The sequence below is a fragment of the Streptomyces sp. NPDC006207 genome (genome assembly GCF_040613835.1).
Lineage (GTDB): Bacteria > Actinomycetota > Actinomycetes > Streptomycetales > Streptomycetaceae > Actinacidiphila.
Genome location: NZ_JBEXSX010000053.1, coordinates 1 through 54,713, shown reverse-complemented (window position 1 = coordinate 54,713; position 54,713 = coordinate 1). Strand labels below are relative to the sequence as shown.

Here is a 54,713-nt window from a genome sequence, read left to right as displayed (position 1 = left end):
CGCAGCGTGCGTCGTCGTCCGCGTCGGCCAGGTACCGCAGGAAGCTCTCCTCACGGAAGGCTCCGAGGATGGCGATGACGTCGAGGAACGAGGGCAGCCCTCTCCCCCGGAAGTCGCCGATGATGATGCGGGTCGCCGCGTCGGCCCGGGCGACCGCGTAGAGGTCCCCGCCCACCCGGGCCTGCCCGCCGCAGGCGTGGTAGACGGAAGCGAGGTCGAGGCCGCCGACACGCGAGGGAAGCGGTCGCAGCAGCACATCTTGCACGGCGTCGGAGACGGCGAGGGAACTCGCCACCCGCCGGCGGTACAGCCGGAGCAGCCTGCCGCATGCCACGGCCGCCGCCGGTGCCGCAACCAGCTGCAGGAGACGGCAGGCGCTCTTCACCCGACCGCGCAGGGGAACGGCCGCGCAGATCGTGAGTACCCCCAGCAAGGCCCCCGCGATGGGCACGAGCCGTACCACCCGCATGTCGTCGAATTGCTTGAGATCAGTCATGCCGCACCTCTCCTTTCCCACGCACCCGCCCTGTCGGTGGGAGGCTGCGGCGGCCGCCGGGGCGGACGCTCATCGGGGATCCGGTGGTCGTCGCGCCACGACCGCCGTGAAGACGTTCGAGGAGATGTCGTGGGACGAGTTGGGCACGAAACTGGAGGAGGAGATGCGGGCCGCGTTTCTGGTGACCAAGGCCGTCGTCCCCGGCATGACGGCGCGCGGCTACGGCCGGATCGTCTCATGAGCACCGGGACGAGCCGACAGCCCCGGGAACGGATGGTGGCACTCGGAACCTCGAAGGCGGCCCTGAACCAGTTCGCCCGCTACGTCGCGCAGGAGATGGGGCCTCGCGGGATCACCGTCCACGTGGTGGCCGCGAGCCCGGTGGACGAGACCAGCATCGCCGATGTCCTCGGCGACCTGCACAGGAAGCGCCAGGCGGCGCAGACCGTGCTCGGCCGGATGGCCAAGCCCGACGATGTGGCCCGGGCCGTCGCCTTCTACGCCGGCGAGGACAGCGGGTTCATCACGGGCACGGTCGCGGGGGTCAACGGCGGCGGGGCCTGGGACTGACCTCCTGAGGAACCACCGGCACCACTACACCTGATCGAAGGAGTCATCATGGAGTCCATGGCCACCGCCCTGGTGGTGCAACCCGGTGAGGCAGCCGGGGCGTCACTTACCGACGGCGCATTCGAGCTGCTCGCCGACGGGGGCGCGGTGAGCGCCAGTCGGCTCACCCTCGCAACCGGCGCCGACGGTGCACCCCCGCACCACCACAAGCTCTCCCACGAGCTCTTCTACGTACTGGACGGGACGATGCTCTTCCGTCTCGGCGACACTCTGACCACAGTGGGAAAGGGCGGGCTCGTCGTCATTCCGCCCGGCCTGCCGCACGTGTTCGGGGCGGCAGAGGGTGAGGTGGCCGACGTAGTCGTCGTGCTCAGCCCTGGCATCGAACGGTTCGGCTACTTCGAGCAGTTGGCAGCCATCAGCCGTGGCGAGGCGGAATTCGCGTCACTTCTCCCCGAGCAGCACCGCTACGACGTGCACTTCGAGGACCTCCCCGACTGGCGGTCAGGCCCGTCGGGGTGATTCCAAGCCGACGCACTGCCTGGATCGGCCCCAGGGAGGCCGAGCTCCCGTCACCGGCGGCCCCGCAGAGACAGAGGTGGCCCGGTACGGCCACCTCCGTCTGGCAGCGCGTGGCGTACATTCCATCGGCGTGAGTAGCCGGGGGCGGCATTTCCGGGCTATAGGGACGGTGGCGTTCCGGCGGGCCAATCCACCCGTGCGCCAATGCCCGGCGCACGGGTGGATTGCAGCAATGTACACGACCGGTTGTCTATAGCGCCCAGCGGATGTGCCCGTTTCTGGGCGACCAGGTCAGCTTTCCGGCATCACGGGCGAGTCGATGTCGAGATCGCCGAGCGATTCCCCGTACACGGCGAATCGCTGGGCGTCCCAGACGGGGGCCGGCACGCCCGGTACCGGCTCGTCGCCCCTCATGAAGAGGACCTCGGGACCGCCGGGGGTGAACAGGAAGAGGAGCTTGGCGTGGCGGGTGCTCTTGTTCAGGAAGCGATGCCGGGTGCCCGGCGGAACGTACAGGAAGTCCCCCGATCGCGCGATGATCTTCTCGTCGCCGTTGAGGAACTCGAGTTCACCGTCGAGGAGGTAGAAGGCCTCGCTGTTGCGGTTGTGGACGTGCGCCACCGGCCCGGCGCCGGGCGGTACGTCCGCCTCGACGAAGCCCAGGTGCCCGTCGGTGACGCCGGTGTGGACCTTGACCGAGTAGACGCTGTCGGACACCCACTTGGTGATGCCTTCGCCAGCGGGCACATGGATGGCTCCACGTTTCGTCCAGCGCGGGTCGTCGGCGTCTATCTGCAGCATGGGAAGACTCATCCAGAACTCCTGACAGTGGTAGCAGGCGCGGTCGACCCCGGCGCCTGACAGTCGTCAGACTAGCCGGTTCTGACAGCTGTCAGGCAAGTGGGGTCCGTTCCTCCTGTCGGCGCCCGCACCGGTTTCCCGGCGCCTGGCCGCTGCGCGGGCGGGTGGGCCGCTGCGCGCTCCTGTCGACGCACGACGGTAATCTTTGGACCGGACGCCGCCTCTCGTAGCCGATCCGAGCCCTCGATCCGACCGGGCGGTTGCGGGCCGCGGCTCAGGTGGCGTGGCTTCCGACCGGCGGCAGGGATTCCGTCGCTCGGCCGAGGAAACCAGGAGTACGAGCGAGGTGTCAGTGGCGGAACACGGCGCGATGGACGACAGGCAGGACCACCGCCGTCGGGTGAGAACGCCACAGGTCGACCTCACCGATTCCGAGATCCTCCAACGCGGACTCGAAGCCTTCGCCGAACTGGGCTACCCGGGTGCGTCCGTGCGCGAACTGGCCAAGCGCCTGGGGGTCAACCACAACTTCATCAACGACCGCTTCGGTTCGAAGGAGAAGTTCTGGCGCGCGGCGGTCGACCATGCCCTCAGGGCTCCCATGCGGCAGCTCGTCACCATCCTCGAGGGTGACCTGGACGATGTCGAGAAGTTCAAGTGCGTCGTTCGGACCTATCACTCCCTGGCCGCGAACATGCCCCACGCGAACCGCATAATTTCCGATGAGTCCGTTTTCGAGTCAGACCGTCTGAACTATCTGTACAGCGAGTACACCGGCCGATTCCTGGACAAACTCGAACCGCTTGCGCAGCGGCTCATTGCTTCGGGCCGGATGCCGCCCATGAACATGGACGTACTGTTCAGCGCGCTCACGGGACCCGCAGTCGTCATGGCCCAAAATCAACTCGTGCGCCGCACGAACGAAGCGGGGGATCCGCGGACCGACGAGTGGCGGCAAAAGACGGACTCCTTGGCCGAGGTGGTCATTCGAGGGCTGCTCAGCTAGAGATCCACCTCATGTGGCCCGCCCAAGGGCCTGCGGATGGGGATCGTGGACGAGGCTGCACTACGGCCGACGGCGCCCGGAACCGTTGACGTCTCCCGGCGCATCATGGTGCGGGCCTGCATGAGACCGGCTGTTCGGGGCACACGGTGGCTGACACGGCGGACAACTCAAGGGTGATGACGTGACGGTATCCACGCAGCAGTCCACGGACGTCATCGAGTACCCTGCGGGATCGGCGCCCACACGGGCCCTCCAGGACGCGGGTCTGCCGTGGATCGAGGACGCCGGCACCATCGCGCCGAAGGATGCCCGCCAGTTGTCGAAGCTGTTCTTCGACCGGCTGCAGAGCATCGAAGAGGGCACAGCCGCGTACAGCTACGCGCGCAACACGCTGATCGAGATGAACGTGTCTCTGGTCCACTTCGCCGCCCGTCGTTTCCGAAGCCGCGGTCCCGAGGAGCAGGAGGACATCCTGCAGGTCGGCACCATTGGCCTGATCAAGGCCATCGACCGGTTCGACCTGAGCCGCGAGGTCGAGTTCACGACCTTCGCCGTTCCCTACATCGTCGGAGAGATGAAGCGGTTCTTCCGCGACACCTCCTGGGCCGTGCACGTGCCGCGACGCCTGCAGGAGTTGCGGGTGGAACTCGCCAAGGCTCGTGACCACCTCACTGCGGTCCTCGACGCCCCGCCCAGTGTGGCGGAACTGGCGGCGTACCTGGAGATCGGCGAGGAGGAGGTCATCGAGGGTATGGTCGCCGCCAACGGCTACAGCGCCGGCTCCCTCGATCTGCCCACTGACGAGGAGGGTGAGGGTGGCAGCCGCTCCTACGCCGACACGATAGGTGCCTGCGACCCGGCGATCGAGAAGGTCGAGGACTTGCGGGCGCTCGCGCCCATGCTGGACCAGTTGGGTGAGCGCGAACGTGTCCTCTTGCAGATGCGGTTCGGCCAGGAGTTGACCCAGTCCCAGATCGGCGTCGAACTCGGGCTCTCCCAGATGCACGTATCCCGGCTGCTCTCGCGGCTGCTCTCCAAGCTCCGTGCGGGGATGCTCACCGACTCCTGAGCCCGCGTCCTCCTGGGGGTGGCTGATCATCGCCGCCTGCGGCCGCCACGTGCCCGCCCGGAGGAGCGATCAGGACTCTGCTCCTCGTCCTCCTCTTCGTCGCCCTCCTCCTCTTCGTCGCCCTCCTCTTCTTCTTCGTCCTCTTCTTCTTCGTCCTCTTCTTCTTCGTCCTCGGGGTACTCGTCCTCCTCTTCCTCTTCGTCCTCCTCTTCGTCGCCCTCCTCTTCCTCTTCGCCCTCGGGGTACTCGTCCTCCTCTTCCTCTTCGTCCTCCGGGTACTCGCCCTCCTCTTCCTCCCCCTCTTCGCCCTCGGGGTACTCGTCCTCGTCTTCGTACTCGTCAGGCTCCTCCGAGCCTTCCTCTTCGGCGGCCTGCTCTTCTTCCTCGATGGCTTCCTCGTGCGTCCGGACCACTTCGCCGTCGCGGATCTCGCCGCGCCAGCCGTCCGCTTCCTCGTCGGTGAGGGTCACGTAACGCTGGAAGTGCTTGAAGTCCAGGCGCAGACGACGCCCTTGGGCGCGCCAGATGTTTCCGGTCTTCTCGAAGAGGCCAGAGGGGTAGTACTCGACCACGAGCACGATGCGGGTGAGGCTGGGTGCCAATTCGTGGAAGCTCACGCAACCGCGCGTGGTGCCCTTGGCGCCCTCCGAGGTCCAGACGATGCGTTCGTCCGGCACCTGCTCCTGCGTCGTGGCCTTCCACCCGCGGGTCGACGGACCCACCTTGACCTTCCAGTCGCTGTCCGCCTCCTTGCCCCGTGACGCACTGCGGACGCCCTTGGTGAAGCTGCTGAACTTCTCGTACTGAGTCCAGTGGTCGTAGGCGAAGCGCAACGGCACACCCACGTCCAGCACCTCAATGATGTTCATGACCTTGGGCGTACCGGACTTGCGGCCCTTGCCCCCTCCGCCGCCGAACACCCCCTTGACCTTGTCGACGACGTTGTCCTTGATGCTCTTCGCCTTCTCACCGATCAGAGCCTTGACCGGTGAGTCCCCTTGGAGCATTCGCAGGCCCGCCTTGGGGAGCACGCCGCCCCCGTCAGCTACACCCTGGAGCCCGCTGGTGACGTCGCCGAGTTTGTCCGTGGCCTTGTCCGCCAGATTCTGTACCTGGGCCCCCAGGAAGCTCGTGAACGCGCCGCGCAACTGGTCGAGCCCCGAGCCCTGTTCGCCTTCGCGTGTCGTGCCGGCCATGGGCCTACCTCCGCCGTGTGGATGCCTTCTTCGCCGCCGTCTTCTTCGCCGCCGTCCTCTTGGCCGGAGCGGAGGCCTTCTTCGCAGCTGCCGTCTTCTTCGCGGGAGCGGAGGACTTCTTCGCCGCCGTCGTCTTCTTCGCGGGCGCCGTCTTCTTCCCTGTCGTCTTCCTGGCCGGCGCCTTGTGGGGAGCCGCCTTGGCGGGGCGGCGGGTTCCACCAGGACTGCGCGCACCCTCGTCCCGGCCCGCTTCCTTGCGAGCTGCCCGGCGACGCCTGGGCTCGGGCTTCTCCGGTTCCTCCTCTTCCGTCTCTGCCTCACCCTCGGATGTTCCCTCCTCTTCCTCCTCCTCGGGCTCCTCGGGCTCCTCCTCTTCCTCTTCGTATTCGTCCTCGGGCTCCTCCTCTTCCGGCTCCTCTTCCTTGCGCTTGCCTATGCGCTCAGTGCGTGCCTGCAGGGAGTCGGCCAGCGCCGAGAGCTTGCGGTCGGCAACCGCGCCCATCGCCTGACGGCCGGCTTTCAGAGCCTCACCGCGTAGCTGCTCGCTGAGTTCTTCGAATTGCGGAAGTTCTCGCAGCCTCTTGACCCCTTCCGTCAGCAGCTGTTGGGGTTCGAGGCCGACCCGCCGTCCGGCCAGGTAGGTCGCGATGCCGAAGGCCAGCCGCCCCTTCTTGGTCCGGCCGAGGATGTAACCTCCGGCCACCGCGACGGCAAGAGCGACTTTGGGTACGTCGTTCATCGAGTTTCCCTTCGAGAGGGTTACCGAGCTGGTGTTCCGGGTGGCGCCCGCCGTCGCCGGGAACGGCGGCTCGCTCGTCAGGGCGAAGCGCCCACGTGGGGTGGCGGGCAGTGGCCGCGCTGCTCGCTCCGCTATCTCCAGTCTGGGTTGTGACGTCAGCAGGCGCATGTGGAGAGCGGAACGCCATGGAGAATTGCGGCCACCCGATCCGCGCCTCCGCGGTCCGTGAGTCGCCCTGCCACCTCATGCACCGACGTGGGCGGGCTCCTAGCATGGGGTGTATGTGCGCAGATGACGTCCAGCGGCCTCTGAGGCAGCCGGACTTCACGGCCCACGCCGTGCCCACCAGCGCAGTTCCTGGTCACAGGGCAGACGGGACGCGTCAGCGAGCGGTCGGTCTCGCCGAGGCAACCGGACACGGAGCCGCGGGGGCCGCCCACCAGGTTGGCGAGATGGCGGAGGCGGCCGCCGGGGCCATGGAACCGCTGAAACCGAGACTCCGTGGCTGGTTGCACGCCGGCATGTTTCCCGCCTCACTGATCGCGGGCATCGCACTGATCTGCCTTGCACGCACGACTTTGACGACGCTCGCCTGTGGAATCTACTCCGCCTCCGCGTGGCTGCTGTTCGGCACCAGCGCGCTCTACCACCGCGGCACCTGGCGTCCTCGCGGGGAGACGGTCCTGCGCCGGCTGGACCACGCCAACATCTTCGTGATCATCGCCGGCACGTACACACCCCTGACCATGGTCCTGCTTCCCCAGCACAGACGGGCCGTCCTGCTGGGACTCATGTGGGCCGGCGCACTCGCCGGAGTCGCCTTCCGGGTGCTGTGGGTGGGGGCACCCCGCTGGCTGTCCACCCCTTGCTACCTTGCGCTCGGCTGGTCAGGCGCCTTCCTCCTACCGGACTTCCTGCGCGTCGGCGGGCGCGTGGTCGTGGTCCTGATCGTCACCGGCGGAGTTCTCTACACCGCAGGCGCAGTGGTGTACGCGACGAAGCGACCCGATCCCTCTCCGCGCTGGTTCGGGTTCCACGAGGTGTTCCACACCTTCACCCTGGCTGCTTTCACGACCCACTACGCGGCGATCGCCCTGGCCGCCCTCTGACCGGCATGTGACCTGCGGATCCTGGCGTGCGCAGCGGGGTCCGTGGAGCGTAGCGTGGGAAGTGTCCGTCCGGCCGGCCGTGTGAACACCCCACGAGGCCCGGACCCCACCCGGGCGGGTCCAGGCGGTCCAGCAGCGTCGATCCCTTCCGGCATGCCGCGGCCGGGAGCCCGGCAGCAAGGGGACGTACGCCTTCACGCGGGAGTGGATTCCGGCCTCTGATCGGCAGTGACAAGCCTTTACGGGAGGAGCTCATGGCCGTACAGCACCGTTTGGTGGGCGGGTCCCCAGAGGAGGTGTGGGCCGCCCTCGCCGACGGCTCGCGGTACGGCGAGTGGGTCGTCGGCCCCTCGCATTCCCAACAGAGCGACGACCGGTGGCCGCACGTCGGGTCCTCCATCGAGTTTGATCCAGCTCCGGCACCGCAGCATGCTCGGCAGGCTGGCCGGCGCCGTGGAGAACGACGTCAGTGAGCAGGAGAAGGCGAGTTGACCCGCGGTTTGCGTGCGCGGGCCGGCGCTGACGGTGCTCCGAGGCGTCCCTGTTCGCAGCGAGGATACGGGTCTCCATGGTGGTGCCATGGACGGCAGCACCGCCGCCCCACGCCGGCAATCGTCTTCCTTGTCCCCGGCACCGGACCGCTGGTGGCTACGGTAGTCGTGTGACAGTCCATTCGATGACGGTGTGCGATCGATCCAACACTTTCTGATGTACCGGAGGCGGTCGTGGGGGCACGGAGACGTTTACACGAGGGCCTCGCGATCCCAGGCGAGACGCGGCCCGACGGCCTGCCCGTGGCACTGTCCGACCGACGGCGGCTGGCCGCGGTGGAGGCGACCGGGTTGCTGGACACCGGCCCCGAGGCGGCATTCGACGACCTGGCCCAGCTCGCGGCCTCGGTGACCGGCTGCGGGCGGGCATTCATCACCCTGGTCGACGAGCGTCGTTCGTTCTGGAAGTCCTGCGTCGGGGTGGACGCCGGGGAGGTGGCCGAGCGGCAGATCCCCCTCCGGGAGAGTTTCTGCCCCTTTGTGGTCGGCCGGCACGGGGAGCCGTTCGTGGTCGCGGACGCCGCCGCCGACCCCCGCACGAACGGCCATCCCGCGGTCACGCGTATGAAGATCGGAGCCTGGGCCGGGTACCCGATCCTCGCCCCGGGCGGAGAGGTGCTGGGCAGCATCAGCGTGGTGGATGAGAATCCGCACGCCTGGCAGCCCCAGGAACTGGCGGAACTGGCCACGATCGCCCGCGCGGCCAGCAACGAGATCAACCTGCGCACCTCGCTGGCCGTTGCCCAGGACGCCCTGGAGACCGCAAGCACGCTGGCCCGCAGCCTCCAGGACAGCCTGTTGCCCCCGGTACTGCAGAAGGTTCCCGGCCTGGAGACGGCCGCATCGTACTTGCCGGCGGCCGGTGGCAGCACCGTGGTGGGCGACTTCTACGACCTATTCCGGGCCAAGGGGCCTTGGTGGTGCACCGTGATGGGCGACGTGTGCGGGAAGGGCACCGAAGCCGCCAAGGTCACCGCCCTGGCCCGCTACACCCTGCGCGCCGAGGCCACCCAGCACAAGTCCCCCGCCTCGGTGCTCGATCACCTCAACTCCGCCCTCATGGAGCAGCGCAAGGGAGAGCGGTTCCTGACCGCCGTCTACGCCACTTTCCGCACCACACCCGCGGGAATCGCGGGGCGGCTGTGCACCGCGGGACACCCCCCGGCCCTGATCCGCCGGGCCAACGGCCGCATCCAGGAGGTCGGACGGTCGGGAAGCCTGCTGGGCATCCTCGCCGACGTCAGGCTGACCGACGTGCCGTTCCGGCTCGCCCCCGGCGACGCGCTGCTGCTCTACACCGACGGCGCCACCGAGGCCCGGGCCCGTCGCACCGCGTCTTCCGGCGCCCGGCCGCAGTTCGGCGAGGAAGCACTGGCCTCCGCCTTCGCCGCCTGCCGAGAAATGGATGCGCAGGGCATCGTCACCCACCTCGGCGACCTCATCGCCGAGCACACGGGTGACTGGGCCAGCGACGACACCGCGCTGCTCGCCCTGCGCGTCCCCCCGCGTCCCTGATGGGGCGTGGGACGGAGCGGGCGGCCTTGCCGGTGCCCACCGCGCCCGATGAGGGCGCCCTATTCGACGCGGCGTGCTTTGTGCCTGCCGACGTCGAAGCGCGCCCGGGTGGGCAGTTCGGTCAACCCGGTGCTCTCGCGCGCGTGCGCGACCGGGCCGTGACACAGCGCCTGCAGGACCGGGGCGGGTACGGCGTGATCCGTCAGCGTGACGGCCACGTCGAGCCGGGGGTGCGCCGGGCGTCCGCTCAAGTGGGCGCCCGCCCGCCCGACGCCGGGCAGAGCGCTTGCTTCGGCGGCCACGGCGTCGCTGAGGGCGCGGCCGCGCAGTTCGACACCGTCGGGCGGAGGCGTTCCGCCCAGGTGCACCGCGCCTGGACGTTGGCGTCGGAACTGGGCGATCAGCCACAGGAGGGCCAGGACGGTCGCCAGCGTGAGGCCGGCGATGACGGCGGGCCACCACCACCAGCCCTGGTCGCTCCAGCGGATCCGGTCCGCGTTGCTGAGCAGGACGTCATTGTGCGTGGTCAGCGGCCAGCCGGCGGGCGCAGCCACGTGAACCCGACGGTAGAGGTCGAGAGCTGCGGTGAGGATCAACAGCCCGCCACCCAGCAGCACCAGGCCGCTGATGGCCAGGAGGAGGCGGTTGAGTGTGGATCGGCCGTTCATGGCGCGCTCCCGGGCGGGGTCAACGGGTGTGGTGTCGTAGGCGGACCGCCAGCCGTGGGGCATGTGCCAGAGCGAGCTGGCGGCACTGGTCCTGCAAGGCCTGGGTGAGGTCGTCGCGGACGGTCGCCGGGTCGCGGAAGCGAACGTCCGCTCGGGCGATGACGCGGCGGCGTCCGACCCGGACCCGGGCTCGGGCTATGCCCGGGACCCGCATCGCGGCGTCGCGCAGCACCAGTTCGGCTCCCCGACGGTCCAGCCAGGCCCGCAGTCCGGTACAGCCCTCGGGGGCCCGCAGCGGCAACTGCCGGCGCAGGCCTGGGGTGAGCGCGAGGACGAGCAGCCACAGGCCGAGGAGGACGGCGACGCAGGCGCCGACCAGCAACCACAGGTCGTCGACCGGGCGGCTGGCCAACTCGTCGGCGAGACCGCTGCGCCACGCCCCGGCGCGCTGCCCGGCACGCACGGCGATCACGTCGTACAGCACCACCCCGAAGGCGCAGACTGCCACCAGAGCCACCACGGTGGCCGGGATGCGGCGTGCCGACCACAGGCGAGGTGACCTCGCCCCACGGCCGTCGCGCGCCGGCGACCTCGCTGCGGGAGCACGGATGCCGGGCCGGCCCGGGTCTGCGGCTCTTTCGGTCTTGGGCCGCGACGCATGGCGACCGGGAGGTGCGATACCGGAGGGGAGAGTCATGGGGGGGTTCCTTGGTCTGTGCGTGACGATGGCCGGTTCCGTCCGGCGCCGCCGAGGCGGCGGGGTCACTGAACACGGTCGGGTCCGCCGACGGTGGCCAGGCGCCGGATCGTCAGCGTGACGTCACGGACGTCCAGCCCGGTCAGTTGGGCCACCCGTTCGGCGACCTCGCGCTGCAGTTGCCGGCAGGTGACGGCGATGTCAGCGGGGTAGGGAAGGTCCACCGACAACGCCAGTTGTGCCGTCCCGCCGTACGTGGTCGCACGAGCCCCCGGTGCGGCCAGCTCCGTGCGCGGCTGCCTCGGGCCGACGAGTCGGCGCAGCGCCGTGCCGGCGACCCGGACGGCGATGCGGGCCACGACCCGGTCGGGTATCACCGTCGCGCCACGCGCGGCAGGCGGCACGCGGCCGTGGACGTCGTCCGCAGGCTCGCCGGGGGGACGGCCGGACGAACCGGCGGCACGGGTGGTGGTGTTCACCGTGGCCGCCTGCCGGACACGTCCCGCTGCCGCCGGGTGAACACGTCGGCGTCACCCTGCAGGACGAGACCGACGCCCAACCCCACGGCGCCCAGGACCGCTACCAGGAGGAAGGCCCAGAACCCGCCGAAGAAGCCGGCGAATCCCAGTGCCATTCCGGCTGCCAGACCCACTGTCGCTGTATTCATGATTCACTCACCTGTCCCGCGCCGGCGTGTGCCGCCGCCTCGGGCGCGCTTCGTGCCGCGTGGGTGGACCCACCGACGGCCCACTGACGGGGTCATCGGACGCGGCCCTCGCCCGGCTCGGTTTCGTCTTCCTCTTCGTCGTCGGGCAGCTTCACGTCGTCGACGACGAGGTTCACCTCGACGACCTCGAGGCCGGTCATGCGTTCCACGGCGGAGATGACGCTGACGCGGACCTCTGCTGCCACATCGGGGATGGCGTAGCCGTACTCGACGACGACGTCGAGGTCCAGCGCGGCCTGGCTCTCGCCCACCTCGACCTTCACCCCGCGGCTCACGCTTCCGGTCCCGCCGCCGGGGACGCGTTCGCGCATGGCGCCCATGGCCCGGGCCATGCCCGCGCCGAGGTTGTGGATCCCGGGGACCTCGCGAGCGGCGGTTCCCGCGATCTTGGCCACGACGCCGTCGGCGATGGTGGTCTGGCCCCGCGTTTCGGGGGAGGTGTTCGCGCCGGTCGGCCCCTTGAGCATCGTCCCGGTCCCGGCGGAGCCGTCCTGTCCGGTGAAGGGACGGTCGGTGGTGTCCGTCATGGCAGTCGCCTCGATCAGTTGCTGCGGGCACCGGTACGGCGCCCGTCACAGGTTTGGACACATCCGGGAGGCAATTCGTCATGCATATGCGCGAACCGGCATCACATGCCTGAAGGCGGGCACGCGTAACAGCGCAGGGAGGAGGTGCGGTCATGACGCACAGCGCCGGCACTTCCCCGCGCCGATCGGCCGCACTCGGCACGTCCCCGGGCCCCGTTCCCCCAGGCCTGGCCGACGGCCTGCCGTCCGCGCCGGACGACCTGCTGGCGACCCGGGCCGGCGAAGGCGACGAGGAGGCATTCGCGATCCTGGTGCGGCGTCACAGCCGCCCGCTGCTCGCCCTGGCCTTCCACACGCTGGGCAACCTGCAGGACGCCGAGGACGCCGTCCAGGACGCTTTCATCAGCGCCTGGCGGCGCCTGCCCGATTTCCGTCACGGCGCGGCGTTCAGGACCTGGATGTACCGCATCACCGTCAACCGCTGCCTGAACTCGCTGCGCCACCGGCCGGCCCCGGTACCGTTGAACTCGGTGGCCGAACCCGCCGCCCCCGGAATGCGGAGCTCGCCGGCGCGGGCAGCCGAACAGGACGCCCTCACCGACGCCCTGGCCGGTGCGCTCAGCGCGCTGGAACCGCAGCAGCGCATCTGCTGGATCCTGCGGGAACTGCACGGACTCCCCTACTCCCAGATCGCCCACGTCACGGGCACCACCGAGCAGACGGTCCGCGGGCGACTGTACCGGGCACGACGAACCCTGAAGGAGGCACTGGGCCCATGGCGCTAGACGACCATCCCCCACGGCCTCCGGCGGACGGCTGCCCTCTCGACGAGGTCCGCCGTCACACCGGCGACGAAGTGCTCACCTGCGGGCGCACTCTCAGTCACGCCTGGGAGCAGGCCAGGGACACCGGTCCGCCCGTGGACCCCCACCTCGCCGAGTGCCCTTACTGCCGCGATGCCGTCGACGGCCTGGCCGCACTGGACATGGCGACGCAGGCGCTGCGGGAGCAGGAACCACCCAGCACACAGAGCTTCGTCTCCCGCGTCATGGACATCGTCCGCAGCGAGGTACTGCTGGGGCCGATGCTGCCGCTGGGCGACCCCACGCGCACTCTGCGGATCGCCGAACACACCGCGGCCGGCGTGCTGCGGAGCGCCGCGGACTCGGTACTCGGCGTCACGACCGCCAGTTGTCGCCTCACCCGAGCCGACGAGCCGACGGGCATACGCGTGAGCATCGCCCTGGCCGCCGCTCTGAACCGCCCTCTGCCCGAGACCGCGGCACTGGTGCGACACGCGGTACGGGACGCCGCGCACAACGCGCTGGGCCTGTTGGCGGCCGCGATAGACGTCACGGTGATCGACGTACGCTACGCCGGATGGTCGCCGAGCATCTCGGAGCCCGCGCACGGCGGGCCGGAAACCGGCCCATGACGGGTTGCGACCCTGCCGACATCCGCCGGAGCGCCGCTGAGGCCGCCCTCGGAGTCGACGGGGTGCTCGGCTTGCAGCCCACTCTCGCCAGCCGTCTCGCCCGAGCCGCTTCACGCCCGGTTCCGGGATCAGCACACGACAGGTTCGCCTCGCCGCTGTCAGGCATCCGCGTGGCGCGCGACCCGGACGGCTCGGGCTGGCAGGTGGAGATACGCTGCGTCCTCGCCGAGGGTCACCGGGCCGTGGACGTCGCCCGCACGGTCCACGACCGGACCCGGGCGTCACTCATGCCGCTCGTCACGGCCCACGGGAGCGGGGAGGCCCTCACCGTGACCGTCACCATCACCCGGATCGCACGGAGACGTGCGTGATCCGGCCCCGAATGGGCCCGCGTCCACCGTCGTTGCTGCGAAACGGCGTCGAGAGACTAGGGATTCGTCTCCCGCTTCCCGCGCGGAGGCCCGCCAGACGGCTCCTGCGGGTCCACCCCGGTGGTTTCCGAGGCGTCCTCCGTCCCGCCGGGACGGCCCGAGGGGCCCCGTCGCCCCGTGTCCTGGATGCCCCTCTTGCCGGACTTCCCTGACCGCTCCTCGCCGCTGCGGGAGATGCCTTCCACGGGCGTACCTTCCAGCGAGTCCTCAATGTCCTGCCGGCTCGGCTCGCGGTTCTTCCCGCCCGGCGCATAGGTGTCCGGGTGGAAGGAGCGATGCGCGCTCGGGTTCTCCTCCTGACGGGTCGCGTCCACATCCTGCGACCATCCGTGCTGGTCATCGCCCTTGAACCGGCTCGGACCCTCGCCCTGCCGGCCCTTACTGTGCTTCTTCACCATGACAGCCTTCCTTCATCAACCCCCAGAGGAATGATTTGCCCTATCTGCAACCATGCCCAATATTCGACACTCAAACGGGCATGCGCGGGGCCACAGGGCGACGTCGCCGTAGCGACCGGCGAAACCTGAGAGCCACCGCCAGTGGGACTGCCGGGGAATACGGAAGGGGCCGGCCCCCCGAAGAGTGCCGGCCCCGACCCTGATGCTTTCCGACGTCAGCCGATCGGAACGATGTTCTCGGCCTGCGGGCCCTTCTGGCCCTGCGTGACGTCGAAGCTCACCTTCTGGCCCTCCTGGAGCTCGCGGAAGCCCTGGGTGGCGATGTTCGAGTAGTGGGCGAAGACGTCAGCGCCGCCGCCGTCCTGCTCGATGAAGCCGAAGCCCTTTTCCGCGTTGAACCACTTAACGGTGCCAGTTGCCATGATGAAGCATCTCCTTCTGGAGCAGTTGCCTGAAGTCCACACTGCGCGGACTCCTGTCGCCGCAATGACCCTCCGGAAGGACCGGAAAAACAAAAATGCACCTGTGGGTCAGGTGCACATAACGTTCATGGGTACCAAAACTGCAACACATCAAAGCTAACACACATGCTCCGCCGGCGGTGGATCACGCAGACCGAATTATTCGTGTCCTTCTCCTGTCGCTCCGGCAGCCTTACTGTGCGACGCTGACCCCCCGAGGCACATCCGACCATCGTGTGGAGACCCAGTGCGCTGCATCATCGCCGGTTACCCCTTCGACCTCACCCCCAGCGAGGTGCAGCAGGCCATGAGCGGCGTCTCCCCCGAACCCCTGGCCGGCGAGTCCGTACGTATCGGGCAGCAGTACTACCCGGTCAAGCAGGTGGGCGCCGTAATCACCCGCCAGGACCGACGCGACTTCACCGCGGCGGAGGTCACACGTGCCATGACGCGCCTCGGATTCACCTGCCACACCGTCACCGCCGCCACCGACGTCTGATCGTCGGCGGCCCTCACCTCGGCGGGCACCCGGCGCGGGGGCCGTCGGAAGCGACGACGGAGTCCATGAGACGGCGCGCCTCATCAGGCGTCGCGCCCGGAGGCACGACCAGGAGGTCGCAGCGGCCGACCCCGTAGGACACCAGACAGATGGTGTTCGGCCGCGGGGTCGCGGCGACCCGGTTGATGTGCATGCTCCGGCCGCCGAACCGCAACTCCTGCGGCCCCATGCGCCACATCGGACCGCTCACCGTGATGCGGCTGATGCCCGGCCAGCGTTCGTCCAGGGCCGCCAGCAGACCGGGCAGGCCCTTGCCGAGATCGTGGGTCCGCGGCCACCACACGCCGTCCAGCCAGTGCGGCCCCAGGTCGCGCCGGACCAGCCTGACCCGGACGGGCCCTTCCTCGGCCCCGGGGCGGGCGGCCTGCATGCTGCCGATGGGCATCCCAGCCACCCGTCCGTGAAGCGGCGGCGAGCCGATCGTCGTCGCGGCCATGACGCCGCCTTCCGGCCCGGCTGGCGCGCCGGGCGTCCTGTTCCGACGACGACGCCAACGCTGATGCCAACGCACGAAATGCCTTCGGTGCCCCCACCGTACTCCTGATTACCGACGATCAAGGCCGTTATGGCTCTGACCAGCGAGAACGGAGGCTCCACCTGGCTGGAGGCCGGTGGGCCGCCCCGGCGGCTCCTCAAGCGGCCCGGGGACCGCGGCCCGCACCGCCTTGAGGTGCAGCTGTTCAGCTATTCATTGCCGGCGGCAGGATCCCCGTCACCGAGCCCCACCCACCAGCTTCCGCTGTCCTTCACCAGGAGCAGTTCCTGCCGCTGCCCCGTCTTGTCATAGGTCAGGACGATGTCGTTGAAGTACGGGACCGTTCCTTCGACGACCACGGCCTCGACATGGCCCTCGGCTCCGTCGGAGTACTCACGCACGAACGTCGCGGCGTCCTCCTGGGGGTGCTCGTACGCCGGACCGGACAGCTTCGCCAGCCCCTCGACGTCTCCCGTCTTGAGCCGCTGTACGTACACCTTGATGAGGGTTTCCACCTCGTCGGAAGTCTCCGCCACATCCGGGTAGTCCGATTCCTCGGCCCGGACCGTCACATCGACTCCCGGCGAATCGGCGAGCGCGTAGGGCGTCCGGAAGAACGCCGCCCAGAGACCGAACGCAATGCCGGCGACGGCCACCAGGGACACCGCCCCGGCCACCGGAACGGTGCGGCGCAGTCCGAGCTTGTGTCTGATGCTCAGGTCGGCCGCACCGGCATGCGGAAGTTCCACGCCTCTTGGACGCACGGTTCCCCCCATTGCGATGTTTCTCCGTGTCTTATGGAGACGGTCGTGGTGATCTTCACATGAAATTGGTCTGTCCGCGACAAGAATCGCGCAGTCCACCAGCGCGCCCGGCGCACCGTCAGGACGCAATGGGCCAGGGACGTTTACGTCCATTCATCTTCTCTTCCAAGCCGCGTGACCTGCGGCGAGAGTAGTTCCTGCCACCGGGCGTCGCACCCGAGACATCCTTCACAGCTGCACCTGCAGGGCAGCTGTTTGGGCCGGGGATGTGCCTTCGCCCGCTCGAACTACCCACCGCAGGAGAAATCATGAAGCTGGGCCATGCCGTCCGTCGTACCACCGCCGCCGTGGTCGCCGTCAGCGCGATGTCCCTCGGCTTGGTCGCGACCACCGCCGGAGCCGCGCACGCCGTCGCGTCGTGCACGGGTGACGTGTCGATGTACGGCACGCTGTCCGACGGCCGGCTGACGTACACGCAGATCGAGCCGAACACCGGCGACCGCGTCAAGACGCTCATCGGCCCGAACCTCGGCTTCACCCCCAAGGCGATGGCGTCCCTCAACTTCAACACGGTGCTGGTCACTTCGACCGCCGGCGACCTCTACCGGGTCGACGTGCAGACGAACAACACGTCCCTCACGCTCGCGGGCGTCGTCAAGATCTGGGACGGCGGCTGGACCTTCGACAAGTTGGTCTACGACGGCGCGGGTCACCTCTACGGGACGGTCGACGGCCAGCTCCACCAGTACTTGGTGTCGCAGGCCAAGCCCGCAGGGTCCGCCCACATAGGCCAGCACGTCGTGATCGACACCGGCTTCGTCCTCAAGACGCTCGCCGCCGCGGGCGACGACCGCATCATCGCCTCGACCGCGGACGGCCGACTGCTCAGCTACAAGATCAACGGCGTGAACGACTGGGACAGCTCGGTCCTGAAGCCGAGCGGCTGGTCGGCGGTGGACTCGCTCTCCTCGCCGGGCGGCGGCCTCTACTACGGCCGTACCAACGGCGGCATGTACTGGTACCACGACTCGGACCCGACCGACGGTGACGGCAGCGACATCGCGTACCACTCCGACGACCCGGTGGACGCGTCCGGCTGGACCCAGAGCCTGCTGTCGGCCTACGCGAACAACTGCGCCTACGTGGCGCCGGCCCCGCCCAAGTCCGTGCAGGGCGGCACCATCTACCGCAACGAGGTCATCGCCCGGGCCAAGGACTGGTACAACCGCAACATCCAGTACAGCCAGAGCGCCTACGCCACCGACGTCGACGGCGACCACTCCTACCGCACCGACTGCTCCGGCTTCGTCTCCATGACCTGGCACCTCACCACCTCGCTCACGACCGAGACCCTCCCCAGCGTGAGCACGCAGATCAACAAGGCCGACCTCAGGCCCGGTGACGCGCTGAACGACTACTCCGACCACGCCGTCCTCTTCGCGGGCTGGAAGAACCAGGACGCGGGCACCTTCTACTACTACGCCGAGGGCAGCACGGCCACGGACATGAACTACTCGACCGCGAACGTCTACAGCGGCGACATCGGCGGCCACCCGGCCTCGTCGTACGTCGCCCTGCGCTACAAGAAGATCGCCTGACGCCCCACCCGACGCCTCGAAGGCCCCGCCGGTCCCGCGGGGCCTTCGAGGCGTCCTCGACCCGGAGCTCCGAGCGCTTCAAGCGCCTGCGTGCGAAGGGGCGGCAGGCCTACACTCGGAAGATGACCTTGGAATGGGAACAGGTAATCGTTCACTCGGTGAATCCGGTGGCCTTGGGGCAGTGGTGGGCCGAGGCTCTCGGCTGGGTCGTGGTCCACTCCTCCGACGACGAGTTCGAGATCCGGCCGGAGCCGGATCGCATGCCAGGGTTGGACTTCGTCCGGATCAACGAGCTCAAGCAGGGCAAGAGCCGCCTGCATCTCGACTTCAGGCCCGATGACCAGGACGCCGAGGTGGCCCGTCTCGAGGCCCATGGCGCCAAGCGCGTCGACATCGGCCAGGGTGACCAGTCGTGGGTCGTCATGGCGGACCCAGAAGGCAACGAGTTCTGCATCCTCGGCAACCGACGTCAGTGAGAACCCCCGCGCCTGACACCGATCCACTCGGGCGGACCGCGGCGGCCGACGCCCACCAGCGATAAAGGGCGGCGCCCCTTCGCTTCGAAGGGGCGCCGCCCTTTGCATGTCCGGCGGCGTCAGTACGAGGTGTTCGCCCGCAGGAAGGTCAGGCGGTGTCGGGTGGTCGCGGGGCGGCCTACTGCCAGCCTGCGTCCGCCGGGGTGACCTGCCAGCCGGCGTCGGCGACGAGGACGGAAGAGGACGGAACCGCGTCGGCCGTGGACGGACGCGTGACCACCGGGGCGGCGAGAGCCGCAGCGACGACGAGAGAGCAGACCGCGGCGACCTTGGCGATTCGGTTGCGAAGCATGCCTGTTTCCGTTCCTTCCGGAGGAGAGATGCGATGTCCGGCCCGTCCTCGCGTCCCGCGGTGACGCTCGGCCCGGCCGGTGACCAATAGGTTCGTCGCAGCTCAAGCCTGTGGAAAGGCTTCAGGGATGGACGGAAAGGGCCTTGGACTGATGCGTCCACACGGGCCGGTTCAGTCCACCGTCTCGGGCAGGAAGGCCAGCGGCATCAGCGGCACCCCGGCGCCGGTCAGCAGCGCCGTGGCCAACTGCGGTACGTCGCACAGCAGTCGGCGGCAGACCCGAAGGGCCCGCTCCTCCGCCTCATCGAGCCCGCCGGCCAGCAGATACAAGCCGAGTGTGAGTTCGGAGGGAGAGGTCGGGTGCACGGCGACGTGCTCGACGCGGTCACGGGGGACGATCGCCGATCGCACCAACGCCTTGACGTTCTGCGGCAGCTCCTCGTCGGAGGGGAGTGCCAGATGTGCATGGACCAGGTACATGCGCTCCAGAGTCTCAACCGAAATCGTGGTCAAGTCCGTTTGCACATTGGACCGTTGGGGCCCTGGCCGGTTCCGTCCTGCCTCCGTGACGATCCCCCGCCGCTCTGCGAAGATCGCCGTCGAACAGGGGATGCCGTACGCAGGAAAACCAGGGGGAACCAGATGCTGACCGCTCTCGGACTCGATTCCGTCGCGGAGACGGTGTACCGCGCCATGCTCAGAGACCCGAACGCCGGTGTCGCGGCCCTCGCCCACGCCGTGGGGCTCTCCGCGGAAGAGGTGGGCGAAGCCCTCGACACACTGAGCGAGCTGGCCTTGGTACGCCCGGCCGCCGGGGACGCGGGCCGCCTCCGGGCCGTCTCACCGGACGTCGGCATGGAGGTCCTGATGGGCCGCCAGCAGGCCCAACTGGCCGCCCAGCAGCAGCGCCTCGAAGCCTCGCGGGCCGCCGCGGCCCAGCTCATCTCCGAGTACGCCGAGCTCCGTCCCGCCACCAGCCATCCCGGGGTGGAGCATCTGGTGGGCCTCGACCGGATACGCGACCGGCTGACCGTGCTCACCCGCGAGGTACGCGAGGAATTCCTGACCTTCGCCCCTGGCGGTCCGCAGACCGCGGAGAACATGGCCGCTTCACGGCCGCTCAACGAGGACCTGCTCGACCGCGGGGTGCGCATGCGCACCATCTACCTCGACAGCGTCCGCACCCACCGGCCCACCGTCGAGCACGCCACGTGGCTGGCCGGGCTGGGCGGCCTGATCCGCACGACCCCGTCCCTGCCGACCCGGATGATCATCATGGACCGGCTGACCGCCATGATCCCGGTCAGCAGCGACGACACCGCCGCGGGCGCCGTCCTGCTGACCGGCCAGGGCACGCTCACCGCGCTGTGCGCGCTCTTCGAGACCACCTGGGATGCCGCCCAGCCGCTCGGCGAGATCGTGCCGACCGACCCGCACGGGCTCACCGGCCAGCAGGCGACCACCCTCCGGCTCCTGGCCGAGGGCCACACCGACGAGGCGATCGCCAAGCGGCTCGGGGTGTCGCACCGCACGGCCCGGCGGATCGCCTCCGAGCTGATGGACCGCCTCGACGCACGCAGCCGTTTCGAGGCCGGCGTGCGCGCCGTACAGCGGGGCTGGCTGCCGGCCCGGTTCTGAGGTCCGGGCCGCAGGCACCGGCCTGGTGGGCCTTTGCGGCGCGTCGGCCGCAAGACCACGTCGGACGGCGCGGGGTGTGGCTACGCTTGTCGAGTTGTCCGCGGCCACCACCGCGGGCACGGCCCGAGGGCCCCGATGGCGACACGGGGCCCTTCTCCATGTCCGGGCGGCCCCGGCCAGGGGGCATCGTGAATCACAGGCCGGAGCCGCTGCCGAGGGGGCGATCGCGGCCGGCGGAACCGCGCCGGGAGCCCGCCCGGCCTTGTGCACCATCACCACACGCAACCGGGCGGGCGGCTCCGTAGGGTCGCCTAGCCTCCCACGCGCTACCGAAACCTCGGGAGACGAAGCCCTTACGATGCATCGGCTCGATCAGCGCGGACGACGTCGCTCGCCTCAGGGTGCGCACAAGGCCTGCCCGCTCCGGAGGGATACACGCCAAGCGGTCCGCGGGAATTCCCCGCTGATTAGCGACGCGAAATGCGGAGGTCCTCGTCCGAGGGGGGTACGTTCCACCCCCGGTGGGCCTGACCCCGGGTGGCGCCGACGCCGACGCCAGTGTCGGTTCGGTGTCGGTGTCGGCCAGGACACGGAACAGCCAGGTCTTCAGGCCGCGCCCCGCCGAGGACGACTCGAATGCGCCGAAAGCCCGCACGTACGTCCGCTCGACCAGTCCCTCCGCTGCGGCGCGGTCATCGGTCAGGTGGATCGACGCGGCGTACAGCCGGTCGAGAAACGGCACGGCGTCGCGATCGAACCCGGCGACGACGTCGGACGGGTGCGCCGCGTCGGTGCCGTCAAGGGCGCGGGGACAGCGGGCAGCCGCGGGAGGCCTGGTGCCGGAGGGGACCTGGCGGGGATGTGTCGCACAGCCGCTGATCACCTTTCTGAAGACCCGCCCCGGCTCAGGTGGCCGGGGTCCGGAACATCCAGGGCACCATCCGCGCCGAAGGCCGGGACCCCCCGGACCACACGGGGACGCGCCTCGGCGGCGGGGTGACGGAACGGTCTTCGTTCTCGTCTTTCGGTGGCAGCCGCGTTCAGCCGAAAGTCGTAGCGGCGCCCCAAGGGGTCCGACTTCCGCCCGAAGCGGACGGCCACCGTCGCTTCATAGCCTTCCTGGCATGAGCTCCGGCTCGTGCACCGCATCCGCGGGCGGCCCCGCCCGGGCTGCAGGGCCGGGCCGAGCGCCCGGACCGGCGGGAGCTCACACCTCACCCACCTGCGGTGATGCCCTGAGCCTTCCCGGTCGCAGGGCACCGGCCTGACTGTGACACCTCCGAAGGGCACCCCATGCACCGCGTTCCACCGATCGGTTCCGCCGTCCGTACCGCCGACCCACTCCGTACGCTGCCCGGTCACCGGGCCGGGCCGGAGCTGCGGGTGGACCTGACGGCGGTCGCCGCGAACACCCGGGTCTTCGCGGCGCGCGCCGCCCGCGTGATGGCCGTGGTCAAGGCCGGCGGCTTTGGACACGGCGCGGCGGAGGCCGCTTCCGCCGCCCTGGGCGCGGGGGCGACCTCGCTCGGCGTGACGTCCGTCGAGGAGGCGCTGCACCTCAGGCGCGCGGGATTGCGGGTGCCGATCCTGAGCTGGCTCAATCCGGTCGACGCCGCTTTCGAGGAGGCACTGCGGGCGGGTGTCTCACTGGCCGTTCCCGGGCACGAGCACCTGGCCGCCGTGGCCCGTGCCGCGTCCCGGACGGGCCGGACCGCCGAGGTCCACCTCCAGTTGGACACCGGGATGGCCCGCGAGGGTGCCGACCCCGGGGAATGGGCCGACCTGTGCCGTCGGGCCCGGAACGCGGAGCGTGCGGGCCTGGTCCGGGTGGTCGGCCTCATGAGTCACCTGGGCTGCGCGGACACCCCGGGCGACCCGTGCACCGACCAGGCCCTCGAGCTGTTCCGGGCGGCGACGGTCACCGCGGCCGAGGCCGGCCTGCGGCCGGCCCTCAGGCACGTGGCCGCCACCTCGGCGACCCTCACCGACCCGCGGACCCGGTTCGACCTGAGCCGTGTCGGCGCCGGGCTCTTCGGCATCGATCCGACGCGGACGACCCCGCTGCGGCCCGCGCTCACGCTGACCGCCCCCGTGGTCTCCGTCCGCACGGTCACCGCCGGGACCCGGGCCGGCTACGGGCACACATGGAGCGCCCGCCGCGGCACCCACCTGGCACTGGTGGCCGTCGGATACGCCGACGGGCTTCCCCGCGCCGCGTCCGGCCGGGCCGAAGTGCTCCTCGCCGGGCGCCGCCGCCCCGTCGTGGGCCGGATCTCCATGGACCAGATCATCGTCGACACCGGCGAGCGCCCGGTCGCCCCCGGCGACGTCGCCACCGTCTTCGGCGCCGGTGACCATGGCGAACCCACCCTCCGGGAGTGGGCCCGCTGGTCCGGCACCATCGAGCACGAGATCGTGACCGGCCTGGGCGCGCGACTGCGCCGCACGGTGCAGCAGCCGGCGGTGGCCGCATGATCCCCATGTCCGAGGCCCGGCGCGTCCGGGTCGCCGTGATCGGCGGCGGGCGGAGCGACGAGCACGAGGTGTCCCTGGCCTCCGCCGCATCCGTCGGCGCGGCACTCGATCCCACCGCCTACGACGTGCTGTCGCTCACCATCGGGCGGGACGGGGTGTGGCGGGACGCCGCCGGGCACCCGCTGGCGGGCACGCCCGCGGCGAGCCTGTCCGCGGCCCTGACCCTGCTCGCCGGCTGCGACGTGGTGTTCCCCGCGATGCACGGCCCGCAGGGCGAGGACGGCACGCTCGCCGCCCTGCTCGACCTCGCGGATCTGCCGTACGTCGGCGCCGGTGTGCGCGGCGGCGCCCTGGCCATGGACAAGTGGGCGACCAAGCTGGTGGCCGAAGCCGTCGGCATCGCCGTCGCCCCGGGCTTCCTGGTCACCGCCGCCAACGCCGACCAGGTGCGCTTCCACGGCCCGGTCGTCGTCAAGCCCGTCGCCGCGGGGTCCAGTCACGGAGTGGCCCTCGTCACCGAGGCGGCAGAGCTCGCCCCGGCCGTCGCCGCGGCGCTCCGGATCGACGACCGGGTCCTGGTCGAGGACCTCGTGAGCGGACGCGAGGTCGACCTCGCCGTGCTGCAGCGCGCGGACGGGCGCCTGACGGTCGGGCCGCCGCTGGAGATCCTGCTGGACGACGGCCGCCTCTTCGACACGGAGCAGAAGTACGACGGCGGAGCCCGGTTCCGCATACCCGCCGCCCTGTCCGCTGCCGAGCTGGACCGGCTCACCGAGGCGTCCCTCGACCTGTTCACCGCGCTGGGGTGCCGCGGAGTGGCCCGCTGCGACTTCTTCCTCACCCCCGACGGTCCCGTGCTGAACGAGGTCAACACGATGCCCGGCATGACCGCCCAGTCCCAGGTCCCCAAGATGTTCACGCACCAGGGCCTGGGCTACCCCGCACTCCTCGACGAACTGGTCCGGGGGGCGCTCGCCGCACCGGACCCGTCCTCCCCGGCGCAGGTGCGGCCGTGACCGGGCAGCACCGCCTCACCACCGACCAGGGTCCCGGCGCCGCCGCGATCCACCACGAGAGCAACGGAGGGCACCACCGCATGCACCACCTGCTGCGCACCGCCAGGGTCTACGCCCAGACCGTCTTCGACGTCGTCGTCCTGGGCACGGGAACGGACGACATCCACACGAAGCCGGAGCGCACAGCGCCTCCGCCCCCGGCGCCGGACGCGGCCACACCGATGGTGCGCGCGGATGGATCCGGGGCTTCCGGGGCGTATCGGTGACACTGGAGGCGACACCCGGAGCGGTTTCCGCTCGGCAGGCGAGCGGAAGTGGAGACGACGAGAACGTGGGCACCACAGCGGACGGCGTCTTCGAACGGGCGGTGCGGGGCATCGGGTGGCTGGCGGCCACCGGGGCCCTGCTGGTCCTCGGCATCCTGGACGTGAGCCTGAACCAGGCCCATCCGTTCACCGTCCTCCTGGCGATCGTGGTCGCCCTGGTGACGCCACGGCTGACCGCCGTCCCCCTGGGCAACGGCGCGCTGTGGCTGGGAGCCCTCGTGCTGCTGGCGACGCTCGCCACTCCGCCGGCCGACTACAGCACCGTGCCGTTCGGGTTCACCGCCGCCGCCGTGACCGTCCTGGTCATCGGGGTGACCGCATGGCGGGCCGAGCCCATGCGCGCCTCCTTCGCGGTCATGCTCCTGCTGGCGGGGCTGGTGCTCGAACCCCTGAAGTCCCACCAGCGCATCGCCCTGGCCCTGGCCCTGGCCCTGGCGCTCGGCGGCGTGATCGCCGCCGCCACGGGCCTGTCCGTACGGATGCTCCAGACCAACCGCCAGCGCCAGGTGACCGCCGCCCAGCTGGCCCAGCGGACGGGCATCGCGTCGGACCTCCACGACTACGTCGCCCATCACGTGACCGGCATGGTCGTGCTCGCCCAGGCCGCCCAGACCGTGGCGGCGAGCAAGCCGCAGGCCGTGCTTCCCGCCCTGGAACGCATCGAGGCGGCCGGCGACGAGGCCATGACCGCCATCCGCCGCATGGTCACCCTGCTGCGCGAGCCCGACGCCCAGGCCCGCCTGTCACCACCGGGCACGATCGCCGACATCGCCTCCCTCGCGGGACACTTCACCTCCGAGACCGGTCCTGACGTGAGGCTGCGCATCGAGGGCGACTTCGACGACATCGCCATCGACGTCCAGTCGGCGGTCCACCGGGTGGTCATGGAGGCCCTCACCAACGTGCGCAAGCACGCGGACGCGGTCCGCACCCTCGACATCCACGTGCGCCGCCAGGACCGGCCCGACGCGGTGACCGTCGAGGTCACCAACGACGGCCGCAGCCGTGGCGGCCACCACCCCGACGGCGGCTACGGCCTGGCCGGCCTGCACGAGCGCGCCGCGGCACTCGGCGGTTCCCTGAACGCCGGCCCCCGGCTCCCGGAGGGCTGGAGCGTGCAGGCCCGGATCCCCGCCGGGGGCGCACGATGACCATCCGTGTCCTGCTGGCGGACGACCAGGCCATGGTCCGCACCGGGTTCTCCCTCATCCTCGGCGCGGAGGACGACATCGAGGTCGTGGGAGAGGCGAAGGACGGCGTCCAGGCCCTGGAGATGTCCCGCACGCTCAACCCCGACGTCGTCCTGATGGACATCCGCATGCCGCGCATGGACGGCCTCCAGGCGCTCCGGGAACTCAACCGCCCCGGAGCCGGCGACGCCCCCAGGATCGTGGTCGTCACCACCTTCGACGACGACGAGTACGTCTACCAGGCACTGGACAACGGAGCCTCCGGATTCCTCCTCAAGGACTCCGGCCCGGCGCTCCTGACCGAGGCGGTGCGCGCGGCGTACTCCGGGGAAGCCCTGGTCAGCCCCGCGATCACGATCCGGCTGCTGCGCGGCATCAAGCCACCCCGACCCGCCGCGCCGGAAGCCTCCGACCTGTCCTCCCGCGAGACGGACGTCGTCCGGCTGGTGGCCGAGGGCAAGACCAACGCGGAGATCGCGGCCGAACTCTTCGTGTCGCTGGGAACGGTCAAGACCCACCTGGGCAACGTCCAGACGAAGCTCTCCGCCCGCAACCGCGTCGAGATCGCCCTGTGGGCCTGGCGCACGGGCCTCGCCGGCGGGTAGGGCCGGACCGGCGGCTCGTCACCCGCTGTGCTGCGCCGAGGACGGCCATTCCCCGCCGGCGAATTGCCGCCCCCAGTAGTAGGGGTTGCCCTCCGACAGGGTCCGCGCCTCCCGGGCGGTCGGATCGTCCTCCTTGGGTACCTCAACCTCCACGCCGGTCCCCAGAGGGCGAGTCGCTCCTGGCAGATGCCGCACGGAGGAAGGATCAGGACCCGGTCCTGCTCCGGGTCCCTGCAGACGCAGACGGACGCGACGACCACCCGGTCCTGCGTGAAGGCCTGTAGGAAGGCACCGGTCTCCTGGCAGGAGGGCCACTGAACCGTGCAGGTCGTCCAGTCCGACGCTGGTCAGGATCCCGCCATCGGCCAGCCGCACGGCGGCCGCGCCACCCGGTTCGCCCGGCGGCCAGCGCCGGTTCATGAGGTCGACGGCAGCGTCCACCAGTGCTTGACCGAGGCGCACGGGCCGGAGTCCGGCACATCCGGCAACCGCATCAGCACAACGGTGCCGGCCCGCACCGCACCCCGGCCCACACCGGCGTCAGACCGCCGACAAGGCCTGTGTCGGGGGCAGGCGCGAGGCGCGCAGGGCGGGGTAGACGCCGGCGGCGGCGCCCACGGCGATCGCGCCGGCCATGCCGGTGGCGAGGGCGAGGGGCGGCAGGACGGGCGGCCAGGACTGGGAGATCGCGTATGCGGCCGTGCCGGCCGCTCCGAGCAGGGTGCCGCTGAGCCCGCCGAGCACGGACAGCATGACGGACTCCGTCAGGAACTGCCCCCGGATCTGGCGGCGGTTCGCCCCGAGGGCGCGGCGCAGACCGATCTCGCGGCGTCGTTCCAGGACGGAGACGAACATGGTGTTGGCCACGCCGATGCCGCCGACCAGGAGGGCGACACCCGCGAGACCCAGGAAGAGGGCGGAGAAGGCGTGCTCGGTGGCGCGTTTGGCGGCCAGGGCGTCCGAGGGCCGGCTGACCTGGACCAGTCCGGGCAGCTCGGGGTTGACGGAGTCGGGCAGGACCGCGCGTACCGCCTCGATCCGTGACTCGCGTGCCTTCACGTAGACCACCGTGGGATGCCCGTCGAAGGCCAGGACGTCGCGCGCGGCGTCCCAGCCGACCAGGACGGAACTCTCCAGGTCGGGGGTGAGCGGCATCGGCTCGAGGATGCCGATCACCGTGAACCGGTGCTCGCCGATCGTCACCAGTGGCTCCCGTCCCGGGAGGACCCGGTCGATCCCGAGCCGCGACGCGGCGCGCGTGCCGAGGACGGCTGTCGGGAAGCGCTCGGTGGCCCGGCCGAGGAAGTGGCCCGCGCGTACGGTGCCGCCGACGGTGGACAGCAGGTTGGTCCTGGCGGCGAGAACGGTGATCCCGATGGAGTCGTTGGGGTCGGACAGGTCGGAACGCCGCACGGTCGCGTGGGTGTTGGCGACGGCGGTGGCGCTGGTCACCGGGCCGATACGGGCCGCCATCGCGTCCGCCGCCTCCGGCAGCCGGGCCTTCTGCTCGGCGTCGGGCTGGGGCTGGGCGCGCAGCATGTTGGTGCCGAGCGCGGACAGTTCCTCCATGAGCGCCCGCTGGCTGGACGCGGGGATGCCGGTGACGACGACGAGCGTGGCGATGCCGATCGCGATGCCCAGGGCGGACAGCGCGGCGCGGGTCCTGCGGGTGCGCAGGCCCAGCAGTCCCAGCCGCAGGACGTCGAGGGGGGACAGCCGGATCGGTCGGTTCATGCCGGGCTCCCGGCGGTCGTGCGGGTGGCGGTGTCCGAGGCGACGCGGCCGTCGCGCATCTCGATGCGGCGCGGCATGCGAGCGGCGATGTCCCGGTCGTGGGTGATGACGGCGATGGTGGTGCCTTCCTGGTTCAGTCGCGTGAGCAGGTCGAGGACGGCCTGGCCGTTGGCGCTGTCCAGGGCTCCGGTCGGTTCGTCCGCGAGGACGAGGGCGGGTTCGTTGACCAGTGCGCGGGCGATGGCGACCCGTTGGCGTTCGCCGCCTGACAGTTGCTGGGGCAGGTGGCGGGTGCGGTGCGCCAGGCCGACCCGGGCCAGCGCCTCCTCGGCGCGGGGGCGACGCAGCCGGGACGGCACGCCGGCGTAGAGCAGGCCGGTGGCGACGTTCTCGGTCGCGTCGAGGCCGTCGGTGAGGTGGAAGTGCTGGAAGACGAAGCCCAGCAGCCCTGCGCGCAGCGCGGACAGCCGCCGGTCGGACAGGCCGGCGGCGGCGTGGCCGGCGATCTCGACCGTGCCGCTCGTCGGCTGGTCGAGGGTGCCCATGATGTGCAGCAGCGTGGACTTCCCGGAGCCGGAGGGGCCCACGATGGCCAGGAGTTCCCCCTCCTCGACGGTGAGGGTGACCCCGTCCAGGGCCGTGACGTCGCCCGGGTAGGTCTTGGTCACCTCGCGCACGACGAGGGCGAGGGCGGGTCGCCCGGAGTTCATGAGGAGGTCACCACCGTCATGCCCTCGCCGACCCCCGTGCCGCGCACCTCGACCAGGCCGTCGGCGAACACGCCTGTCTCCACGGCGACCAGGGAGGAGTCGGGCCGCTGCAGGGCGTAGCCGCCTTCGCTGAGCGCGAGGAGCGCGGTGACGGGGACGGCCAGGACGCCCTTGCGGTCGGTCGCGGTGAAGCGGACCTGGACGGAGGCGGAGTCCAGGTCCTTCACGTCCGTTGCCCGCTGTGGCGTGATGGTGACGGCGACCGTGGGCGGGCCGGTCTGGGCCGTCTGCTCCTCGCCGGAGCCGCCCTGGACGGCACGGGCGACGCTGGTGATCCTGCCGGGGACCTCGCGGCTGTCGGGCAGCGTGATCGTCACGCTCTGCCCGGTCCGGAGTGCGCCGACCTCGGTCGCGTCCACGCTGACCGCCACCGACTTCGCGGTGGTGGTGTACGTCAGCAGTTCCCCGGCGACCGGGTCACCGAGGGCGGCGGTGACGGTGTTGACGCGCGCCCTGCCCGGAAGGACCAGCGCTTGGCCGGGCTTCAGGGTGCCGGTAGCCGTCTGCCCGGTGTCGTGCTGCCAGCGTCGGAGGGCGGCGCTGAGCGCGGGGGTGAACTCGGAGCCGCCGGTCGTGAGACGGGAGGGGCGGCGGTCGGCGGTGTACCCGATGTCGTAGCCGAGGGCCCGTAGGTTGTCCGCCAGCACCGTGACGTCATGGCCGCGCAGACCGGGCTCGTCCAGTGCGCGGAAGAACGGGGTGTCGCCGAAGAAGACGGTGACGGGCCGGTCGTCCACCCAGTACAGGGGCTTGCCGCGCGCGGCTGTCGCGCCCGGAGAGGGCAGTTTGGTGATCACTCCGGTGCCGTTGCCCTTGAGCGTCCGGAGCGGGCCGTAGCCGAGGGTGCCGGGCAGGGTCCGGTCGGTGGAGAGGTCGGTCCTGACGACCTTGACGGTGTGGAGCGGGATCGGGTGTTCCGGCGCGGTCTGCGGGCTGCCGTGCCTCGCGCTCCAGGCCGCGGTGGCCCCTCCCGCGCCACCGGCGGTCAGGAGGACGGCCAGGGCCACGGTGAGCCGGCGCCGTCGCCGTCTGGGGAGGCGGTGGTCAGCGGTCCTTGCCACCGAAGGCCTCCATCGTGCAGCTCTTGTCGACCTTGGTCTGCTCGGTGTCGCTCATCGTGGTCTGGCCGTCGTAGGTCCAGCCGGAGTTGTCGGGCAGCGCGACGACCTTGAGTCCGTGGGAGTTCAGGCACGCGACGTAGGCGCGGTAGTCGTCGTCGTAGTGCGGGTTCCTGTCGCGGTCCAGTTCGGGGGGCTGCAGGGGGAGTTTCCCGGCACAGGTCTTCTGCGCGGCCCGGGCGGTAGGGCTGTTGTCGTGCTGGTCGATGGAGTAGGGGCCACGGGACAGGATCATCTTGTGCCCGTGGTCCTTCAGGCAGGTGGCGTACGCGTTCCAGTAGCGGTCGCGTTCGGCGTCGGAGCTGTCCAGGCGCAGTTGCGGACGGCCTTCCTCGGCGCTTCGTGAGGGCGCGGCACCGGACGCCGTGGCGGACGGCGAGCCCGTCGTCAGGGAGGCGACGTCGCGCTTCCCGGACTCGGCGTCGGTGTGCCCGGCGGACCCGCCGCACCCCGCGAGGAGGGTGGCGCACGCGAGCGCGGCGGCCGCGCCGAGGCAGCGGTGAGGGAGACGTGAGTGGGTCATGCCGCCGGATCGTGGCCGACGGATGTCAGCATCCTGTCAGGAAGTGTTCGTAATCCGGTGGCCCCGGTGCGGACGCCGCCCGGGGCGCCCGAATGCGCCACTTGGCCTACTTATACTCCCGGTCATGAGCGCCCACATATTGGTTGCCGAGGACGACGAGAAACAGGCGGAGCTGCTGCGGCTCTATCTCGAGCACGAAGGGCACTCCGTGACCGTCGTCCACGACGGGCGCGCCGCTCTGGAGGAACTGCGCCGCAATCCCCCGCAGCTCCTCGTGCTGGACGTGATGATGCCGAGGGTCGACGGGCTGGACGTCTGCCGCATCCTGCGCCGCGAGTCCGACCTGCCGGTCCTGATGGTGACCGCCCGCTGCACCGAGGACGACCTGCTGCTCGGCCTCGACCTGGGCGCCGACGACTACATGGCCAAGCCGTACAGTCCGCGGGAGCTCACCGCCCGGGTGCGCACCCTGCTGCGCCGTGCCCGCCCCGCCGCGCCCCGCGTCCCCGGACCGGAACCCGAACCCGAACCCGATCCGGTGCTGACCGTCGCCGGCCTGAGCATCGACCCGTCCCGGCACCAGGTCACCTGCGACGGCGCCCCCGTGGACTGCACGCCCGGGGAGTTCCGGCTGCTGGAGACGCTCGCCGCCCAGCCGGGCCGGGTCTTCACCCGGGAGCAGATCCTCGGGCACCTGCACGGCACCGGGCGCTACTTCACCGTGCGGACGGTCGACACGCACGTCATGAACCTGCGCCGGAAGATCGAATCCGATCCCGCCCGGCCTGTGCGCCTGCTGACCGTCTACGGTGTCGGCTACGTCCTGTCCGACAGCGCGTGAACGCCCGCTTCCACCGCAGCCTGGTCGTGCGGCTGCTCGCGCTGTCGGTGCTGATCTCCGTGTGCTCGATCGCGGCCACCGCCTGGCTCGCGGTCCGCACGACCGCCCGGGCGATCCGGCAGGAGCAGGGCCAGGCCATCTCGGACGACTCGCGGATCTACGAGGCCCTCGTCGCCAGGGCCGCCACGCACGGCGACTGGCAGGGTGTGCAGGCGCTGGTGGACGGCCTCGCCCGGGAGACGGGACACCGTGTCGTCCTCACCACCCAGGACCGCCGGCCGATCGCCGACTCCGACTCCGACTCCGGCCCGAGGGCCCCGTTGCCCGACCGGGCGTCGGCGACCGTGGACGCGCTGTCCGTCGACGCCGGCATCTCGGGCTCCCCTGGCCGCGACCGCATCGACTCCCGCGCCGTCGGCCCGTTCCGCCTGACACCGGCGGAGCGCACGGAACTGACCGCCCTCGCGCAACGCCGCGTCAACTGCCTCGACCAGATCCCGGGCATTCGCGCCACCATCGCCACGGCCCCCAACGGACGACCCCGCGTGGACGCGCCGGGCTACAGCGGAAGCAGGTGCGCCAACGAGGCCCTGGACCGCCCCACCCGCACCGAGGCCCGTGCGCTCGCCCAGCTCGACACCCTGGTCGGCACCTGTCTGAGCCGCCGCGGCAGCGGTCCGGTACGGCTCGCGCCGGACCTGACCTGGACGGGCACGGGAAGCCGTACCCCCGTGGACGATCAGCTGGTCCCCTCGTGCCTGGACAGCGCCCGCCGCGAGCAGCTCGCCTCGTACGTCGCCCCGGCCGCCCTCTTGTTCATCGGCTCCCCGGACCAGGCCGCCGCCGTCTCGCCGTTCGACCTGTCCGCACCCAACCGCCTCCGCATGGCCGCGGTCGTCGGCAGCGTGCTCCTGCTCACCGTCGCCGTCACCGTCGGCCTGGGCCTCCGGTTGGTCAGGCCGCTGCGGGCCCTCACTGCGGCCGCCCACCGCATGAAGGCGGGTGACCTCGCCGCTCGCGTCCAGGTGACCGGCAAGGACGAGATCGGCCGGCTCGCCGAGGTGTTCAACGAGATGTCCCGGCACCGCGCCGAGCTGGAACGGCTGCGCACCGAGATGGTCGGTGACATCGCCCATGAGCTCCGCACTCCGCTGAGCAACATCCGCGGCTGGCTCGAAGCCGCCGACGACGGCGTCGTCCCGGCCGACCGCGCCCTCGTCGGCTCGCTCCTCGAGGAGGCGCTGCTGCTCCAGCACGTCGTGGACGACCTCCGGGACCTCGCCGCCGCCGACGCCGGAGCGTTGCAGCTCCAGAAGGTGCCGTGCGACGTCGCCGAACTCCTCCAGCAGGTCGTCACCGCCCACCGCGGACGCGCCGACCACGCCGGCGTCGTCCTCTGGGCCGAGGACGGGGGCGGCCTCGGCGCCGTCGACGCCGACCCGGTCCGCCTCCGTCAGGCTGTGGCGAACCTCGTCTCCAACGCGGTCCGCCACACCCCGTCGGGCGGCACGGTCACGATCCGGGCGCGCCGGGAGGACGACACGGTCGTCATCGCCGTGGCCGACACCGGCGGCGGAATCCGGCCCGAGGACCTGCCCCGGGTCTTCGACCGCTTCTGGCGTGCCGAGAAGTCCCGCAACCGCGGTACGGGCGGCAGCGGTCTCGGTCTTGCCATCGTGCGCAACCTCGCGCACGCGCACGGGGGTTCCGTCACCGCCGAGAGCACCTACGGCGAGGGCTCGCTGTTCACGCTGCGTCTGCCGGCCGGGGGTGGGCGTCGGCGTTAGGCGTCCGTACGGGCCGTTCCCCCTCCGGACCGGGCGGAGCCGAACGGCGCCTTCACGTGCCGTTCGCCGCCAACGCCTCGACACCCGCGCGCAGGAAGGTCATGGCCACGACGACGTCGTCACGTGTCGGCGTGGGGCCGAGGGACGAGCACAGCGCCGCCGCCGCGGCGGCCGTCATGCGGGCGTCCCTCTCGTCGGGAGGCGTGTCCATGTCCTCGACCAGACGACGTGCCCCGGTCTCGACGATCTCGGCCATGCGTGCCTTGTGGGGGCCCAGGAGCTGCGGGTTGAGCGCGAGCATGCGCTCGGTGAGTGCGCTCAGCTCCTGCGGGCGGTCCAGTTCGCCGTACAGCCAGTGCTCGACGGCGTCGATGATGCTCCAGCCCCGGGGGAACAACGTCTTCTCGTCGCCGGACCTCGGGGCGTGGCTCGGCAGGCCGTTCTGGGAGTTGCCGCTCGCCCCGTGGGATCAAGTGCTGGACATCGGCACACGGTCGCACTACGTGGCGAGCGTCCGTGCGGCACCGCTGTTGTTCACGGCGGGCCGGGGGCTGATCGTCAACATCTCGTCGGCAGGCGCACGCCAGTACTCCCACACCACCGCGTACGGCGTGGGCAAGGCCGCGCTCGACAGGATGACGGCGGACATGGCCGTGGAACTGCGCTCGCGGGAGGTGTCCGTGGTGTCGGTGTGGCCCGGCCTGGTCCGGACCGAGTTGGTCGACGCCGCCGCGCGCGCGACCGGCCACGGCCGCAGCGAGATCGAGCTCCCGGGCGAGGGCAGGTTCGACGTGGGCGCGGCGGAGTCGCCGCGTTTCGTCGGGCGGGGCGTGGTGGCGCTGGCAGGCGATCCCGCGGTACGGGACCGCTCGGGATCCGCGGTGTCGACGAGCGACCTCGCACTCCACTACGGCTTCACCGACGTGGACGGCTCCATGCCGTCCGCCGTGCAGTAATCCGTGCCACTCCGGCCCGGTCGGGTCGTGGCGTCAAGGTTCTATACAGCACCGCGCTTCACCTGATCGGATGGTGGAGCCGTTACGCGGAATGCCCCGTGCACTGTCGTGGCGGCGCTTCGCCGAGTGTGCGCAAGCGGAAAGTCAGTGGGGAAGGTTCGTCGTGTCCGGCATCGTCAAAGAGAACACCGCCGCAGTCGTACCGTTTCGGCACGATCCACGCGAATCTCGACGCTGACGGTTTCGGCGACCGAATTGACCCTTGGCGGCCGGTCACATGCCGGCCGGCCGCCAGGAGTTGCAGGGGTTGACGCCTCTCCGGCCACGGCAGGGTCGGCTCAGCCGACGCCCGCTCATCCCGCCCTCCCCAGGGGCCGGAGATCGTCGTGCCACCTGCACGGCAGAGGGCCCGCAACACCACTGCGGCGTTGCGGGCCCCTGATGGCGCACGCGCGACGTGCCGCAGCTGCGGTCGAGGGCGGCCACGGGTGCGAGCCCGCTCCCCCGTGCGCCGCGGCACCTTCGCACAAGCCCCCCGACGTCCGGCGTCCATGTCGTGCCCGCCGGACGTCGGGGACCAAGAAATGTCATCTGCGTGCCTCGTGGCAGGAATTACCGGCGGGGATGGACAAATGACGCCCGCGTGCTCTCGGCGAACTGACGGCATGAAAGGCCCAACCGGTCTGCCCCTCAAAAGGATTCACGCCATGTTCACAACTTCCGGGAATTCCGCCGGCAGCACTGTCTTCTTTGATTCCGTCCGCCGCGCTCTGCTAGCGTCACCAACCGTCCTCAGGTCGATTGCGAGCGAACGCCGGACGCGGTTCGGCGCCGACAGACGGCAGGCACACCTCCGTAGGGAGTCCGGAGTGCCTCGCAGAACGGCTCATGCCGTGTCAGTCAGCTCGCCCACAGGGCGACATGACCGTCTCAGACACACTCGGGAATAATTGATGACGACAGAGAGAACGACTCGCCGGCGGCATGCCGAACGGCGTCGGCCCGTGCTGCTCGCGGCCGCGGCACTGGCGGTGGCCGGTGCGGTGGCGGTGCCGGTGGTGGCACAGGCGACAGGCGAGAACTCCCCCTCCGCCTCCACGCGGCAGGCCGACTTCACGGCCGCGGCCGCGGAGTTCGACGTACCGGAGCAGGTGCTGCTCGCGGTGGCGTACCAGGAGTCGGCGTGGGACGCGCATGCCGGGCAGCACAGCACGGATGGCGGCTACGGGCCGATGCATCTCACGGATGTCACGCCGTCGATGCTCTCCGCCGGTGACGCCGGCATGGCCGGCCGGGCGGACGTGGCCGAACTGGCCGCGGACCCGGCGCTGCACACGCTCCAGGCCGCGGCGAAGCTCACCGGCCTGTCCGTGAAGGACCTGCGCGAGAACGCGACGGCCAACATCCGTGGCGGGGCCGCCCTGCTGGCGTCGTACCAGGAGGCGACCGGCGGGAAGGCTTCGACGGATCCGGACGACTGGTACGGCGCGGTGGCCCGCTACAGCCAGTCCACGCAACGGCAGGGCGCCCGGGCGTTCGCCGACCGGGTCTACGCCACGCTGAAGAAGGGCGCGAAGCGCACCACGGCCGACGGTCAGCGGGTGGCACTGGCGGCCGGGCCGGGAGTGACCCCGGCCACCGGCCAGCTGGACCGCCTGCGCCTGACCTCGGCGGCGACGACGGACACCGAGTGCCCCACCACCGTGGACTGCACCTTCGTGCCGGCCGCCCCGTCCAACGGCCAGGTGTCCGACCGCCCGGCCAACGGGATCCGGATCGACTCGATCGTCATCCACGACACCGAGTCCTCGTACGAGTCGGCGATCGCCACGTTCCAGACGGCGGGCGGGAGTTCCGCGCACTACGTGATGCGGTCCGCCGACGGTGCGGTCACGCAGATGGTCCCCACGAAGGACCTGGCGTTCCACGCGGGCAACTACTCCACCAACATGCACTCCATCGGCATCGAGCACGAGGGCTACGCCGCGCACGGGGCGACCTGGTACACCGAGGCCCAGTACGAGGCCACGGCGGAACTGGTGACCTACCTGGCCGAGCGCTTCGACATCCCGCTCGACCGGCAGCACGTCATCGGTCACGACAACGTTGTCGGCCCGACGTCGGCGACCGTGTCGGGCATGCACTGGGACCCGGGACCGTCCTGGGACTGGGAGCACTTCATGGCCCTGGTCGGCGCCCCGCTGACCGGCAGGCACGGTGTCGGCCAGGTCGGCAGCGTCGTCACCATCGCCCCCGGCTTCGCCGGCAACCGGCAGACCGTCCAGATCTGCCCGTCCGACGACCCGACCGGCGCCACGCCTGCCTGCACGGACGTCGAGCAGCCCGCCAACTTCGTCTACCTGCACACCGCGCCGGACGACACCGCGCCGCTCTTCGGCGAGCAGTCCATCCACCCCGGCGCCGCCGGGACGAACCGGATCAACGACTGGGGCAGCACCGCCCAGGCCGGCCAGCAGTTCGTGGTCGCCGGCAAGCAGGGCGCCTGGACCGCGATCTGGTTCAGCGGCAGCAAGGTCTGGTTCCACAACCCGAAGGGCCGGAACACCGTCCCCGCCCACGGCGTGACCGTCGTCAAGAGCGGCAGGACCTCCGACAGCCCGCCGGTGAAGGTCTACGGCTCCAGCTACCCGGACGCCGCGGAGTACCCGGCCGGGTACGGCGCCTCCACCCAGGCCCCGCTGAGCATGTACAGCATCCCGTCCGGCCAGGCGTACGTCGCCACCGCGCCGCCCGCCCTGACCGACGACTACTTCAAGGCCGACGGCAAGGTCGTCTTCGGCGCCAAGAAGATGTTCACCATCCAGTACAACCACCGCACCGCGCTGGTCTACGAGGGCGACGTCACCGCCAAGCGCCCGGTCAACCCTCCCAGCCACGGCTGACGCACGGCACGGCACCGCATCCGTGGTGGTGTCCGGGGCATCCGCGCCGCGGACACCACCACGCGAGCTCGTCGCGCGGCCCGTCCAGGCCGTCGCCGTACGGGCGTCCGTCAGGCGAGGGCGAGGAACTCGAGCTGGAGGTTGTCGGGGTCGCGGAACACGACGGTGGAGTAGGCGAACGGCTCGGTCTCGTCCCTGATGGGTGTGTGCGCGATGCCCAGCTCGTCGAGCCAGGTCATCCAGGACTCGAGGTCGGTGCGGGAGCCGACCTGGAACGAGATGTGGTCAAGACCGGTCCGGGATTCGAGGAAGCCCTCGTGCTGGTTCCCCGTGTTCTTGTGCAACCCGATCACCAGGCCGGAATCCGGGGTGACCAGCAGCACCCCGTACCCCGTCGATTCCCGGTAGAGGTGGTTGAACCTGTAGTCGACGCGTTCGGCGCTGAACAGCCGCTGGTACCAGTCCAGGCTGTCCTCCAGGTTGGACACGGTGAAGGAGAGGTGGCGGACCCCGGTGATCCTGGGGCCGGCGATGACCTGGGCCATGGCATACCTCCGGTAGCGAGTGCTGGGCCCCTCCGTCGCGGCGTCCGCGACGGGCACGAGCCGGCGCCGCCCGAGAACGGGACGCGAAAGAGCCGATGTTCCCTATGGATCGATTGTCGGCGGGCGCCGCTTGGGGGTGCAAATCGTGTGGGATTCGGCATGGACGGCCTGCGGCAGCACACAAGGCCCTCTGGAAATGCGTGCCACGCCATGGAAGATCCGTGCCACGGACGTACCGGATCCATTCCGCGGGGCGCGTGGCGAGTTGTTGAATTCCGAACCAGTAGTACACTCGAACACGCACGCATCGGTTGGCAAGGCATCGATCGCTCGGCACCTCCGGTGGAGGATCGCGAAGCGATCGTGAGAGGGTGCAGGTGGAATACGAGCGATCGGCAGGCTTGGCGACCGCCATGCCGAGTCCCGACAGCACCATCGCCTACCGCGCCGGAATGCGCCTCACCGCCGAACAGGCGGAATCCTCCGAGCGGCATTTCCGCCACCGGGAACACAACCCTTTCGGAGAGCACGGTCCGTTCTCACACCTCACACGCCTCGCCGTCCCGCACTCCGCCGCTTCTCGCGGATTTCGCTTCGACGCACGTGGCCAGCTCATCGACGGATTGCTGTCCGCCCAGGTCTACGTCGATTCCCTGACAGGGGTTTCCGGGAAGAACCTGCCCCAGGATCCGATCGTCGCCGACGTGGTGACCTCGGGCTGGATCGAGTTCCTGGCGGGCAAGAAGACGTACTACGTCAAACCAGGACAGATCTGCATCCGCGACACGAAGTCCTCCTGGCGGTTCTCCTGTTCGTCGGCCACGAATGTGCACGTCATCTCCATCCCGCGTCACCTGGTGCTCCCGCACGTCGGATCGGGGAAACAGCTGGGCCAGGCTTACGTCGCCGACACCTCGGCGCCCGAGGTGCGGTTCCTCCTCAACTACCTCGAGGCGGTGCGGAGCAGCAGCCGGGAACTGGAGACGTCGGACACAGCACGGCGCATGGCGCGTGACGCCTGCGCGACCCTGTTCTCGGGCATCTTCTCGGAACGTCCCGGTTCGGCGCTCGACGACCACCCCGGGGCCATCGTGGCGGCCGCCAGGAACGTCATCGAAAGGCATCTCGAAAGCGGAGACCTGTCTCCGGCGATGGTCGCCCGGCACGTGGGAGTGTCCCTTCGGACACTGCACCGGAGCTTCTCGGCCGCGGACGACTCCGTGATGGCCTGCGTCCGCAGGCGGCGTCTGCAGAAGGCCCACGACGAACTCGTGGACCCGGACACCACGGCCGGGATCGCCGAGATCGCGGCACGCTGGCGCTTCTCGGACACCAGTCACTTCATCAGGAACTTCAAGTCGGGCTACGGGGCCACTCCCGCCGCGTACGTGCGGGACCGCCGAGCCGCCGGCGGTGGCGACGATCCGGGCCGCGGCATCCTGTAGGCCCCGGGCCCTGTCATCGTTCGAAGGTGCCGTACATGGTCGCCCGCGCGATCGCGTGCGTGAACAGCTGGAACTCCATGAGGGCGGGTGCCGTCGTCTCGGACACGTCCAGCTTCTCCACGTCGACGGCGTGCACCACGAGGAAGTAGCGGTCCGGGCCGTTGCCCGGAGGTGTCGCCGGACCGAGGTACCTCCGGTAGCCGGCGTCGTTGGGCAGCGTCACCGCGCCGCCCGGCAGCGCGCTTCCGTCTCCCGCCCCGGCCGGCAGGTCGGTCACGGAGGCGGGGAGGTTGGCCACGGCCCAGTGCCAGAAGCCCGAGGCGGTGGGCACGTCGGGGTCGAACATCGCGACCGTGAAACTACGGGTCCCCTCGGGGAAGCCGGACCAGCTCAGCTGCGGTGAGACGTCCGATCCGCCCGCCCCCAGGATGCCGCTCACGTGCTCGCGCGCCAGTTGCCCGCCGTCGGCCAGGGACTGCGAGGTCACCGAGAAGCCCGGGATCGGCGGCATGAAGTCGTAGGGGGCATAGGGCTTGATCATGACGGTCCCTCGCTTTCTGCTACGACGTGCCGGCGGCACCGCCGCCGATCCAGACGGTCTTGGCGTTCATGAACTCGCGCATGCCCAGGTCCGACAGTTCGCGTCCGTACCCGCTGCGCTTCACTCCGCCGAAGGGGATCTCCGGGTAGCTGGTCGTGTTGCCGTTGATGAAGGCCATGCCCGACTGCACGTCACGTACGAACAGCGCCCGGTCCGCCTCGTCCTCGCTCCACAGGTTGGAACCCAGCCCGTACGGGTGGCCGTTGGCGATCCGGAGTGCCTCCTCCAGCGAGGACACCCTCCACACCTGCGCCACCGGGCCGAAGACCTCCTCGTGGAACATCTTCATGTCGGGAGTAATGTCGGTGAGCACCGTGGGAGGGTAGAACCAGCCGGGCCGGGCCGGTCGTTCCCCGCCCACCAGCACCGTCGCCCCCTTACTCACGGCATCGTCCACGTAGGCCTCCACGTCACGGCGGCCGGACTCGGTGGCCAGCGGGCCGACGTCGGTCCCGTCGTCCATCGGGTCCCCCACGACCAGCGCGCCCATCTTCGCGACGAACATCCCGATGAAGGCCTCGGCGATGTCCGCGTGGACGAAGAACCGCTTGCCGTTGATGCACGACTGCCCGTTGTTGAGGCACCGTGCCCTGACCGCGGCGTCGGTGGCCCGCTCCAGGTCCGTGGACGGCATCACGATGAAGGGGTCGGAACCGCCGAGTTCGAGGACCACCTTCTTGATCTCGTCCCCGGCGATGGCGGCCACCGACCGTCCCGCGGTTTCGCTGCCGGTGAGCGTCGCGGCCGCCAGGCGCTCGTCCCGCAGCACCTGCTCGACCCGTCCGGAGGAGATCAGCAGGGTCTGGAACACGTCGTCCGGGAAGCCCGCGTCACGGAACAGCCGCTCCATGTAGAGAGCGGTCCGGGGCACGTTGGAGGCGTGCTTGAGCAGGCCCACGTTGCCCGCCATCAACGCGGGCGCGGCGAACCGCATCGCCTGCCACAGCGGGAAGTTCCACGGCATCACCGCCAGGACCACACCGAGCGGCTGGTAGGTGACGTACGTCTGCCGCGCGCCGACGCTCGGGCCGTCACCGGTCCGGTCCCGCAGGAACGCGGGTGCCTCGGCGGCGTAGAAGCGCAGCCCGCGCACGCACTTGACCACTTCCTCCCGGGCGGACCGGAGCGTCTTGCCCATCTCCGTGGTGAGCAGCCGGGCGACGGCGTCGGCCTCCTTCTCCAGGTGGTCGGCGGCCTGTTCGACCCATCCCGCTCGCTGCTCCGGTGTCGTCAGGCGGTACGACGCGGCCGCGGCGGCCGCCCGGGCCAGTTTGTCCTCGAGTTCCCCGGGGGTGAGTTCGTCGAACCGCTCGAGGACCTCGCCGGTCACGGGGCTGATCGTTGCGATGGCCATGCTTCCACGCTAGGACCGGCCAATCCGACCGGCAATTCAGGCCGGCCCTCGAGGCATCCGGCGTCGCGGGGACGTCAGCGCCACGGGGAGGTCGTCGTACCGGCCGCCGTGCGCGGCGAGCGGGCAGCGCCGATCGCGCGCCGCAGACTGGCCAGCCAGATGGCGGCGTCCACGGCGTAGTACAGCAGCGGGTCGGGGGCCCGGCCGGGCGACGCGAGGCAGACGTCGTGGATCACGGTGGTGTCGGCCGGGGCGTCGTCGGTGGTGCCGTCCGCGGGGGCGGCCTGCTCCTCGCCCGAGCGCAGTGCGTGGCTGAACGGCAGCGTGGACAGCCGGAGCCTGTGGGCGGCGTCGCGTAGGTGCGTGGCACTCCGCGGCCAGGCGGACAGCGCGCCCGGCGGGCAGTTGTCCAGCAGGACCTGCCCCATCGTGATGACCCGGTTGCCCACCAGCATGATCACCTGGAAGTCGGTGTCGGAGGACGCCCCCGCGCGCCGCGGGGGGTGTCGTTCGGTGGCGTACTCGGCGTAGCTCGCCTCCGCGATCCGCTGCGCGAGCCTCGCCCTGGGCAGGGCGTCGGTGACCCGCACGCCCTCGGTGATGGTGCCGGTCACGTCCGTGACCGCGCGGGTGCCCTCGTCCAGCACGCGCGCGCAGGCCCTCCGCAGCTCCCCGGTGCCGCCGTGAGGCCACGCGAGCAGTCCGACGACCGCACCGATCAGCGCCCCGGCCAGCACGTCCAGCACCCGGGCTGCCGCCAGCTCGGGCCCGCTGGGGGCCACCTGCGCGAAGGCCGCCGCCACGGTGAGGGTGAAGAACGCCTGCCCCCATCCCGGACCCAGCACCGTGCCCGACGCGAACGCCAGCAGCATGCAGGGCGGCAGCATCACCGTGTACACGGCCGGCGCGTCCGCGGCGAAGTGCAGGATCAGTGCCGCGACGACCGCCCCCGCGAGTGTCCCGCGCAGCGCGGGCCGCAGAGCGGTACGGGTGTCGGCGGCACTCGTCCGCATCACGGTCAGGGTCGTCAGCAGCGCCCAGAAGCCGTGCGCCAGGCCCAGCTGGCCCACGACCAAGCGCGCCGCCGCAAGGGCCACCGCGATGCGCACCGCGTTCTGGAAGCACACCGACCGCGGGGTGAGGTGGGCCAGCACCCGCCGGTAGTACAACTCCGCCGTCGACCGGCCCGCGTACCAGAACGCGCCCCGTACCTCCGGCGACGCGGTCCCGGCGGGCACCGGGGCGCCCAACGCGATCCGGGTCGCCGCCACCACCAGGTCCGCCGTGTGCCTGATGTCGAGGGCGATCGCGCCGTTCCGCACCATCGTCGCCGAGTCCGTGCCCGCCTCGCGCGGTTGGCCGCGGTGCGACTCGAACGCCCGCACCGCGTCGCCGCACAGGGCCGGCATCGGCGGCGGTGCCTTCCCCGTCAGGGCCCGCGCCACGTCCTCGCACGTGGCGGCGGACGCCAGCAGCAGCCCCTTCGCGACGGGTTCGCTCAGTGCCGCCCCCTCGGCCGCCGACTCCTCCAGCTGCCGTGCCTGCGCCAGCAGATGCCGCATGTGCCCGGCGCCCTCGGACAGCGCCCGGTCCCGCGCCGACGCCGACACCGGACGCTCGTCGGCGGGTACGTGACTCATGCGCAGCGCCTGCGACACCTCCAGCAGCAGCGCCGGGTCGGAGCGCCGCGGCGGATCCGCCGCCAAGCCGTACAGGGCACCGGCGGCCACCTGCCCCGCCCGCGCCAGCCGGTCGTGGTAGCGGCCCGGACGCGCCGCCGGCCACAGCCACAGCTCGGCGGCCGCCATCAAGGCCATCCCGGCGACCAGGCCCGTGAGCCGCAACCCCAACGTCGAAGGCGCGTACGGCGGGAAGCACGGCAGGATGTAGAACAGCTGCAGCCCGTTGGCCAGCCCGACGAACTTCGGCCCGCCGACCCCGCTGTACGTCACGAGGAACCCCACCACGAGCATCCCCAGCGCCGCCGCCCACCCGTACGCCGCCAGCCATGTACCGAGCGTCACCAGCGCCATCGCGAGCGGCAGCACCGCCAGCAGCGTCACCGCCCGCTGACGCGGCGTCCCCGGCACGGACGACAACCCACCCGCCGCGACGGCACCGAAGAGGGCGTAGATCGCGACCGTCCGGTCGCCCAGCCCGTACCGCGCGGCATAGAACCCCGCGCACGCGACCACCGTGACGCGTGCGGCACGGCGTACCGCGGCCAACCCGGGATCCCGGGCCCGCAGCCACTCCGTCCAGCGCCGCACTCCCACCGGTCAACCGTAGGCCTCGGTGGGTGGCCGGGCGACCGCGCGCCTGCTCGGCGGACGTCGAACGTCCCGCCGGCGCCGGCGACGCACAGCGGCACAGGCCCGCTCCAGCGCGCCGGTGCCGCCGTGCGACCACGCATCCGGCGTGGCACTCCCATCCACCAACCGTAGGTCCCGGCCGGGCAGCGGGCCACCGCGCGAACGTGCGGTACCGCGGTGCCGCCGCTCCCGCCCGGAGGGCGTGAAGTGGCACGCACATTCAACCGAGTTGCGGTCAGCGACCGGACGGCGACGGATCGCACTCCCCCGCCCTCGGCTCCGGATGCGCGGCGTCGGCTGGCGCAGGACCCTGGAGGTATCCGAAGCGGAGCGGCGGCCACCTCGACCGGCGCAGCATTGCGAGATCGTCACGCTGCACCGGCACGTAGTGCTGCCCGCCGGCGAAAGCGAGGCACCCCCATGCAGATGCAAGCAGCTCGGATGCACGGGTACAAGGAGCCCCTGCGCATCGAAGACGTCCCCATGCCCGACCCGGCACCGGACGAGATCCTGCTGAAGGTCGCCGCGACCGGCATGTGCCGCAGCGACTACCAGCTCCTCAACGGCTACTTCGAGGGACCGTTCCCCGTGGACCTCCCCTACATCCCCGGCCACGAGGTCACCGGCCGGGTGGCGGGGATGGGCAGCGCCGTACCGAAATCGGTGGGCTACTCCGAGGGCGACATGGTCGTGGTCAACCCCAGCTGGGGCGACGGCACTTGCCGCCAGTGCCGGGAGGGCAACGAACAGCTGTGCAGCGGCAACGGCAGGTGGGTGGGCTTCGGACCTCCCGGAGGCTTCGCCGAGTACATGGCCGTGGAATGCCGACACGCGATCCCCGTCTCGGAGAACGCGGCGAAGACGCCCGAGGTCCTCGCCCCGATGACCGACGCGGGCATGACCCCGTACCGCGGGATGCGCAAGCTCCGGGACACCGGCAAGCTCGGCCCCGGCCGTACCGTCGCCGTCACGGGCATCGGGGGCCTGGGCAGCTACGCAGTCCAGTACGCGAAGCTGCTCGGCGGCGGAGCGACCGTGGTGGCCCTCGCCCGCAAGGACGGCAAGCTGGACGTGGCGAAGGAGAACGGCGCCGACTACGGGATCAACGTCCGCGACAAGTCCACCGAGACCATCCAGGACGAGCTGGAACAGCTCACCGGCCGCAGGACGATCGATGCCATCCTGGACTGCGTCGGCAGCAACGCGTCCATCTCCATGGGGTTCGACCTGCTGGGCCCCGAAGGGGTACTGGCGGCCGTCGGCCTCATGAGCCACCACGTCGAGCACAAGCAGTTCCCCTTCGTGGGGACGGAACTGACCTACATGGGCTCCTTCTGGGGCAACCATCTGGACCTGGTCGAGGTGCTCTCCCTGGCCGAAGCCGGCCTCGTCAAGCACAACGTCACCAAAGTCAGGCTCGAGGACATCAATGACAACCTCGAGGCCCTCGGCCACGGCGACGTCATCGGCCGCCAGGTCATCGTCTTCGAATGACGCCCGCGCGCCCGCGCGGTAGGTAGGCCGGCCCGCCGACGGCACGGCTCACGTGCGCGCCGCCCGCCTGTTTCAGGTGGGCGGCAGCGTCTTGTCGGTCGCCGTCAGATAACCGAACACCTCCTCGGGCCGCCCTCGTGGGCGGCCGCCGCGCCGAAGAACGGATTTCCGTGGGCGGTGTTCTCGTGCGCCTGCGAACGTGCCTCGTCCGCGAGGGCGTTGATGAGCCCAGCCGACCACGTATCGGCTGAGCCGGTTCGTGGCGGCACCCTGACGATTGGTCCTGTGGTGGGCGGGCCGGACGGGCGCGGTCGCCCGGCGGGATCACCGGCAGGTCGTCAACGGAACGTCAGCAACCCGCCGGAGCCGCCGCCTGACCGTCGACGGGGAGGTCCAGCCGGCCGGCCACGGAGGTGAGGGCCGTTCCCAGCGGGAGCTCGACGCGGGCGAGGGCGTACTGGTCGCCGCGGGTCGGGTCCCGGTTGACGATGAGCACCGGCTTCCCGGCCTGGGCCGCCTGCCGGACGAACCGCAGCCCGGACATCACCGTCAGCGACGATCCCAGCACCAGCAGCGAGGACGCCTCACGGACCAGCTCGCGGCACCGCTCGACCCGTCCCGGCGGAACGGCCTCGCCGAAGAACACCACGTCCGGCTTGAGGACGCCGCCGCAGACCGTACAGGGCACCACACGGAAGTCCCCGACCTGGTCGTCGGTGAGGTCGGCGTCACCGTCCGGATTGATCCCCGCGGCCACCGGCTCGAAGCCGGAGTTGGCCTCCTCCAGCCGCCGGGCGAGTTCGCCGCGCGGGCTGAGGGCGCCGCAGGAAAGGCAGACGACCCGGGCCAGGCTTCCGTGGAGCTCCACCACGTCGTCGCTGCCGGCGGCCTGGTGCAGGCCGTCGACGTTCTGGGTGATCGCACCCGAGAGCAGGCCGTGCCGCCCGAACGCGGCCACCACACGGTGCCCGGCGTTGGGGCGGGCGCGGCCGAAGGTCCGCCAGCCCAGGTGGCTGCGCGCCCAGTACCGGCGCCGGGCCTGTGCGCTGCCGGTGAAGTCCTGGTAGGTCATCGGGGTGTGCCGGCTCAGGCTCCCGCCCTCGCCGCGGTAGTCGGGGATGCCCGACTCCGTGGAGATGCCCGCCCCGCTGAGCACCAGCACCCCGCCGGCCCTCAGCGCATCGGCGACCGGCTCCAGATCCGTGGTGCCCGGTGGTAGGTCCTCGGGAAGGGTCCAGCTCAGGGTGGGGCGCATGCGCATGCCGCAAGGGTACGCAACGGCGTTCCCCAACGCGTCCTGCGCCTGCTCCAGCGGGAAGCGGTGGGTGACGATCACGGCGAGCGGGAACCGCTGATGGCACATCCGGGTGATCCGGATCGTGTCGTACACGTGCCGCGGGGTCGGCAAGACGCCGATGACGCGGATGTTGGCGCCGCGCCCGTCCGTGATCTCCAGGACGGCGGCGGCCCGCTCGTGCTCGTCGGTCTTCGTCACGTCGATCGTGGTCGTGGCGGCGAGGCCGACCGGCCCCGAGCCCTGGACGATGACGTTCTGCCCGTACCGGATGCCGCCCAGCCGGTCCGGGGCGTGCGGCACCGTGGGCATGGCACAGCCGAGCGCGACGAGGGCCACGGCCGGGACGTCCGGCGGGATCTTGACATGGACCGTCTCGACGGCGACACGCCCGCCGCGCTGGCCGACTGGTTCGAGGGGCTGGCATCCCGCTTGGACTGAGCCGCCCCACCGCCCACGCCCCACGGCGAACGGCGGGTGCCGGGGGTCGTACCCCCGGCACCCGCCGTGATGGCTCGGCCCGCGCCTCCGCGGGGTTGCCGCGGAGGCGCTTGCTCACTTACCGAGCAGGTAGGCCCGTTCCACGGTCTGCTGCACCGTGTTGCCCGCCTTGTCGGAGGCCGTGACCCGCAGGGTCACGTACGCACCCTTCCGCTGGTCGCCCGGGCGCTCGATGGTCGCGGTGAACCGGTTGTGGCCGCGGTCCTCGACACGGACCCGTCCGTTCCAGCTCTTGCCCTCGTCGAAGGACGCCTCGACCTTGAGCTTGACCCCGGTGGGGGCGGCCAGCCCGTCCTGGTTCCGGACGGTCAGGGCGAGTTCGTGCCGCTTCCCGCCGTCGACGGTGTTCCGCACGTCGGCCGGGACACCGTAGTCGACCTGGAGGAGGGGCAGCAGGGTCTCCTCGGCCGCGGTGTCCGAGCGGAAGCCCCAGGACGTGAAGGTCCTCGTACCGGTCCGCCAGTACTCGGTGTCACGTCCGGTCGTCAGCTCCAGACGGTAGCCGGCCCGGCCCGCGGGGACGGCGAAGTTCCCCCAGGCGCCCGCGGACTCGCCCACCTTCTTGCCATCGCGGTAGAGGACGGCCGTCACGCTGTCCCCCTGGGGGTAGGTCGGGTCGTCCAGCGTTCCGGGCGCGCTACCGACCCTCCCGATGCCGCCGCCGGCGGCGGGTTCCTGCTTGCGGGCCCAGTGACCCGCCGCGTCGGTGTACTCCGGGATCGCCACGCTGAACAGGTCACCGGTGCGGACGGCCGGACGGCTCCAGCCGCGCGGGATCGACGGCCGCACCACGGCCTCGTACCACTCCTCCGAGGCCTTCTCACCGGTCTTGAAGGTGCGGGGGGTGTCCCGCAGACCGGACTGCAGCGCACCGCTGTAGAACAGGTCGGGGCCGGCCATGAAGTCCACGTAGTGCATGAACTGCGTGTCCCCGGAGGTGACGTACTCCGTGCGGGTCTTGCCCGTCGGCGCCCAGCGCGAGGTCTCCCAGGCGACCTGCGCGTAGGGTCGCCAGCTGAACCGCTGCTCGCTCGTCCAGTGCAGTGTGCCGTTGTCCGCGTAGGAGGCCTTCACCTGCGCGGTGTTGCGGTCCGTGACGGTGTACGTCACGTTCTGCGGGATCTGCTGCTGCCAGTTCGCCGCGATGTCGTACAGGTACGGGCTCTCGACCGTCCCGGAGACGTCGACGACGGCCTTGTGCTTCTTCATGTACTGCAGCAGCTTGGCGCCGTCGTCCCCGGTCATCCGGATGACGGGCACGACGGAGCGCGTGTCCATCGGCTTCCAGCTGGTGTAGGCGAGGAACCCCTGGGGCAGGACGATCACGACGCCCTTCGCACCCGCCTTCGCGGCCGTCTCCGCCAGGTCGTACCCGTCCATCGCGTAGTCGTCGCGGATCACCGCGAGCTTGCCCCGCACGGTGGCGGGCCGCAGGTCCGGCTTGTCCCTCGTCCCGGCGTCCACGGCGACGAGCCGCTCACCGTCGGGGTCGAACGGCGTGGACTGCTTGGCGTAGAACGACTCCAGGTCGAAGTCCGCCCCGCGGACCTCGGTGATGAGGTCGGGAGCCGTCATCTCCCAGCGGGAGTTGAACTCGAACTCGCCCTCGGTGACCTTGGACGTGGGGTTCACCCACAGGTCGACGTCCCCGCCGCCGTCCTCGTAGTAGATGCCCATGGTCTGCTCGACGCCGTCGATCTTCCGGTACATCTGGTACGTCAGGTTGTTGCGGCGCTCGGCGGGCTTGGGCGTGCGCACCTGCACCGGCTTGGCCTTGCGCGCGTCCAGGGTGACGGTGGTGTCCTTGGTGACCTTCACCTCGGGATCGATCACCTGGATCACCCGGACGCCGTCGCCGCCGTCCTCCGCCAGCGTGCCGCCGATCAGGTAGGTGCCCTCCTCGACCTGGGCGACCCCCGAGTCGGTGAACTGGACCTCCGTGTCCCCTCCGAAGACGTCCAGCAGGGCCCATGCCGTGGGCTCCCCCTCCAGCCCGAGGGAGTCGATGGTCAGCTTGTGCATCGGAGCGCGCACCCACAGGCTGAGCGTGGTGTGCACCGACACGCCGCCGGTGGACGTGGCGGTGACGTAGCCGTAGTAGCTGCCGCGGCCCGCCTTCGCCGGGTCGACGCCGACCGGCACCTCGACGGTCGCGCCGGGGGCGACGCGGACGGTGTCAGGACCCAGCGTCAGCGCCTGAGCGGGGAGTTCCTTGCCGCCCTTGGCCTTCAGCGCCGCACGCAGGCTCAGCGAGATCTCGTCGCCGGAGTTGTTGGTGTAGCGGATCACCCCGGCCCGCTGCACCGGCGATGCGTCCCGGTCGAACGGGCCCAGGATGATCGTGCCGGTGGCGGTGACGGGGGACGTGAACGCCGCCTTGACGTCGACGCGTCCGCCGCCCTGCTCGGTCGGCACCTGGCCGGACACCGTGTGGGACGTGCTGATCAGCGCGTCCTTGAGCTGCTCACCCGTCCAGTCGGGGTGCTGCCCGGCGATCAGGGCCGCCGCACCGGCCACATGGGGCGTGGCCATGGATGTACCGCTTGCCGCGATGTACTGGTCGTCGACCGGTTCGCCCATGGTCGTGCCGGCGGCGCGGGCGGCGACGATCCCGACGCCCGGAGCGGTGATGTCCGGCTTGGCCGCCTTGTCGCCGAAGCGCGGGCCACGGCTGGAGAAGGAGGCCAGCGAGTCGTCGCGGTCGACCGCGCCGACGGTGAGGGCGGCGTCGGCCGCGCCGGGCGAGCCCACCGTCATCTCACCGAGCTCGCCGGTGTTGCCCGCGGCGACGACGAAGAGCGCGCCGCTGCTGCGGGAGATCTCGTTCACCGCCTGGCTCATGGGGTCGGTGCCGTCGGTCTGCATGTCTGCGCCGAGGCTCATGTTGACGACCCTGGCGCCCTGCGCCGCGGCCCACTCCATGCCCGCGATGACCTGGGACTCGCTGCCGGAGCCGTCGTCCCCGAGCACCTTGCCGATCAGCAGGTCGGCGCTGGGCGCGACGCCCTTGCGCAGGCCCGCGGAGGCGGCCCCGCTGCCGGCGGCGGTGGCGGCGACGTGCGTACCGTGGCCGAAGTGGTCCTGGGTCGAGCCGCTGTCGCTGAAGTCCTTCGCCTCGCTGACGCGGCCCGCGAGGTCCGGGTGCGTCTGGTCGGCGCCGGTGTCGAGGACCGCGACCTTGACGCCCTCGCCGTGGAAGCCGGCCGCCCATGCGGCGGGCGCGTTGATCTGCGCGGTGCTGCGGTCCAGCGTGGGACGCACCTTGTGGTCCAGCCAGACCTTCGGGGTCTCGGCCGCAGCGCTGGCCACGGACGCACCCGCCGAGGGCGCGAGTTGCTTCCAGAACGCGGCGAGGTCCTTGTCGGCCACGCGCAGCGCCTGGGCGTCGATGCTCGGCAGTCGCCGCGGCTCGGCCGAGTCGTCCTGGAACTTCGCGAGGGCGTCCGCCCGCTTGGCGGCGGCACGCGCCGAGCCCTTGGGCGCGGACACGATCAGGGGCAGGGCGTCGGTGTGCGCCTCGTCGTACCCCTGGGCCACCAGGCCCGCGACGTCGAACAGCCCCTCGTCCAGCTGCCCCGTGCGGACCAGCACGGCCGCGTCGGAGGGCAGCACCGTCAGGGCGCCGCCCTTCTCGGTCATCTGGAAGAAGACGTCCTCCCGGCCCGGCGCGCGCTGCACCGACGCCGTCTTCTTGCCGTTCGGCGCGTCGCTGACGGTGACCCGGTCGCCGGTGATCAGGCGGACGGTGGTCGCGCGGTCGTGGGTCGCCGGCGTACCTGCACCGGTCTCCGACGGGGACTGGGCTGCAACGGGCGTGATCGCACCCGTCGCCACCGTCGCCGACATCGCTATCACCGCCCAGAGGCGGATGCGTCTCATTGGTGTCTACAGCCTTTCTGTCAACCCGGCATCCGGGCAGGGCGCCTGAGAGTGGGCGTCATGACGCGTCGTGGTGAACCCGGCCGTGTTCGACGGCGCTGCAGGTTCGGGCCGGGGATCGCCGCCGCCGGGCACTCCCGTGCCGGGAGCAAACCCCCTGTACAACTGCGGTTCACCGGACCTTCGGAATCATGCGTCGCACCAACCGGGCCTGTCACCGATCCCGCCTGGCACAACTGGGCCATGTCCCAACGGCGACACGGGGCTTTCTCCGACATGTCCCGGAAACGGCGGAGGTACCCCTGGGGGGCGCCGCTTGGGTTCGCGAGTCCTGGGCCGTCCGACCCGACAACGTACCCGGGGGACCGGGGGGTGCGTCGGAAAATGATCACTCTCGTGACCTTCTCTTCGGCAGAGGCCTAGCATGGCCGCATGCCCCACATGCCCCACATGCCGTCGCGAGTCGAACTGCGCCCGCTCACCCTCGCCGACCAGGATGAGTTCTGCTCGCTCGTGAGGGCCAGCACCGAGCTCTACGGGCCGTGGATGCAACTGCCCGCGACCGCCGAGGCGTTCCAGGACTGGATGCACCGCTTCGACGACGGCACCAACCTGGGCTTTCTGGTCCGCGTTCCGGACACCGGTGCGGCCGCCGGCACGGTCAACATCAACTCGATCATCCGGGGCCGCTACCAGGGCGCGTCCCTCGGTTACGCGGCTTTCGCCCCGTCTGCGGGGCGGGGTTACATGACCGAAGGGGTCGCCGCAGCCATGCAGCACGCCTTCGAAGACCTGCGCCTCCACCGGCTGGAGGCCAGTATCCAGCCGGCGAACAAGGCGTCCTTGGCCCTGGTCCAGCGCCTGGGCTTTCGCTACGAGGGTCTGTCCCCCGACTACCTCTACATCAACGGGGCCTGGCGCGACCACGAACGGTGGTCCATCACCGCACCATCCCCGTGGACGCCCGATCCTTCCCTTCCCGAGGTCTAGGCACCATCGGAATCGGACCGGGACCGTCCACGAACACGCCGACGGCGGTCCCGCCGTCGGGGCCCGGAGCGGGCACTCGAAGCGGAGCCGCCGTGGGCCGCCCGGGCAAAGGGTGTCAGTCGCCGATGCGGGGCGGGGTGCCGGTGCCGTACACGCGCTCGGCGTGGGCGGCGTACGCGCGCCCGGCGGCGTCCGTCAACGCCGAGCGGTGCGCCTCGGGCAGCTCCGCGAGGAGCGCCTCGACGACCTCGGGGTCCGCCTCGTACATCGCCATCCCGAGGGACAACGGCAGGACCTCCTGCGGTGTCCGGGCCATCCCGTGCTCACCGAGTTGCCTCCACTCGGCCGCGGTCACGTACTGCTCGGCGAGCGGGAGTACCTCCTTCTCCTCCAGTGCCAGGTGCTCCAGGAGTGCGGACAGCAGTCGGTCGAGTGCGGTCGCGAGGCGCCCGCCGTGCTCGGCGGTGGCGCGCCACCGGGGCAGCAGCCCGGTCACCTCTTCGTAGGTCTCCTCGATGGCGGCGTGCTGCTCCTCCATCGTGGGCACGATCGCCGTCGCCCGGTCGCCCCCGCGTTCGACCAGGCGCGGCCAGAGCAGCAGATCCTCGCCCTCGTGGTGCAGGTGCAGCAGGAAGCACACCTGCTCGGCGTGGGCACCGACCGTTCCGGCGCGCTCCACGTCGCCCGGCGCCACGTCGCGCACCAGTCGGGGAAGGAGGCGGAACTCCCGGCGCAGCATCGTGTGCGCCATGTACATGTCTCGGACATCCGCCATGGGCTCGTTCGTCTGCGTCACTTGAAACCTCACTCGCTGTGGCAACCACTTCGGGGGCCACTCTCGGTGGGCCGTCACCCTGGTACGCGCAACGGCCCGGGATCAACCGGATCGATACTTTTGAGGTCGCCTCCACCGACGGCGCCCTCCAGGCCATCGCCATTCCGAAAGCGGGACGGCGAGAGCCGTTTCGACAGCACGACCCGCGCAACCCTGTGCGTCATGTGCATTGCGTGGTGCGCCGGTTCATGTGCATTCGGCCGGCGACACCACGGCTCTCCGGTACCGAATGGCCGGTAAAGGTAGTTTAACGATAAACAACGCTTCCGGTCGCCCTGTACCTGGCCCTGAGAGTCCTAGGAACGCCAGGGCCCGTACCGGCCTTTCGGTGATCGCGCAGGCGTCATGGGGCCACCGGTGCGCCACTTCCGTTGCGGATTTCGCCGCGCCGGGCCACGCGGCCTACGGCGCGCTCAAGGGTGCGGTCGAAGTCCTGACCCTCTACCAGGCGAAGGAACCCGGGGAACGCGGTATCCGCGTCAACGCCATCGCACCCGGGGCCACGGCAACCGACGTCGGCGGTGGCGGCACGATGCGCGACGAGCGGGTGCGAACACGTATCAGCTCGCAGGTCGCCCTCGGCCGCATGGGCGAGCCCGAGGACGTCGGCGCGGCACTCGCCGCGCTGCTCTCGGAGCCTGTGACGCCAGGTCCGCGCCTGGAGGGGGCGTCGAGGCGGAGGTGCCCGGCTGGAGGACCGCTGGTCCCAGCAGCTCGGGGGTCGCGCCGGTCCGTCCCGATAGCCTGCCTGCTCACACGCACTGCGGCCGCTCCAGGCAGCCGCGGGGAAGGCGGCAGACGGTGGACACGTCCTCAGCCGAGATCGAGCAGGTGGAGCGGGCGCTCGGGGTTGCGTTGCCCGAGGATTACCGCACCTTCCTTGCAGTTCAGGGAGCTGTGTCCCGGTTCTTTCCTCCGGCGGACGACTTCCTGCAGCTCTTCCCGGCCGGTGACCTGATCGGCCTCAATGAGGCAGCGGAGCTCGCCGCGCGTCTTCCCGGCGCGGTGATCATCGGCGGTGACGGCAGCCGTGAACTGCTGGTCTACGACGTCCGGCAGCAGCATCCCTCTCTGTACACGGTGGACGTCTCCGCCGAGGGCTGGTCCGATGCCATCCACCAGGCCTCGTCCATCACCGAGTTCATGGCCCGGTTCTCCGAACAGGGCCGGCTCTGGGAGTAGGCGACCATCCGTCTGCGCATCACACGTTCCCTGGCGGCCGCGCTCGCCGCCGATCGAAGCCGGGCCCCTGTCACAGCCGGGGACGCCGTCTTGTCCTCACTGCGGACAGTCCACGTTGCTGGAGGAACACATGAGCGCAGACCACGCACACCTGCCCCCGGGCGTCGAGGTGATCGCGACCCTGCCGGATGCGCAGCCGCGGATCCCGCAGGGCTCCGAGGCCAGGACCATCCGGGTCACCCTGCAGCCCGGCGACGCCGGCGCGCCGCCGCACCGGCACCCCGGGCCGCTCTTCGGCTACGTCACCCAGGGCGAGATCCTCTTCGAGCTCGAAGGCCAGCCGCCCCGGGTGCTCAAGGCCGGAGACGCCCTGTTCGAGCCCGGCGGCGACGTCATCCACTACCAGGGCGCCAACAACCTCCAGGACGCACAGTCCCAGCTGGTGGTGACCATGTTCGCGCCTCCCGGCACCCCCGTGCTGACCGTGGTCGGCGCGGACGAGCTGGCCGAGCGGCGGCACCTGCGGTACAGCCCGTCCTGACGCCCGGGAGGGCGACGGCCTCGCCGCTCCGGGCACGTACGCAGGCGGAGCGGACTGTGCCCATCGGGACGTCCCGATGGGCACGGTTGCCGCCGTCACACGTGACCTAGTCCGCGGACGGTCCGGGTCCGACCGGGGGACGGAACACGGCGGCCTGTCCGTGGTGGGTTCCGTCGGAGTCCTCGAGGTTCCACATGCAGACGTCCTCGATCCGGAATATCCGGCCGTCCTTGTGCTGCCGCAGACCCTGGTACCCGTCGGCGTAGCCGCGTTCGTCCACCGATGCGAGCAGCGCGTCCCGGTCCTGCTGCGCGTCCGGCGCGGCCGACCGGCGCGACGGGAGGCCGATGAACTCCTCCCAGGTGTAGCCGAAGGACCGCTGCGCGGTGCGGTTGGCGTAGACGAACAGCGGGTCGGCCGACGTGTCGTGCGCCAGCAGCCCGAAGGGCGCCTCCTCGTAGAGCCACTGGGCCGCCTCGGCGTCCGATGCCCACACCGGCGGGCACAGGTGGACGCCCACCAGGCGGCGGTAGCTGTCGAGGAGGAGCGTGGCGAAGCGCGGATCCCCGCGCCGGTCGGACGGCGCGGGGATCCGCCGGGAGGGGTCAGTCACCGTTTTCGACCCAGCTCATGAGCTTGCGGAGCTTCTTGCCGGTGGTCTCCAGCAGGTGGTTCTCGTCGGCCTTCTTGTACTCGTTGTACCGGGGCAGGCCGGC

57 protein-coding genes and 2 pseudogenes (1 of these 59 running past the window's edge) are annotated in these 54,713 nt (G+C 70.9%); 29 read left to right on the top strand and 30 right to left on the bottom strand.

The window, feature by feature from the left end; translation table 11 throughout:
* Window positions 1-496, bottom strand: partial view of a PP2C family protein-serine/threonine phosphatase gene (locus ABZ312_RS32925; RefSeq protein WP_500439346.1) — the start only. It extends 512 nt beyond the left edge of the window; only the first 496 of its 1,008 coding nucleotides appear in the window; it begins with the start codon at window positions 494-496; the stop codon falls past the left edge of the window.
* 106 nt (window positions 497-602) lie between these two features.
* On the opposite strand from ABZ312_RS32925, the gene ABZ312_RS32920 reads away from it, so the two are divergent.
* From ABZ312_RS32920 to ABZ312_RS32910, 3 genes are read left to right on the top strand one after another with little or no spacing between them, the layout of a single operon-like run.
* Window positions 603-737: a hypothetical protein gene (locus ABZ312_RS32920; RefSeq protein ID WP_500329165.1), complete on the top strand. Its 135-nt coding sequence runs from the start codon at window positions 603-605 to the stop codon at window positions 735-737.
* On the top strand, window positions 734-1,066 hold the full coding sequence (locus ABZ312_RS32915) for an SDR family NAD(P)-dependent oxidoreductase (RefSeq protein ID WP_500439345.1): 333 nt from the start codon (window positions 734-736) through the stop codon (window positions 1,064-1,066). Before ABZ312_RS32920 ends, ABZ312_RS32915 begins: the two co-directional genes overlap by 4 nt.
* Window positions 1,067-1,114: 48 nt before the next feature.
* On the top strand, window positions 1,115-1,588 hold the full coding sequence (locus ABZ312_RS32910; RefSeq protein ID WP_500329167.1) for a cupin domain-containing protein: 474 nt from the start codon (window positions 1,115-1,117) through the stop codon (window positions 1,586-1,588).
* Window positions 1,589-1,879: 291 nt separating this feature from the next.
* Here ABZ312_RS32910 and ABZ312_RS32905 read toward each other — a convergent pair whose 3' ends face one another.
* Window positions 1,880-2,401 (bottom strand): cupin domain-containing protein, encoded by a 522-nt coding sequence (locus ABZ312_RS32905; RefSeq protein ID WP_500356295.1) that lies wholly within the window; start codon window positions 2,399-2,401, stop codon window positions 1,880-1,882.
* A gap of 271 nt (window positions 2,402-2,672) precedes the next feature.
* Between ABZ312_RS32905 and ABZ312_RS32900 the strand changes: the two genes are divergently transcribed.
* A complete protein-coding gene (locus tag ABZ312_RS32900; RefSeq protein WP_500329169.1) occupies window positions 2,673-3,395 on the top strand; it encodes a TetR/AcrR family transcriptional regulator in 723 nt (240 codons plus the stop codon).
* A 181-nt stretch (window positions 3,396-3,576) separates the two neighbouring features.
* A complete protein-coding gene (locus tag ABZ312_RS32895; protein ID WP_500329170.1) occupies window positions 3,577-4,464 on the top strand; it encodes a SigB/SigF/SigG family RNA polymerase sigma factor in 888 nt (295 codons plus the stop codon).
* 26 nt (window positions 4,465-4,490) lie between these two features.
* Here the strand turns inward: ABZ312_RS32895 and ABZ312_RS32890 are convergent, their stop codons facing one another.
* Both ABZ312_RS32890 and ABZ312_RS32885 read right to left on the bottom strand, forming a co-directional pair.
* Entirely contained in the window at window positions 4,491-5,660 is a 1,170-nt protein-coding gene (locus tag ABZ312_RS32890; protein WP_500329171.1) for an SRPBCC family protein, read from the bottom strand.
* A gap of 4 nt (window positions 5,661-5,664) precedes the next feature.
* Window positions 5,665-6,399, bottom strand: coding sequence for a histone protein (locus ABZ312_RS32885; RefSeq protein WP_500356297.1), 735 nt, complete (start codon window positions 6,397-6,399; stop codon window positions 5,665-5,667).
* A gap of 452 nt (window positions 6,400-6,851) precedes the next feature.
* On the opposite strand from ABZ312_RS32885, the gene trhA reads away from it, so the two are divergent.
* Complete coding sequence (gene trhA / locus ABZ312_RS32880) at window positions 6,852-7,508, top strand: PAQR family membrane homeostasis protein TrhA (RefSeq protein WP_500439344.1); 657 nt, start codon at window positions 6,852-6,854, stop codon at window positions 7,506-7,508.
* Window positions 7,509-8,302: 794 nt separating this feature from the next.
* Complete coding sequence (locus tag ABZ312_RS32875) at window positions 8,303-9,574, top strand: PP2C family protein-serine/threonine phosphatase (RefSeq protein WP_500329173.1); 1,272 nt, start codon at window positions 8,303-8,305, stop codon at window positions 9,572-9,574.
* A gap of 59 nt (window positions 9,575-9,633) precedes the next feature.
* Here the strand turns inward: ABZ312_RS32875 and ABZ312_RS32870 are convergent, their stop codons facing one another.
* The 5 genes from ABZ312_RS32870 to ABZ312_RS32850 form a co-directional block, all read right to left on the bottom strand.
* On the bottom strand, window positions 9,634-10,242 hold the full coding sequence (locus ABZ312_RS32870) for an alkaline shock response membrane anchor protein AmaP (RefSeq protein WP_500439343.1): 609 nt from the start codon (window positions 10,240-10,242) through the stop codon (window positions 9,634-9,636).
* A gap of 19 nt (window positions 10,243-10,261) precedes the next feature.
* On the bottom strand, window positions 10,262-10,750 hold the full coding sequence (locus ABZ312_RS32865; protein ID WP_500329175.1) for a DUF6286 domain-containing protein: 489 nt from the start codon (window positions 10,748-10,750) through the stop codon (window positions 10,262-10,264).
* Between the two features lie 254 nt (window positions 10,751-11,004).
* On the bottom strand, window positions 11,005-11,418 hold the full coding sequence (locus ABZ312_RS32860) for an Asp23/Gls24 family envelope stress response protein (RefSeq protein ID WP_500329176.1): 414 nt from the start codon (window positions 11,416-11,418) through the stop codon (window positions 11,005-11,007).
* The gene (locus ABZ312_RS32855) at window positions 11,415-11,606 is read right to left on the bottom strand and encodes a hypothetical protein (protein ID WP_500329177.1); all 192 of its coding nucleotides are present in this window, start codon (window positions 11,604-11,606) and stop codon (window positions 11,415-11,417) included. The genes ABZ312_RS32860 and ABZ312_RS32855 overlap by 4 nt, the downstream gene beginning before the upstream one ends.
* A 92-nt stretch (window positions 11,607-11,698) precedes the next feature.
* Window positions 11,699-12,193, bottom strand: coding sequence for an Asp23/Gls24 family envelope stress response protein (locus tag ABZ312_RS32850; protein WP_500329178.1), 495 nt, complete (start codon window positions 12,191-12,193; stop codon window positions 11,699-11,701).
* Window positions 12,194-12,345: 152 nt separating this feature from the next.
* On the opposite strand from ABZ312_RS32850, the gene ABZ312_RS32845 reads away from it, so the two are divergent.
* The 3 genes from ABZ312_RS32845 to ABZ312_RS32835 all read left to right on the top strand — a co-directional run bounded on the left by ABZ312_RS32845 (window position 12,346) and on the right by ABZ312_RS32835 (window position 13,999).
* Window positions 12,346-12,978: an RNA polymerase sigma factor gene (locus ABZ312_RS32845; protein ID WP_500439342.1), complete on the top strand. Its 633-nt coding sequence runs from the start codon at window positions 12,346-12,348 to the stop codon at window positions 12,976-12,978.
* Window positions 12,969-13,628, top strand: a complete 660-nt coding sequence (locus ABZ312_RS32840; protein ID WP_500439341.1) for an Asp23/Gls24 family envelope stress response protein — start codon at window positions 12,969-12,971, stop codon at window positions 13,626-13,628. Before ABZ312_RS32845 ends, ABZ312_RS32840 begins: the two co-directional genes overlap by 10 nt.
* A gap of 170 nt (window positions 13,629-13,798) precedes the next feature.
* Window positions 13,799-13,999, top strand: a complete 201-nt coding sequence (locus ABZ312_RS32835; protein ID WP_500329181.1) for a hypothetical protein — start codon at window positions 13,799-13,801, stop codon at window positions 13,997-13,999.
* Between the two features lie 56 nt (window positions 14,000-14,055).
* Here ABZ312_RS32835 and ABZ312_RS32830 read toward each other — a convergent pair whose 3' ends face one another.
* Together ABZ312_RS32830 and ABZ312_RS32825 are read right to left on the bottom strand one after the other, a co-directional pair.
* The gene (locus ABZ312_RS32830; protein WP_500329182.1) at window positions 14,056-14,457 is read right to left on the bottom strand and encodes a hypothetical protein; all 402 of its coding nucleotides are present in this window, start codon (window positions 14,455-14,457) and stop codon (window positions 14,056-14,058) included.
* A gap of 215 nt (window positions 14,458-14,672) precedes the next feature.
* Window positions 14,673-14,879: a cold-shock protein gene (locus tag ABZ312_RS32825; RefSeq protein ID WP_499509778.1), complete on the bottom strand. Its 207-nt coding sequence runs from the start codon at window positions 14,877-14,879 to the stop codon at window positions 14,673-14,675.
* Window positions 14,880-15,165: 286 nt separating this feature from the next.
* Here ABZ312_RS32825 and ABZ312_RS32820 point away from each other — a divergent pair, with 286 nt between their 5' ends.
* Window positions 15,166-15,417: an SCO5918 family protein gene (locus tag ABZ312_RS32820; protein ID WP_500329183.1), complete on the top strand. Its 252-nt coding sequence runs from the start codon at window positions 15,166-15,168 to the stop codon at window positions 15,415-15,417.
* Between the two features lie 13 nt (window positions 15,418-15,430).
* On the opposite strand, the gene ABZ312_RS32815 is transcribed toward ABZ312_RS32820, so the two are convergent.
* Both ABZ312_RS32815 and ABZ312_RS32810 read right to left on the bottom strand, forming a co-directional pair.
* Window positions 15,431-15,862 carry a DUF5994 family protein gene (locus tag ABZ312_RS32815; protein WP_500329184.1) on the bottom strand — a complete coding sequence of 144 codons (432 nt, stop codon included), beginning with the start codon at window positions 15,860-15,862 and terminating at the stop codon, window positions 15,431-15,433.
* A gap of 299 nt (window positions 15,863-16,161) precedes the next feature.
* Window positions 16,162-16,728 carry a hypothetical protein gene (locus tag ABZ312_RS32810; RefSeq protein ID WP_500329185.1) on the bottom strand — a complete coding sequence of 189 codons (567 nt, stop codon included), beginning with the start codon at window positions 16,726-16,728 and terminating at the stop codon, window positions 16,162-16,164.
* Between the two features lie 296 nt (window positions 16,729-17,024).
* On the opposite strand from ABZ312_RS32810, the gene ABZ312_RS32805 reads away from it, so the two are divergent.
* Window positions 17,025-18,314 (top strand): tachylectin-related carbohydrate-binding protein, encoded by a 1,290-nt coding sequence (locus ABZ312_RS32805; RefSeq protein WP_500329186.1) that lies wholly within the window; start codon window positions 17,025-17,027, stop codon window positions 18,312-18,314.
* A gap of 122 nt (window positions 18,315-18,436) precedes the next feature.
* Window positions 18,437-18,790 (top strand): VOC family protein, encoded by a 354-nt coding sequence (locus tag ABZ312_RS32800; RefSeq protein WP_500329187.1) that lies wholly within the window; start codon window positions 18,437-18,439, stop codon window positions 18,788-18,790.
* Between the two features lie 178 nt (window positions 18,791-18,968).
* Here ABZ312_RS32800 and ABZ312_RS32795 read toward each other — a convergent pair whose 3' ends face one another.
* Window positions 18,969-19,142 carry a hypothetical protein gene (locus ABZ312_RS32795; protein ID WP_500329188.1) on the bottom strand — a complete coding sequence of 58 codons (174 nt, stop codon included), beginning with the start codon at window positions 19,140-19,142 and terminating at the stop codon, window positions 18,969-18,971.
* Between the two features lie 171 nt (window positions 19,143-19,313).
* Complete coding sequence (locus ABZ312_RS32790) at window positions 19,314-19,622, bottom strand: hypothetical protein (RefSeq protein ID WP_500329189.1); 309 nt, start codon at window positions 19,620-19,622, stop codon at window positions 19,314-19,316.
* Between the two features lie 162 nt (window positions 19,623-19,784).
* Here ABZ312_RS32790 and ABZ312_RS32785 point away from each other — a divergent pair, with 162 nt between their 5' ends.
* The 6 genes from ABZ312_RS32785 to ABZ312_RS32760 all read left to right on the top strand — a co-directional run bounded on the left by ABZ312_RS32785 (window position 19,785) and on the right by ABZ312_RS32760 (window position 26,392).
* Window positions 19,785-20,780, top strand: a complete 996-nt coding sequence (locus ABZ312_RS32785) for a helix-turn-helix domain-containing protein (protein WP_500356301.1) — start codon at window positions 19,785-19,787, stop codon at window positions 20,778-20,780.
* A 1,293-nt stretch (window positions 20,781-22,073) separates the two neighbouring features.
* The gene (alr, locus tag ABZ312_RS32780; RefSeq protein WP_500329191.1) at window positions 22,074-23,255 is read left to right on the top strand and encodes an alanine racemase; all 1,182 of its coding nucleotides are present in this window, start codon (window positions 22,074-22,076) and stop codon (window positions 23,253-23,255) included.
* Window positions 23,252-24,271 carry a D-alanine--D-alanine ligase family protein gene (locus ABZ312_RS32775; protein WP_500329192.1) on the top strand — a complete coding sequence of 340 codons (1,020 nt, stop codon included), beginning with the start codon at window positions 23,252-23,254 and terminating at the stop codon, window positions 24,269-24,271. The genes alr and ABZ312_RS32775 overlap by 4 nt, the downstream gene beginning before the upstream one ends.
* Window positions 24,268-24,537: a hypothetical protein gene (locus tag ABZ312_RS32770; protein ID WP_500329193.1), complete on the top strand. Its 270-nt coding sequence runs from the start codon at window positions 24,268-24,270 to the stop codon at window positions 24,535-24,537. Before ABZ312_RS32775 ends, ABZ312_RS32770 begins: the two co-directional genes overlap by 4 nt.
* 65 nt (window positions 24,538-24,602) lie before the next feature.
* Window positions 24,603-25,748: a sensor histidine kinase gene (locus ABZ312_RS32765; protein WP_500329194.1), complete on the top strand. Its 1,146-nt coding sequence runs from the start codon at window positions 24,603-24,605 to the stop codon at window positions 25,746-25,748.
* Window positions 25,745-26,392, top strand: coding sequence for a response regulator (locus ABZ312_RS32760; RefSeq protein ID WP_500329195.1), 648 nt, complete (start codon window positions 25,745-25,747; stop codon window positions 26,390-26,392). Before ABZ312_RS32765 ends, ABZ312_RS32760 begins: the two co-directional genes overlap by 4 nt.
* A gap of 18 nt (window positions 26,393-26,410) precedes the next feature.
* Here the strand turns inward: ABZ312_RS32760 and ABZ312_RS32755 are convergent, their stop codons facing one another.
* From ABZ312_RS32755 to ABZ312_RS32735, 5 genes are all read right to left on the bottom strand, one after another.
* Window positions 26,411-26,545: a hypothetical protein gene (locus ABZ312_RS32755; protein ID WP_500439340.1), complete on the bottom strand. Its 135-nt coding sequence runs from the start codon at window positions 26,543-26,545 to the stop codon at window positions 26,411-26,413.
* A gap of 387 nt (window positions 26,546-26,932) precedes the next feature.
* A complete protein-coding gene (locus tag ABZ312_RS32750; protein ID WP_500329197.1) occupies window positions 26,933-28,126 on the bottom strand; it encodes an ABC transporter permease in 1,194 nt (397 codons plus the stop codon).
* Complete coding sequence (locus ABZ312_RS32745) at window positions 28,123-28,836, bottom strand: ABC transporter ATP-binding protein (RefSeq protein WP_500329198.1); 714 nt, start codon at window positions 28,834-28,836, stop codon at window positions 28,123-28,125. Before ABZ312_RS32745 ends, ABZ312_RS32750 begins: the two co-directional genes overlap by 4 nt.
* Window positions 28,833-29,957, bottom strand: a complete 1,125-nt coding sequence (locus tag ABZ312_RS32740; RefSeq protein WP_500329199.1) for an efflux RND transporter periplasmic adaptor subunit — start codon at window positions 29,955-29,957, stop codon at window positions 28,833-28,835. The genes ABZ312_RS32745 and ABZ312_RS32740 overlap by 4 nt, the downstream gene beginning before the upstream one ends.
* Window positions 29,941-30,537, bottom strand: a complete 597-nt coding sequence (locus tag ABZ312_RS32735; protein WP_500439338.1) for a hypothetical protein — start codon at window positions 30,535-30,537, stop codon at window positions 29,941-29,943. The genes ABZ312_RS32740 and ABZ312_RS32735 overlap by 17 nt, the downstream gene beginning before the upstream one ends.
* 124 nt (window positions 30,538-30,661) lie before the next feature.
* Between ABZ312_RS32735 and ABZ312_RS32730 the strand changes: the two genes are divergently transcribed.
* Complete coding sequence (locus ABZ312_RS32730; protein ID WP_500439337.1) at window positions 30,662-31,378, top strand: response regulator transcription factor; 717 nt, start codon at window positions 30,662-30,664, stop codon at window positions 31,376-31,378.
* Window positions 31,375-33,165 (top strand): sensor histidine kinase, encoded by a 1,791-nt coding sequence (locus ABZ312_RS32725; RefSeq protein ID WP_500439336.1) that lies wholly within the window; start codon window positions 31,375-31,377, stop codon window positions 33,163-33,165. Before ABZ312_RS32730 ends, ABZ312_RS32725 begins: the two co-directional genes overlap by 4 nt.
* Window positions 33,166-33,217: 52 nt before the next feature.
* Here the strand turns inward: ABZ312_RS32725 and ABZ312_RS32720 are convergent, their stop codons facing one another.
* Window positions 33,218-33,562, bottom strand: a complete 345-nt coding sequence (locus tag ABZ312_RS32720) for a hypothetical protein (RefSeq protein ID WP_500439335.1) — start codon at window positions 33,560-33,562, stop codon at window positions 33,218-33,220.
* Between ABZ312_RS32720 and ABZ312_RS32715 the strand changes: the two genes are divergently transcribed.
* Together ABZ312_RS32715 and ABZ312_RS32710 are read left to right on the top strand one after the other, a co-directional pair.
* Window positions 33,537-34,121, top strand: a complete 585-nt coding sequence (locus tag ABZ312_RS32715; RefSeq protein ID WP_500439334.1) for an SDR family NAD(P)-dependent oxidoreductase — start codon at window positions 33,537-33,539, stop codon at window positions 34,119-34,121. The two genes, ABZ312_RS32720 and ABZ312_RS32715, sit on opposite strands and share 26 nt — an antisense overlap.
* A 953-nt stretch (window positions 34,122-35,074) precedes the next feature.
* A complete protein-coding gene (locus ABZ312_RS32710; RefSeq protein WP_500439333.1) occupies window positions 35,075-37,024 on the top strand; it encodes an N-acetylmuramoyl-L-alanine amidase in 1,950 nt (649 codons plus the stop codon).
* A 110-nt stretch (window positions 37,025-37,134) separates the two neighbouring features.
* Here the strand turns inward: ABZ312_RS32710 and ABZ312_RS32705 are convergent, their stop codons facing one another.
* On the bottom strand, window positions 37,135-37,569 hold the full coding sequence (locus ABZ312_RS32705) for a VOC family protein (protein ID WP_500329206.1): 435 nt from the start codon (window positions 37,567-37,569) through the stop codon (window positions 37,135-37,137).
* Window positions 37,570-37,982: 413 nt separating this feature from the next.
* On the opposite strand from ABZ312_RS32705, the gene ABZ312_RS32700 reads away from it, so the two are divergent.
* A complete protein-coding gene (locus ABZ312_RS32700) occupies window positions 37,983-39,014 on the top strand; it encodes an AraC family transcriptional regulator (protein ID WP_500329207.1) in 1,032 nt (343 codons plus the stop codon).
* 13 nt (window positions 39,015-39,027) lie between these two features.
* On the opposite strand, the gene ABZ312_RS32695 is transcribed toward ABZ312_RS32700, so the two are convergent.
* From ABZ312_RS32695 to ABZ312_RS32685, 3 genes are all read right to left on the bottom strand, one after another.
* Complete coding sequence (locus ABZ312_RS32695; RefSeq protein ID WP_500329208.1) at window positions 39,028-39,555, bottom strand: YbhB/YbcL family Raf kinase inhibitor-like protein; 528 nt, start codon at window positions 39,553-39,555, stop codon at window positions 39,028-39,030.
* Between the two features lie 19 nt (window positions 39,556-39,574).
* Entirely contained in the window at window positions 39,575-40,969 is a 1,395-nt protein-coding gene (locus ABZ312_RS32690) for an NADP-dependent succinic semialdehyde dehydrogenase (protein ID WP_500439331.1), read from the bottom strand.
* A 74-nt stretch (window positions 40,970-41,043) separates the two neighbouring features.
* On the bottom strand, window positions 41,044-43,245 hold the full coding sequence (locus tag ABZ312_RS32685) for an FUSC family protein (protein ID WP_500439330.1): 2,202 nt from the start codon (window positions 43,243-43,245) through the stop codon (window positions 41,044-41,046).
* Window positions 43,246-43,722: 477 nt separating this feature from the next.
* Between ABZ312_RS32685 and ABZ312_RS32680 the strand changes: the two genes are divergently transcribed.
* Complete coding sequence (locus ABZ312_RS32680) at window positions 43,723-44,775, top strand: NAD(P)-dependent alcohol dehydrogenase (RefSeq protein WP_500329211.1); 1,053 nt, start codon at window positions 43,723-43,725, stop codon at window positions 44,773-44,775.
* 349 nt (window positions 44,776-45,124) lie between these two features.
* Here the strand turns inward: ABZ312_RS32680 and ABZ312_RS32675 are convergent, their stop codons facing one another.
* Together ABZ312_RS32675 and ABZ312_RS32670 are read right to left on the bottom strand one after the other, a co-directional pair.
* Entirely contained in the window at window positions 45,125-46,036 is a 912-nt protein-coding gene (locus ABZ312_RS32675) for an NAD-dependent protein deacetylase (RefSeq protein WP_500439354.1), read from the bottom strand.
* A 588-nt stretch (window positions 46,037-46,624) separates the two neighbouring features.
* Complete coding sequence (locus ABZ312_RS32670; protein ID WP_500439329.1) at window positions 46,625-50,449, bottom strand: S8 family serine peptidase; 3,825 nt, start codon at window positions 50,447-50,449, stop codon at window positions 46,625-46,627.
* A gap of 441 nt (window positions 50,450-50,890) precedes the next feature.
* On the opposite strand from ABZ312_RS32670, the gene ABZ312_RS32665 reads away from it, so the two are divergent.
* Window positions 50,891-51,439, top strand: coding sequence for a GNAT family N-acetyltransferase (locus tag ABZ312_RS32665; protein WP_500329222.1), 549 nt, complete (start codon window positions 50,891-50,893; stop codon window positions 51,437-51,439).
* 115 nt (window positions 51,440-51,554) lie between these two features.
* Here ABZ312_RS32665 and ABZ312_RS32660 read toward each other — a convergent pair whose 3' ends face one another.
* Window positions 51,555-52,214: a hemerythrin domain-containing protein gene (locus ABZ312_RS32660; protein ID WP_500329213.1), complete on the bottom strand. Its 660-nt coding sequence runs from the start codon at window positions 52,212-52,214 to the stop codon at window positions 51,555-51,557.
* Between the two features lie 289 nt (window positions 52,215-52,503).
* Here ABZ312_RS32660 and ABZ312_RS32655 point away from each other — a divergent pair.
* The 3 genes and pseudogenes from ABZ312_RS32655 to ABZ312_RS32645 all read left to right on the top strand — a co-directional run.
* A pseudogene (locus tag ABZ312_RS32655) lies at window positions 52,504-52,899 on the top strand (SDR family oxidoreductase); the annotation flags it as partial.
* A 56-nt stretch (window positions 52,900-52,955) separates the two neighbouring features.
* Complete coding sequence (locus ABZ312_RS32650) at window positions 52,956-53,456, top strand: SMI1/KNR4 family protein (protein WP_500439328.1); 501 nt, start codon at window positions 52,956-52,958, stop codon at window positions 53,454-53,456.
* Between the two features lie 130 nt (window positions 53,457-53,586).
* The gene (locus ABZ312_RS32645) at window positions 53,587-53,997 is read left to right on the top strand and encodes a cupin domain-containing protein (protein ID WP_500329215.1); all 411 of its coding nucleotides are present in this window, start codon (window positions 53,587-53,589) and stop codon (window positions 53,995-53,997) included.
* A gap of 106 nt (window positions 53,998-54,103) precedes the next feature.
* Here the strand turns inward: ABZ312_RS32645 and ABZ312_RS32640 are convergent, their stop codons facing one another.
* Window positions 54,104-54,610, bottom strand: a complete 507-nt coding sequence (locus tag ABZ312_RS32640; protein ID WP_500329216.1) for an MEKHLA domain-containing protein — start codon at window positions 54,608-54,610, stop codon at window positions 54,104-54,106.
* A pseudogene (locus tag ABZ312_RS32635) lies at window positions 54,603-54,713 on the bottom strand (ketol-acid reductoisomerase); the annotation flags it as partial. The pseudogene ABZ312_RS32635 and the gene ABZ312_RS32640, both read right to left, overlap by 8 nt.

Coding starts and splice junctions, on each gene's coding strand:
- ABZ312_RS32670 (WP_500439329.1), bottom strand. CDS start 50,449: ATGAGACGCATCCGCCTCTGGGCGGTGATAGCGATGTCGGCGACGGTG.
- ABZ312_RS32730 (WP_500439337.1), top strand. CDS start 30,662: ATGAGCGCCCACATATTGGTTGCCGAGGACGACGAGAAACAGGCGGAG.
- ABZ312_RS32825 (WP_499509778.1), bottom strand. CDS start 14,879: ATGGCAACTGGCACCGTTAAGTGGTTCAACGCGGAAAAGGGCTTCGGC.
- ABZ312_RS32850 (WP_500329178.1), bottom strand. CDS start 12,193: ATGACGGACACCACCGACCGTCCCTTCACCGGACAGGACGGCTCCGCC.
- ABZ312_RS32695 (WP_500329208.1), bottom strand. CDS start 39,555: ATGATCAAGCCCTATGCCCCCTACGACTTCATGCCGCCGATCCCGGGC.
- ABZ312_RS32705 (WP_500329206.1), bottom strand. CDS start 37,569: ATGGCCCAGGTCATCGCCGGCCCCAGGATCACCGGGGTCCGCCACCTC.
- ABZ312_RS32715 (WP_500439334.1), top strand. CDS start 33,537: ATGATGCTCCAGCCCCGGGGGAACAACGTCTTCTCGTCGCCGGACCTC.
- alr (WP_500329191.1), top strand. CDS start 22,074: ATGCACCGCGTTCCACCGATCGGTTCCGCCGTCCGTACCGCCGACCCA.
- ABZ312_RS32800 (WP_500329187.1), top strand. CDS start 18,437: ATGACCTTGGAATGGGAACAGGTAATCGTTCACTCGGTGAATCCGGTG.
- ABZ312_RS32915 (WP_500439345.1), top strand. CDS start 734: ATGAGCACCGGGACGAGCCGACAGCCCCGGGAACGGATGGTGGCACTC.
- ABZ312_RS32690 (WP_500439331.1), bottom strand. CDS start 40,969: ATGGCCATCGCAACGATCAGCCCCGTGACCGGCGAGGTCCTCGAGCGG.
- ABZ312_RS32810 (WP_500329185.1), bottom strand. CDS start 16,728: ATGGGGGGAACCGTGCGTCCAAGAGGCGTGGAACTTCCGCATGCCGGT.
- ABZ312_RS32815 (WP_500329184.1), bottom strand. CDS start 15,862: ATGCCCATCGGCAGCATGCAGGCCGCCCGCCCCGGGGCCGAGGAAGGG.
- ABZ312_RS32845 (WP_500439342.1), top strand. CDS start 12,346: ATGACGCACAGCGCCGGCACTTCCCCGCGCCGATCGGCCGCACTCGGC.
- ABZ312_RS32665 (WP_500329222.1), top strand. CDS start 50,891: ATGCCCCACATGCCGTCGCGAGTCGAACTGCGCCCGCTCACCCTCGCC.
- ABZ312_RS32710 (WP_500439333.1), top strand. CDS start 35,075: ATGACGACAGAGAGAACGACTCGCCGGCGGCATGCCGAACGGCGTCGG.
- ABZ312_RS32645 (WP_500329215.1), top strand. CDS start 53,587: ATGAGCGCAGACCACGCACACCTGCCCCCGGGCGTCGAGGTGATCGCG.
- ABZ312_RS32830 (WP_500329182.1), bottom strand. CDS start 14,457: ATGGTGAAGAAGCACAGTAAGGGCCGGCAGGGCGAGGGTCCGAGCCGG.
- ABZ312_RS32660 (WP_500329213.1), bottom strand. CDS start 52,214: ATGGCGGATGTCCGAGACATGTACATGGCGCACACGATGCTGCGCCGG.
- ABZ312_RS32775 (WP_500329192.1), top strand. CDS start 23,252: ATGATCCCCATGTCCGAGGCCCGGCGCGTCCGGGTCGCCGTGATCGGC.
- ABZ312_RS32795 (WP_500329188.1), bottom strand. CDS start 19,142: ATGCTTCGCAACCGAATCGCCAAGGTCGCCGCGGTCTGCTCTCTCGTC.
- ABZ312_RS32905 (WP_500356295.1), bottom strand. CDS start 2,401: ATGAGTCTTCCCATGCTGCAGATAGACGCCGACGACCCGCGCTGGACG.
- ABZ312_RS32870 (WP_500439343.1), bottom strand. CDS start 10,242: ATGAACGGCCGATCCACACTCAACCGCCTCCTCCTGGCCATCAGCGGC.
- ABZ312_RS32805 (WP_500329186.1), top strand. CDS start 17,025: ATGAAGCTGGGCCATGCCGTCCGTCGTACCACCGCCGCCGTGGTCGCC.
- ABZ312_RS32885 (WP_500356297.1), bottom strand. CDS start 6,399: ATGAACGACGTACCCAAAGTCGCTCTTGCCGTCGCGGTGGCCGGAGGT.
- ABZ312_RS32745 (WP_500329198.1), bottom strand. CDS start 28,836: ATGAACTCCGGGCGACCCGCCCTCGCCCTCGTCGTGCGCGAGGTGACC.
- ABZ312_RS32700 (WP_500329207.1), top strand. CDS start 37,983: ATGCCGAGTCCCGACAGCACCATCGCCTACCGCGCCGGAATGCGCCTC.
- ABZ312_RS32790 (WP_500329189.1), bottom strand. CDS start 19,622: ATGTACCTGGTCCATGCACATCTGGCACTCCCCTCCGACGAGGAGCTG.
- ABZ312_RS32855 (WP_500329177.1), bottom strand. CDS start 11,606: ATGAATACAGCGACAGTGGGTCTGGCAGCCGGAATGGCACTGGGATTC.
- ABZ312_RS32735 (WP_500439338.1), bottom strand. CDS start 30,537: ATGACCCACTCACGTCTCCCTCACCGCTGCCTCGGCGCGGCCGCCGCG.
- trhA (WP_500439344.1), top strand. CDS start 6,852: ATGGCGGAGGCGGCCGCCGGGGCCATGGAACCGCTGAAACCGAGACTC.
- ABZ312_RS32840 (WP_500439341.1), top strand. CDS start 12,969: ATGGCGCTAGACGACCATCCCCCACGGCCTCCGGCGGACGGCTGCCCT.
- ABZ312_RS32910 (WP_500329167.1), top strand. CDS start 1,115: ATGGAGTCCATGGCCACCGCCCTGGTGGTGCAACCCGGTGAGGCAGCC.
- ABZ312_RS32785 (WP_500356301.1), top strand. CDS start 19,785: ATGCTGACCGCTCTCGGACTCGATTCCGTCGCGGAGACGGTGTACCGC.
- ABZ312_RS32680 (WP_500329211.1), top strand. CDS start 43,723: ATGCACGGGTACAAGGAGCCCCTGCGCATCGAAGACGTCCCCATGCCC.
- ABZ312_RS32675 (WP_500439354.1), bottom strand. CDS start 46,036: ATGCGCATGCGCCCCACCCTGAGCTGGACCCTTCCCGAGGACCTACCA.
- ABZ312_RS32760 (WP_500329195.1), top strand. CDS start 25,745: ATGACCATCCGTGTCCTGCTGGCGGACGACCAGGCCATGGTCCGCACC.
- ABZ312_RS32750 (WP_500329197.1), bottom strand. CDS start 28,126: ATGAACCGACCGATCCGGCTGTCCCCCCTCGACGTCCTGCGGCTGGGA.
- ABZ312_RS32890 (WP_500329171.1), bottom strand. CDS start 5,660: ATGGCCGGCACGACACGCGAAGGCGAACAGGGCTCGGGGCTCGACCAG.